The sequence below is a fragment of the Methylobacterium sp. ap11 genome, assembly GCF_900110515.1.
GTDB lineage: Bacteria > Pseudomonadota > Alphaproteobacteria > Rhizobiales > Beijerinckiaceae > Methylobacterium > Methylobacterium ajmalii.
The window spans coordinates 168,775-224,611 of record NZ_FOEB01000009.1; the positions used below are offsets into that span (position 1 = coordinate 168,775).

The 55,837-nt window shown below is 71.2% G+C and carries 48 protein-coding genes, 3 tRNA genes and 1 pseudogene (1 of these 52 cut by a window edge); 13 read left to right on the forward strand and 39 right to left on the reverse strand.

All coding sequences use genetic code 11. From position 1 onward, the window contains the following. The 21 genes and pseudogenes from BMX97_RS15635 to BMX97_RS15725 form a co-directional block, all read right to left on the reverse strand. Positions 1-517, reverse strand: partial view of a biotin--[acetyl-CoA-carboxylase] ligase gene (locus BMX97_RS15635; protein ID WP_091751837.1) — the 5' portion only. Its footprint begins 284 nt before the window's first position; only the first 517 of its 801 coding nucleotides appear in the window; the start codon lies at positions 515-517; its stop codon lies beyond the left edge, outside the window. Between the two features lie 4 nt (positions 518-521). Beyond that, positions 522-1,967 (reverse strand): NADH-quinone oxidoreductase subunit NuoN, encoded by a 1,446-nt coding sequence (gene nuoN, locus BMX97_RS15640; RefSeq protein WP_091751841.1) that lies wholly within the window; start codon positions 1,965-1,967, stop codon positions 522-524. Positions 1,968-1,977: 10 nt separating this feature from the next. Continuing rightward, entirely contained in the window at positions 1,978-3,498 is a 1,521-nt protein-coding gene (locus BMX97_RS15645; protein WP_091751844.1) for an NADH-quinone oxidoreductase subunit M, read from the reverse strand. A gap of 22 nt (positions 3,499-3,520) precedes the next feature. Then, on the reverse strand, positions 3,521-5,665 hold the full coding sequence (gene nuoL, locus BMX97_RS15650; protein ID WP_091751847.1) for an NADH-quinone oxidoreductase subunit L: 2,145 nt from the start codon (positions 5,663-5,665) through the stop codon (positions 3,521-3,523). 82 nt (positions 5,666-5,747) lie between these two features. Further along, the gene (nuoK, locus tag BMX97_RS15655) at positions 5,748-6,053 is read right to left on the reverse strand and encodes an NADH-quinone oxidoreductase subunit NuoK (RefSeq protein ID WP_048425446.1); all 306 of its coding nucleotides are present in this window, start codon (positions 6,051-6,053) and stop codon (positions 5,748-5,750) included. Positions 6,054-6,176: 123 nt separating this feature from the next. Next, a complete protein-coding gene (locus tag BMX97_RS15660; RefSeq protein WP_060845608.1) occupies positions 6,177-6,797 on the reverse strand; it encodes an NADH-quinone oxidoreductase subunit J in 621 nt (206 codons plus the stop codon). Positions 6,798-6,981: 184 nt separating this feature from the next. Further along, positions 6,982-7,470 carry an NADH-quinone oxidoreductase subunit NuoI gene (gene nuoI, locus BMX97_RS15665; RefSeq protein ID WP_048425444.1) on the reverse strand — a complete coding sequence of 163 codons (489 nt, stop codon included), beginning with the start codon at positions 7,468-7,470 and terminating at the stop codon, positions 6,982-6,984. A gap of 23 nt (positions 7,471-7,493) precedes the next feature. Continuing rightward, the gene (nuoH, locus tag BMX97_RS15670) at positions 7,494-8,516 is read right to left on the reverse strand and encodes an NADH-quinone oxidoreductase subunit NuoH (protein ID WP_060845607.1); all 1,023 of its coding nucleotides are present in this window, start codon (positions 8,514-8,516) and stop codon (positions 7,494-7,496) included. 13 nt (positions 8,517-8,529) lie between these two features. Then, positions 8,530-10,611, reverse strand: coding sequence for an NADH-quinone oxidoreductase subunit NuoG (gene nuoG, locus BMX97_RS15675; protein WP_091751850.1), 2,082 nt, complete (start codon positions 10,609-10,611; stop codon positions 8,530-8,532). 99 nt (positions 10,612-10,710) lie between these two features. Continuing rightward, entirely contained in the window at positions 10,711-12,012 is a 1,302-nt protein-coding gene (nuoF, locus tag BMX97_RS15680; protein ID WP_048425441.1) for an NADH-quinone oxidoreductase subunit NuoF, read from the reverse strand. 48 nt (positions 12,013-12,060) lie between these two features. Beyond that, positions 12,061-13,164, reverse strand: coding sequence for an NADH-quinone oxidoreductase subunit NuoE (gene nuoE, locus BMX97_RS15685; protein ID WP_091751853.1), 1,104 nt, complete (start codon positions 13,162-13,164; stop codon positions 12,061-12,063). 59 nt (positions 13,165-13,223) lie between these two features. Continuing rightward, the gene (locus tag BMX97_RS15690; RefSeq protein WP_091751856.1) at positions 13,224-14,414 is read right to left on the reverse strand and encodes an NADH-quinone oxidoreductase subunit D; all 1,191 of its coding nucleotides are present in this window, start codon (positions 14,412-14,414) and stop codon (positions 13,224-13,226) included. Between the two features lie 6 nt (positions 14,415-14,420). Then, a complete protein-coding gene (locus tag BMX97_RS15695) occupies positions 14,421-15,083 on the reverse strand; it encodes an NADH-quinone oxidoreductase subunit C (RefSeq protein ID WP_060845603.1) in 663 nt (220 codons plus the stop codon). A gap of 10 nt (positions 15,084-15,093) precedes the next feature. Then, positions 15,094-15,675 (reverse strand): NuoB/complex I 20 kDa subunit family protein, encoded by a 582-nt coding sequence (locus tag BMX97_RS15700; RefSeq protein WP_048425437.1) that lies wholly within the window; start codon positions 15,673-15,675, stop codon positions 15,094-15,096. 50 nt (positions 15,676-15,725) lie between these two features. Next, positions 15,726-16,091 carry an NADH-quinone oxidoreductase subunit A gene (locus tag BMX97_RS15705; RefSeq protein WP_060845602.1) on the reverse strand — a complete coding sequence of 122 codons (366 nt, stop codon included), beginning with the start codon at positions 16,089-16,091 and terminating at the stop codon, positions 15,726-15,728. Positions 16,092-16,396: 305 nt separating this feature from the next. Next, positions 16,397-16,930 (reverse strand): CAP domain-containing protein, encoded by a 534-nt coding sequence (locus BMX97_RS15710; protein ID WP_091751859.1) that lies wholly within the window; start codon positions 16,928-16,930, stop codon positions 16,397-16,399. A 115-nt stretch (positions 16,931-17,045) separates the two neighbouring features. Then, the gene (locus BMX97_RS33730; protein WP_244538451.1) at positions 17,046-17,849 is read right to left on the reverse strand and encodes a methyl-accepting chemotaxis protein; all 804 of its coding nucleotides are present in this window, start codon (positions 17,847-17,849) and stop codon (positions 17,046-17,048) included. 117 nt (positions 17,850-17,966) lie between these two features. Beyond that, positions 17,967-18,146, reverse strand: a pseudogene (locus BMX97_RS34185) (HAMP domain-containing protein); the annotation flags it as partial. 24 nt (positions 18,147-18,170) lie between these two features. Beyond that, positions 18,171-18,707, reverse strand: a complete 537-nt coding sequence (locus tag BMX97_RS33740; RefSeq protein WP_244538452.1) for a cache domain-containing protein — start codon at positions 18,705-18,707, stop codon at positions 18,171-18,173. A 118-nt stretch (positions 18,708-18,825) separates the two neighbouring features. After that, a tRNA-Asp gene (locus tag BMX97_RS15720) sits at positions 18,826-18,902 on the reverse strand. A 52-nt stretch (positions 18,903-18,954) separates the two neighbouring features. Beyond that, a tRNA-Asp gene (locus BMX97_RS15725) sits at positions 18,955-19,031 on the reverse strand. Between the two features lie 283 nt (positions 19,032-19,314). On the opposite strand from BMX97_RS15725, the gene BMX97_RS15730 reads away from it, so the two are divergent. Beyond that, positions 19,315-19,390: transfer RNA gene (locus BMX97_RS15730), tRNA-Val, on the forward strand. Positions 19,391-19,584: 194 nt separating this feature from the next. Here the strand turns inward: BMX97_RS15730 and BMX97_RS15735 are convergent. Together BMX97_RS15735 and tpiA are read right to left on the reverse strand one after the other, a co-directional pair. After that, positions 19,585-20,091, reverse strand: coding sequence for a helix-turn-helix domain-containing protein (locus BMX97_RS15735; RefSeq protein WP_091751862.1), 507 nt, complete (start codon positions 20,089-20,091; stop codon positions 19,585-19,587). Between the two features lie 492 nt (positions 20,092-20,583). Next, positions 20,584-21,345, reverse strand: a complete 762-nt coding sequence (gene tpiA / locus BMX97_RS15740; RefSeq protein ID WP_091751865.1) for a triose-phosphate isomerase — start codon at positions 21,343-21,345, stop codon at positions 20,584-20,586. 162 nt (positions 21,346-21,507) lie between these two features. Between tpiA and BMX97_RS15745 the strand changes: the two genes are divergently transcribed. Together BMX97_RS15745 and trpE are read left to right on the forward strand one after the other, a co-directional pair. Further along, complete coding sequence (locus tag BMX97_RS15745; RefSeq protein WP_091751868.1) at positions 21,508-23,418, forward strand: peptidylprolyl isomerase; 1,911 nt, start codon at positions 21,508-21,510, stop codon at positions 23,416-23,418. 7 nt (positions 23,419-23,425) lie between these two features. Continuing rightward, a complete protein-coding gene (gene trpE, locus BMX97_RS15750; protein ID WP_177202245.1) occupies positions 23,426-24,937 on the forward strand; it encodes an anthranilate synthase component I in 1,512 nt (503 codons plus the stop codon). A 121-nt stretch (positions 24,938-25,058) separates the two neighbouring features. Here the strand turns inward: trpE and BMX97_RS15755 are convergent, their stop codons facing one another. From BMX97_RS15755 to BMX97_RS15765, 3 genes are all read right to left on the reverse strand, one after another. Beyond that, a complete protein-coding gene (locus tag BMX97_RS15755) occupies positions 25,059-28,160 on the reverse strand; it encodes an efflux RND transporter permease subunit (RefSeq protein ID WP_091751873.1) in 3,102 nt (1,033 codons plus the stop codon). Between the two features lie 106 nt (positions 28,161-28,266). Next, positions 28,267-29,496 carry an efflux RND transporter periplasmic adaptor subunit gene (locus BMX97_RS15760; protein WP_091751876.1) on the reverse strand — a complete coding sequence of 410 codons (1,230 nt, stop codon included), beginning with the start codon at positions 29,494-29,496 and terminating at the stop codon, positions 28,267-28,269. Beyond that, positions 29,493-30,134, reverse strand: a complete 642-nt coding sequence (locus BMX97_RS15765; RefSeq protein WP_244533426.1) for a TetR/AcrR family transcriptional regulator — start codon at positions 30,132-30,134, stop codon at positions 29,493-29,495. The genes BMX97_RS15760 and BMX97_RS15765 overlap by 4 nt, the downstream gene beginning before the upstream one ends. 139 nt (positions 30,135-30,273) lie before the next feature. Between BMX97_RS15765 and BMX97_RS32895 the strand changes: the two genes are divergently transcribed. After that, on the forward strand, positions 30,274-30,447 hold the full coding sequence (locus tag BMX97_RS32895) for a hypothetical protein (RefSeq protein ID WP_177202236.1): 174 nt from the start codon (positions 30,274-30,276) through the stop codon (positions 30,445-30,447). Between the two features lie 158 nt (positions 30,448-30,605). On the opposite strand, the gene BMX97_RS15770 is transcribed toward BMX97_RS32895, so the two are convergent. Then, complete coding sequence (locus BMX97_RS15770; RefSeq protein ID WP_091751881.1) at positions 30,606-30,962, reverse strand: winged helix-turn-helix transcriptional regulator; 357 nt, start codon at positions 30,960-30,962, stop codon at positions 30,606-30,608. Between the two features lie 135 nt (positions 30,963-31,097). Here BMX97_RS15770 and BMX97_RS15775 point away from each other — a divergent pair, with 135 nt between their 5' ends. Then, entirely contained in the window at positions 31,098-31,703 is a 606-nt protein-coding gene (locus BMX97_RS15775) for an NAD(P)-dependent oxidoreductase (protein ID WP_091751884.1), read from the forward strand. Position 31,704: 1 nt separating this feature from the next. On the opposite strand, the gene meaB is transcribed toward BMX97_RS15775, so the two are convergent. Continuing rightward, complete coding sequence (gene meaB / locus BMX97_RS15780) at positions 31,705-32,682, reverse strand: methylmalonyl Co-A mutase-associated GTPase MeaB (protein WP_091751886.1); 978 nt, start codon at positions 32,680-32,682, stop codon at positions 31,705-31,707. 206 nt (positions 32,683-32,888) lie between these two features. On the opposite strand from meaB, the gene BMX97_RS15785 reads away from it, so the two are divergent. Beyond that, complete coding sequence (locus BMX97_RS15785) at positions 32,889-33,911, forward strand: alpha/beta hydrolase (protein WP_091751889.1); 1,023 nt, start codon at positions 32,889-32,891, stop codon at positions 33,909-33,911. 279 nt (positions 33,912-34,190) lie between these two features. On the opposite strand, the gene BMX97_RS15790 is transcribed toward BMX97_RS15785, so the two are convergent. Together BMX97_RS15790 and BMX97_RS15795 are read right to left on the reverse strand one after the other, a co-directional pair. Then, a complete protein-coding gene (locus BMX97_RS15790; RefSeq protein ID WP_091751891.1) occupies positions 34,191-34,805 on the reverse strand; it encodes an SOUL family heme-binding protein in 615 nt (204 codons plus the stop codon). Between the two features lie 4 nt (positions 34,806-34,809). After that, the gene (locus tag BMX97_RS15795) at positions 34,810-35,460 is read right to left on the reverse strand and encodes an NAD(P)-dependent oxidoreductase (protein ID WP_091751894.1); all 651 of its coding nucleotides are present in this window, start codon (positions 35,458-35,460) and stop codon (positions 34,810-34,812) included. Positions 35,461-35,644: 184 nt separating this feature from the next. On the opposite strand from BMX97_RS15795, the gene BMX97_RS15800 reads away from it, so the two are divergent. Then, on the forward strand, positions 35,645-36,322 hold the full coding sequence (locus BMX97_RS15800; protein ID WP_091751897.1) for a haloacid dehalogenase type II: 678 nt from the start codon (positions 35,645-35,647) through the stop codon (positions 36,320-36,322). 42 nt (positions 36,323-36,364) lie between these two features. On the opposite strand, the gene BMX97_RS15805 is transcribed toward BMX97_RS15800, so the two are convergent. Next, positions 36,365-37,684: an MFS transporter gene (locus BMX97_RS15805; protein ID WP_091751900.1), complete on the reverse strand. Its 1,320-nt coding sequence runs from the start codon at positions 37,682-37,684 to the stop codon at positions 36,365-36,367. Positions 37,685-37,845: 161 nt separating this feature from the next. Here BMX97_RS15805 and BMX97_RS15810 point away from each other — a divergent pair, with 161 nt between their 5' ends. The 6 genes from BMX97_RS15810 to BMX97_RS15835 all read left to right on the forward strand — a co-directional run bounded on the left by BMX97_RS15810 (position 37,846) and on the right by BMX97_RS15835 (position 45,705). Then, positions 37,846-38,664, forward strand: a complete 819-nt coding sequence (locus tag BMX97_RS15810) for a substrate-binding domain-containing protein (RefSeq protein ID WP_091751903.1) — start codon at positions 37,846-37,848, stop codon at positions 38,662-38,664. Between the two features lie 137 nt (positions 38,665-38,801). Beyond that, a complete protein-coding gene (locus tag BMX97_RS15815; RefSeq protein WP_091751905.1) occupies positions 38,802-38,996 on the forward strand; it encodes a hypothetical protein in 195 nt (64 codons plus the stop codon). 168 nt (positions 38,997-39,164) lie between these two features. Next, complete coding sequence (locus tag BMX97_RS15820) at positions 39,165-40,652, forward strand: O-fucosyltransferase family protein (RefSeq protein WP_143074631.1); 1,488 nt, start codon at positions 39,165-39,167, stop codon at positions 40,650-40,652. Positions 40,653-40,756: 104 nt separating this feature from the next. Beyond that, positions 40,757-42,079, forward strand: a complete 1,323-nt coding sequence (locus tag BMX97_RS15825) for a TAXI family TRAP transporter solute-binding subunit (RefSeq protein WP_091751911.1) — start codon at positions 40,757-40,759, stop codon at positions 42,077-42,079. A 180-nt stretch (positions 42,080-42,259) separates the two neighbouring features. After that, positions 42,260-44,086 (forward strand): translational GTPase TypA, encoded by a 1,827-nt coding sequence (typA, locus tag BMX97_RS15830; protein ID WP_091751913.1) that lies wholly within the window; start codon positions 42,260-42,262, stop codon positions 44,084-44,086. Positions 44,087-44,268: 182 nt separating this feature from the next. After that, positions 44,269-45,705, forward strand: coding sequence for a phospholipase D-like domain-containing protein (locus BMX97_RS15835; protein WP_177202237.1), 1,437 nt, complete (start codon positions 44,269-44,271; stop codon positions 45,703-45,705). On the opposite strand, the gene BMX97_RS15840 is transcribed toward BMX97_RS15835, so the two are convergent. The 8 genes from BMX97_RS15840 to rsmH all read right to left on the reverse strand — a co-directional run bounded on the left by BMX97_RS15840 (position 45,638) and on the right by rsmH (position 55,524). Next, on the reverse strand, positions 45,638-46,465 hold the full coding sequence (locus BMX97_RS15840; protein WP_091751919.1) for an endonuclease/exonuclease/phosphatase family protein: 828 nt from the start codon (positions 46,463-46,465) through the stop codon (positions 45,638-45,640). The two genes, BMX97_RS15835 and BMX97_RS15840, sit on opposite strands and share 68 nt — an antisense overlap. Positions 46,466-46,635: 170 nt before the next feature. Beyond that, positions 46,636-48,024 carry a UDP-N-acetylmuramoyl-L-alanine--D-glutamate ligase gene (gene murD / locus BMX97_RS15845; RefSeq protein ID WP_091751922.1) on the reverse strand — a complete coding sequence of 463 codons (1,389 nt, stop codon included), beginning with the start codon at positions 48,022-48,024 and terminating at the stop codon, positions 46,636-46,638. 111 nt (positions 48,025-48,135) lie between these two features. After that, positions 48,136-49,221 (reverse strand): phospho-N-acetylmuramoyl-pentapeptide-transferase, encoded by a 1,086-nt coding sequence (mraY, locus tag BMX97_RS15850; protein WP_060845525.1) that lies wholly within the window; start codon positions 49,219-49,221, stop codon positions 48,136-48,138. 79 nt (positions 49,222-49,300) lie between these two features. Continuing rightward, positions 49,301-50,758 (reverse strand): UDP-N-acetylmuramoylalanyl-D-glutamyl-2,6-diaminopimelate--D-alanyl-D-alanine ligase, encoded by a 1,458-nt coding sequence (locus BMX97_RS15855; RefSeq protein WP_091751925.1) that lies wholly within the window; start codon positions 50,756-50,758, stop codon positions 49,301-49,303. After that, positions 50,755-52,212, reverse strand: a complete 1,458-nt coding sequence (locus BMX97_RS15860; RefSeq protein WP_091751928.1) for a UDP-N-acetylmuramoyl-L-alanyl-D-glutamate--2,6-diaminopimelate ligase — start codon at positions 52,210-52,212, stop codon at positions 50,755-50,757. Before BMX97_RS15860 ends, BMX97_RS15855 begins: the two co-directional genes overlap by 4 nt. Beyond that, entirely contained in the window at positions 52,209-53,939 is a 1,731-nt protein-coding gene (locus tag BMX97_RS15865; RefSeq protein WP_177202247.1) for a peptidoglycan D,D-transpeptidase FtsI family protein, read from the reverse strand. Before BMX97_RS15865 ends, BMX97_RS15860 begins: the two co-directional genes overlap by 4 nt. Positions 53,940-54,064: 125 nt before the next feature. After that, on the reverse strand, positions 54,065-54,511 hold the full coding sequence (locus tag BMX97_RS15870; protein WP_060845521.1) for a cell division protein FtsL: 447 nt from the start codon (positions 54,509-54,511) through the stop codon (positions 54,065-54,067). Further along, the gene (rsmH, locus tag BMX97_RS15875; protein WP_091751935.1) at positions 54,508-55,524 is read right to left on the reverse strand and encodes a 16S rRNA (cytosine(1402)-N(4))-methyltransferase RsmH; all 1,017 of its coding nucleotides are present in this window, start codon (positions 55,522-55,524) and stop codon (positions 54,508-54,510) included. Before rsmH ends, BMX97_RS15870 begins: the two co-directional genes overlap by 4 nt. Positions 55,525-55,837 lie beyond the last annotated feature (313 nt).

The window sequence follows — 55,837 nt, forward strand, 5'->3', positions numbered from 1 at the left end:
GGTACCCCGCCGCGGCCAGCGAGGTCGCCCGGTAGGGCAGCCCGTCCGGCGCCCCCGCGACGTTGACCCCGATTCCGACCGTCACCACCGCGCGGCGGTCCGGCAGGGTCTCCATCTCGAGGAGGATGCCGACGAGCTTGGCGCCGTCGAGCAGCACGTCGTTCGGCCATTTCAGCCGGAAATCCGGGCTGCGGCCGTCCATGCCGGGCCCGCAGGCCCGGCGCAACGCCCGCTCGACCGCCACGCCGGCAACGAAGCCGAGCGTCGCGACCCGGTCGGGGGCGAGGCCCGCCGGCACCGGCCAGAGCAGGCTGGCGGCGTGGTTGCCGGGGATCCAGCTCCAGCCCTTACCACGCCGGCCGCGGCCTCCGGTCTGCTCCCGCGTCACCACCCAGAGCGGGCCGGGCTCGCCCGCGCGGGCGCGGGCGAGGGCCTGCGTGCTCGTCGAGCCGAGGCTGTCATGGACCTCGAGGCGGTATCCCGCGGCTGTCGCCGCAGGGTCGAGCACGAAGGTCATGCGCCTAGAACAGCGACTTCGCGGCGGCTCCGGCCAGCCCGACCAGCGGTGCCGGCACGAGCCAGAACAGCAGCACGACGACGCTCGACAGGCCGAGCACGATGCGCAGGCCGGGGCCCATCGGCGCGTAGGCGCCGGCCGGCTCGTCGAAGTACATCACCTTGACGAGGCGCAGGTAGTAGTAGGCGCCGACCACGCTCGTCACCACGCCGATCACCGACAGCAGCACGAGGTTCGCCTTGATGGCCGCCGCGAAGACGTAGAACTTCGCGAAGAACCCGGCGAGCGGCGGGATGCCGGCGAGCGAGAACATCATCATGGCGAGCAGGAACGCGACCAGCGGGTGGGTGCGCGACAGGCCCGACAGGTCGTCGATGGTCTCGTACATCTGGCGGCCGCGACGCAGCGACAGGATCACCGCGAAGGCGCCGAGGGTCATGGCGAGGTAGATCGCCATGTAGATCACGACGCCGCGCACGCCCTCCTCCGTACCGGCGGCAAGCCCGATCAAGGCGTAGCCGACATTGGCGATCGAGGAATACGCCATCAGGCGCTTGAGGCTGCGCTGGCCGATCGCCGCGAAGGAGCCGAGTGCCATCGAGGCGATCGACACGAACACGATGATCTGCTGCCACTCCGGCGTGATGACCGGGAAGGCACCGATGAAGACGCGCACGGCCATGGCCATCGCAGCCATCTTGGGGGCCGAGGCGAAGAAGGCGGTGACCGGGGTCGGCGCGCCCTCGTAGACGTCCGGCGTCCACATGTGGAACGGGACGGCGGCGAGCTTGAACGACACGCCGGCGGCGACGAACACCACGCCGAGCACCACGCCGATCCCCGAGCCCTCGCGCAAAGCGGTGACGATGTGCGGGAACGAGACGGTGCCGGTGAAGCCGTAGACCAGCGAGGCGCCGTAGAGCAGCATGCCGGACGAGAGCGCGCCGAGCACGAAGTACTTCAGGCCGGCCTCGGTCGAGCGAACGTCGTCGCGGTGGAAGGAGGCGATGACGTAGGCCGCCAGGCTCTGCAGCTCGAGGCCCATGTAGAGCGCGATCAGGTCGTTGGCCGAGGCCATGACCATCATGCCGATCGTCGCGAGGACGATCAGGATCGGGTACTCGAACCGGGCGATGCGCTCGCGCTCGAAATGCTCCTTGGCGAGCAGGATCGCGGCGGCCGACCCGAGGAGGGTCAGCGCCTTCATGAAACGGGCGAACCCGTCGACGATGAAGGAGCCGTTGAAGGTGGTGACCTTGGCGCCGAAGGGCTGGCTGACCACCGCGAACAGCGCGAGGATCAGGATGATCAGGGCCCCGACGCTGACGCCCTCGGTGGAGCGCTCGCCCTTGAAGGCCCCGTAGAGGATCAACACCAGGACGCCGACCGACAGGATCAGCTCCGGCAGGGCGGGCCCGAGGGCGGGCATGACGATCTGAGCGGCGTTCATCGCGAAAAACTCAGTGCGGGACCGGCAGAGCCGCGGCAGCGGTCTGGGTCGTGGAGAGGGCGGCGCGCATCCCCTGCATCAGCGCGTCGGTCGAAGGCGCGAAGACGTCGAGAATCGGACCGGGATGGACGCCGTAGTAGATCGTCAGCACCACGAGCGGGGCGAGGATCAGCATCTCGCGGCGGTCGAGGTCGGTGATCCCCTGCAGGCTCGGCTTCTCGAGCTTGCCGTAGACCACGCGGGCGAACAGCCACAGGGCGTAGGCCGCCGACAGGATGATGCCGAAGACCGAGAAGAACGAGACCATCGGGTTGGCCCGGAAGGCGCCCATCATGGCCAGGAACTCGCCGACGAAGCCCGAGGTGCCCGGCAGGCCGACATTGGCCATCGTGAACACCATCATGGCGACCGCGTAGAGCGGCATCCGCTTCACGAGGCCCCCGTAGGCCGAGATCTCGCGGGTGTGCATCCGGTCGTAGATGACGCCGACGCATAGGAACAGCGCGCCCGAGACGATGCCGTGCGAGATCATCAGGAACAGGGCGCCCTGGATGCCCTGCTCGTTCAGCGTGAACAGGCCGAGCGTCACGAAGCCCATATGCGCCACCGACGAGTAGGCGATGAGCTTCTTGATGTCGGTCTGCACCAGCGCGACCAGCGAGGTGTAGATGATCGCCACGACCGAGAGGGTGTAGACCATCGGGGCGAAGTAATGGGAGGCGTCCGGGAACATCGGCAGCGAGACCCGGATGAAACCGTAGCCGCCCATCTTCAGGAGGATGCCCGCCAGGATCACCGAGCCGGCGGTCGGCGCCTCGACGTGGGCGTCGGGGAGCCAGGTATGGACCGGCCACATCGGCATCTTCACCGCGAAGGAGGCGAAGAAGGCGAGCCAGAGCCAGATCTGCATGTTCGCCGGGAAGCGGGTCTGCAGCAGGGTCGGGATGTCGGTCGTGCCGGCCTGCCAGTACATCGCCATGATGGCGAGCAGCATCAGCACCGAGCCGAGCAGGGTGTAGAGGAAGAACTTGAACGACGCGTAGATCCGGCGCTTGCCGCCCCAGATGCCGATGATCAGGAACATCGGGATCAGGCCGGCCTCGAAGAACAGGTAGAACAGCACCAGGTCGAGGGCGCAGAACACGCCGATCATCGTAGTCTCGAGGACCAGAAACGCGACGAAATACTCCTTCACCCGGTGCTCGATCGAGAGCCAGGAGGCGCCCACGCAGAACGGCATCAGGAAGGTGGTGAGCAGCACCAGCGGCATCGAGAAGCCGTCGACGCCGAGCTTGAACCGGATCGTGTCGGTCAGCCAGGCATGGGTCTCGACGAGCTGGAACTGCGAGGTCGCGATGTCGTAGCGCCCCCAGGCGACGAGCGAGAGCAGGAAGGTGGCGAGCGTCGCGATGAGCGCCGCCCAGCGGGCGTTGCGGCGGACCGACTCCTCGTCGCCCCGCAGCGTCAGGATGAACGCGGCGCCGACGAGGGGCAGGACGAGGAGGCCGGAGAGGATCCCGAGGCCGAGCATGAGTCTCTGTTCTCCGGTCAGGTCAGTGGGTGGCCGCGGAGACGCCGGTGATGAGGTACCAGCTCACCAGGGCCGCGACGCCGACCAGCATCACGAAAGCGTAGTGGTAGACGTAGCCGGTCTGCAGGCGGACCACCCCGCGGGTGACGTCGACGACGCGGGCGGCGATGCCGTTCGGGCCCATCCCGTCGATGATCCGGCCGTCGCCGACCTTCCACAGGAACTCGCCGAAGCCCTTGGCCGGGCGGACGAACAGCCGGTCGTAGATCTCGTCGACGTACCACTTGTTGAGCAGGAAGCGGTACAGCAGCGGCTGGTTCTGGGCCAGCTGGTGCGGCAGTTCCGGCCGACGGATGTACATCCAGAAGGCGAGCAGGAAGCCCAGCACCAGCATCACGAAGGGCGAGTGCTGCACCCAGGCCGGCGCGTTGTGGATGTCGTGCATGATGTGGTTGTCGGGGCCGTGCGCGAGCGCGCCCTTCCAGAACTCGTCCATGCCCTCGCCGATGAAGCGGTTCTTGAACACCAGGCCGGCGAAGAGCGCTCCCAGGGCGAGGATCGCCAGCGGGATCGTCATCACCTTGGGGCTCTCGTGCGGGGTGTGGGCGTGGTGGTCGTGGTGCTCGATCGCCGAGTGCGAGGCCGGCTCGACGTCGTGGCCCTTGTCGTCGTGGGCGACGCCCTCGTGGTGGCCCGGCGCGCCGTCGGCCTGAGCCGAGGCGTGAGCGACTTGGGCATGCGCGACCGGGGCATGCGCGACCGCATGATGCGCGTCGGCATGGTGGTCGTCATGGCCGTGGCCGTGAGCGTTCTGCCAGCGGGCCCGGCCCTCGAAGGTCAGGAAGAACAGGCGCCAGGAGTAGAACGAGGTCATGAAGGCGGCGATGACGGTCGCCAGGAAGGCCAGGGTGTGGCCCGGCCGGGTCGAGACGTAGGCCGCCTCGATGATGGCGTCCTTCGAGTAGAAGCCGGCGGTGAACGGGAAGCCGATCAGCGCGAGCGTCCCGATCGCCATCATGGCGGTGGTGAAGGGGATGTAGCGACGCAGGTCGCCCATGTTCCGCATGTCCTGCTCGTGGTGCATCGCGTGGATGACCGAGCCGGCGCCGAGGAACAGTAGCGCCTTGAAGAAGGCGTGGGTGAAGAGGTGGAACACGCCCGCCGCGTAGGCGCCGACGCCGAGGGCGACGAACATGTAGCCGAGCTGCGAGCAGGTCGAGTAGGCGATGACCCGCTTGATGTCGTTCTGCACCAGCCCGACGGTGGCGGCGAAGAAGGCCGTGATGCCGCCGATCACCGTGACGACGATGAGCGCGTTCGGCGCCGCGTCGAAGAGCGGCGACAGGCGGGCGACCATGAACACGCCGGCGGTCACCATGGTGGCGGCGTGGATGAGCGCCGAGACCGGGGTCGGGCCCTCCATCGCGTCCGGCAGCCAGGTGTGCAGCAGGAACTGAGCCGACTTGCCCATCGCGCCCATGAACAGCAGCAGGCAGCAGATGGTCAGGGCGTTCCAGTCGTAGCCGAGCAGGTGGAAGGTCGCGTCCTTGAGCTCCGGCACCTTGGCGAAGATCGCGTCGTACGAGATCGCGCCGAACAGGACGAAGCAGAGGAAGATGCCGAGAGAGAACCCGAAATCCCCGACGCGGTTGACGATGAACGCCTTCATGGCGGCGGCGTTGGCCGAGGGCTTCTCGTACCAGAAGCCGATCAGCAGGTACGAGGCGAGGCCGACGCCCTCCCAGCCGAAGAACATCTGGACGAGGTTGTCCGACGTCACCAGCATCAGCATGGCGAAGGTGAAGAGCGACAGGTAGGCGAAGAACCGCGGCCGGTGCGGGTCCTCGTGCATGTAGCCCATCGAGTAGAGGTGGACGAGCGCCGAGACGCTGTTGACCACCACCAGCATGACCGCGGTCAGCGTGTCGGCCCGGAACGCCCAGTCGACCACGAGGTCGCCGGCGGTGAACCAGGTCGCGACATGGACCTTGGTGGCGCCGTGGCCGTGCCCGCCGGTCACCTCGAAGAAGGCGACCCAGGACAGGAGCGCCACGAAGACGAGGATGCCGGTGGTCACCACCTCGCTGGCCCGCGGGCCGATGCGGCGCCCGAACAGACCGGCGATGAGAAAGCCGATCAGGGGCAGGAAGACGATCGCGTGGTACATGCTCGGGTCCCGGCCTCGCGTGGCGGTTGCCGCTGTGGCGCTGGTTCTGGGGAAAAGGGCGTGCGGGCTCGGGCGAGCCGCGTCAGCCCTTCATCATGTTGACGTCCTCGACGGCGATCGACCCGCGGTTGCGGAAGAACACCACCAGGATGGCGAGGCCGATCGCGGCCTCCGCGGCGGCGACCGTCAGCACGAACAGGGCGAAGACCTGGCCGACGATGTCGCCGAGATGGGTCGAGAACGCCACGAGGTTGATGTTCACGGCGAGCAGGATCAGCTCGACCGACATCAGGATCACGATGATGTTCTTGCGGTTGATGAAGATGCCGAGCACCCCGAGGGTGAACAGGATCGCGGCGACCGTCAGGTAATGGCTCAAACCGATCATCGTGCCTCTCGGCCGCGGGCGGCCGCCTTCGTGTCGCGGGGCGCCTGCCCCGCCGCTCTTGCCATCACCATCGCGAGGCTTGGGGCAGCCCCGCACGAACTCGTCCGGCCGCGGGCCGGGCCGTCAGACCTCGACGCCCTGCCCGGTCGGGACCTGGCGGACCTCGACGGCGCTCGCCTGGGTGCGGGCGTTCTGGATCGCGATGTCCTGGCGCTTGACGCCCGGCCGGTCGCGCAGGGTCAGCACGATCGCGCCGATCATCGCGACCAGCAGGATCAGGCCGGCGATCTGGAAGAAGAAAAAGTAGTTGGTGTACAGAACGAGGCCGAGGGCCTGCGTGTTGGTCACCGTCTCGGAGCCCGGCGACACCGCCAGCGGGCCGTGGACGAGGCCCGGATCGATCGCCCAGGAGCCGACCACGAGGAGCAGCTCGACCAGGAAGACCGCCCCGATCATGCCGCCGACCGGCAGGTAGTCCTGGAAGCCCTGGCGCATCGCCGCGAAATCGACGTCGAGCATCATGACGACGAAGAGGAACAGCACCGCGACGGCGCCGACATAGACCACGACCAGGAGCATGGCCAGGAACTCCGCCCCCATCAGCACGAACAGCCCGGAGGCGTTCACGAAGGCGAGGATGAGGAAGAGCACCGAGACGACGGGGTTGCGCGAGGCGATCACCATGAAGCCGGAGGCGACGGTGATCGCGGCGAACAGATAGAAGAAGGCGGCGGCTGCGGTCATGCGCTGAATTCATGCCGCCTGGCGGCGGCCTCCTGCCCGACCCCCGGAGCGTGCCGGCGGCTCGTCTATAGAACCCGCTCCCGCGGCGCACAACCGGGGGAGCGGCGAATGTGGCGTGGATGGGGAAGGATCGCCGCCCTCCCCGGTCCTCGAGGGAGGGCGCTCCCCCCTCCCCGGCCCGCGCTCAGCGGTAGGGCGCGTCCGCCGCGATGTTGCGGGCGATCTCGCGCTCCCAGCGGTCGCCGTTCGCGAGCAGCTTCTCCTTGTCGTAGAGCAGCTCCTCGCGAGTCTCGACCGAGAACTCGAAGTTCGGCCCCTCGACGATGGCGTCCACCGGGCAGGCTTCCTGGCACATGCCGCAATAGATGCACTTCACCATGTCGATGTCGTAGCGGGTGGTGCGCCGGGTGCCGTCGTTGCGGCGCGGGCCCGCCTCGATGGTGATGGCCTGTGCCGGGCACACCGCCTCGCACAGCTTGCAGGCGATGCAGCGCTCTTCCCCGTTGGGGTAGCGCCGCAGGGCATGCTCGCCGCGGAAGCGCGGGCCGCGATGGCCCATCTCGAAGGGATAGTTGATCGTCGCCTTGGGCTTGAAGAAGTAGCGCATCGCCAGGGCGAACCCTGTGACGAACTCCTTCAACAGCAGGCCGCGGGCGACCTGGTCGAGCTTCATGGCTCGTTCTCCGACGGGGGGCTTCAGGAGACCGGCGCCAGGCCGGTCAGCTTGAGGACGAAGGCGACGACGAACACCATGACGAGGGAGAGCGGAAGGAACACCTTCCAGCCCAGCCGCATGAGCTGGTCGTAGCGGTAGCGCGGCACCATGGCCTTCACCATGGCGATCATGAAGAACAGGAAGCTGGCCTTGAGCGCGAACCAGATCAGGCCCGGCACCCAGGTGAAGGGCGCGAACGGGATCGGCGAGAGCCAGCCGCCCATGAACAGGATCGTGCCGAGCGCGCACATCGTGACGATGGCGACGTACTCGCCGAGCATGAACAGCAGGTACGGGGTGGAGGAGTATTCCACCATGTAGCCGGCGACGAGCTCGGATTCGGCTTCCGGCAGGTCGAAGGGCGGGCGGTTCGTCTCGGCGAGCGCCGAGATGAAGAACACCACGAACATCGGGAAGAGCCAGAGCCAGTACCAGCCGAGAATGCCGAGCGAGGTGTCCTGCGCCCGCACGATCTGCGACAGGTTGAGCGAGCCGGCGCACATCAGCACCGTGACGATCACGAAGCCGAGTGAGACCTCGTAGGACACCATCTGGGCCGCCGAGCGGAGCGCACCCAGGAAGGCGTATTTCGAGTTCGAGGCCCAGCCGCCCATGATGACGCCGTAGACGCCGAGCGACGAGATCGCGAAGATGTAGATGATGCCGACGTTGATGTCGGCGATCGGCCATCCGTCGGCCAGCGGGATCACCGCCCAGGACGCGAGCGCCAGGGTGGCGAAGATCAGCGGCGCCAGCAGGAAGAGGCTCTTGTTGGCGCCCGCCGGGATCACCGGCTCCTTCAGCACGAACTTCAGGAGGTCGGCGAAGGATTGGAACAGGCCCCAGGGCCCGACCACGTTCGGGCCGCGGCGCAGCTGCACGGCCGCCCAGATCTTGCGGTCGGCGAGCAGCGCGTAGGCGATGAAGACGAGCAGCGCCACCAGCAGCGCCACGCTCTTCAGGGCCACGAGGAGGACGGTGCCCAGCACCTCCCAGACGGTCATCGGTCGGTGCTCCTCATTCCGCCGCTTCGAGGGCCCGCCCGCGGGCGAGACCCGAGCACTCGGCGAGCACCCGCGAGGCGCGGGCGATCGGGTTGGTGAGATAGAAATCCGCCACCGCGGGGCGGAACGCCTCGCGGCCGGGCTCGCCGGCGAGACCCGCCAGCGTCGTCAGCGCTGCGGCGCCGTCGGCCGGGGCGACCTGGTCGATGCCGGCGAAGTGCGGATGCGCGGCGTAGAGCGCCTTGCGCAGTGCGTTCAGCGAGTCGAACGGCAGGCGGTGGCCCAGCACGTCCGAGAGGGCGCGCAGGATCGCCCAGTCCTCGCGGGCGTCGCCCGGCGGGAAGGCGGCGCGGTTGGCGAGCTGGACCCGGCCCTCGAGGTTGACGTAGGTCGCCGACTTCTCGGTATAGGCCGCGCCCGGCAGGATGACGTCGGCGCGGTGGGCGCCCTTGTCGCCGTGGGTGCCCTGGTAGATCACGAAGGCGCCCGGACCGACCTCGACCTCGTCGGCACCGAGGTTGAACAGCACGTCGAGCGCGCCGCCCTGCACCATCTCGGCGAAGCTCAGCCCGCCCTCCCCCGGCACGAACCCGAGATCGAGGGCGCCGACGCGGGACGCCGCGTTCTGCAGCACGCCCAGCCCGTTCCAGCCCTCGGCCCTGGCACCGAGGCCCTGGACCAGCTTGGCGACCGCCGCGAGAAGCGCCGCACCGTCCGGACGGGCGAGCGCGGCCTGGCCGACGATGACCAGCGGCCGCTCGGCGGCCTTGAAGGCTTCCGCGAAGCTGTGACGGCCCGAGGCCACCTCGGCCAGGGTCTCGGGACCGGCGCCGAGATAGGTGTGGGGATAGGTGAGGTCCGCGTCCTCGCCGATCACGCCGATCTGGATCGGCGCGAGCCGCCAGCGCTTGCGGATGCGGGCGTTCAGCAGCGAGGCCTCGGTCCGCGGGTTGGCGCCGACGATCAGGATCGCGTCCGCCTGCTCGATGCCGGCGATGCCCGGCCCGAAGGTGTAGGCGGCCCGGCCCCAGGCCGGATCGATCATCGCGCCGTCCTGGCGGCAATCGAGGTTCTGGACCTTGAGCGCGCCCATCAGGGTCTTGAGAGCGAAGATCTCTTCCGCACCCGCGAGGTCGCCGACGATCGCGCCGACGCGCTTCGGGTCGGCGCCCTTGAGCTTCGCGGCGATCGCCCCGAAGGCCTCGGCCCAGGAGGCCGGCCGCAGGCGGCCGTTCTCGCGCAGGTAGGGCCGGTCGAGGCGCTGCAGGCGCAGGCCGTCGACGACGTGGCGGGTCTTGTCGGAGATCCACTCCTCGTTGATCGCCTCGTTCACCCGCGGTTCGATCTGCATCACCTCGCGGCCGCGGGTGTCGACGCGGATCGCCGAGCCGACCGCATCCATCACGTCGACGGATTCGGTCTTGTTCAGCTCCCAGGGGCGGACGTTGTAGGATTGCGGCTTGTGGACCAGCGCGCCGACCGGGCAGAGGTCGGCGACGTTGCCCTGCAGCTCCGATTCCATCGCGCGCTCGAGGTAGGAGGTGATCTCCATGTCCTCGCCGCGGCCGATGGCGCCGAGATCCGGCACGCCGGCCACCTCCGCCAGGAAGCGGACGCAGCGGGTGCAGTGGATGCAGCGGTTCATCGCGGTCCGCACCAGCGGGCCGATGTACTTCTCCTCGACGGCGCGCTTGTTCTCGCCGTAGCGGGTCGAGTCGACGCCGTAGGCCATCGCCTGGTCCTGCAGGTCGCAGTGGCCGCCCTGGTCGCAAATCGGGCAATCGAGCGGGTGGTTGATGAGGAGGAACTCCATCACCCCCTCTCTCGCCTTCTTGGTCAGGGCCGACTTGGTCGACACCGCCGGCGGCTCTCCGTTCGGGCCCGGGCGGCAGTCGCGCACGGCCCAGGCGCAGGAGGCGACGGGCTTCGGCGCGCCCTTCAGCTCCACCAGGCACATGCGGCAATTGCCGGCGATCGACAGCCGCTCGTGGAAGCAGAAGCGCGGGATCTCCGCACCCGCGACCTCGCAGGCCTGGAGCAGGGTGTAGTCCGGCGGGACATCGACCTCGATGCCGTCGACGAGAATCTTGGTCATGCGGTCAGCTCTCGGGCGAGGTCCGCGGGGCGCGCGTCTCCGCGCGCCGGGCCGGCGAACCGGGAAGGCAGGTCATGATGCGGCAGGCGCGGCACCGTCTCACTCCGCCGCCATCGGCACCGGGGTCGGGTGCGGGTTGGCGGTGTAGCGGTCGATGCGCTTCTCGATCTCGGGGCGGAAGTGCCGGATCAGGCCCTGGATCGGCCAGGCGGCGGCGTCGCCGAGCGCGCAGATCGTGTGGCCCTCGATCTGCTTCGTCACGTCGAGCAGCATGTCGATCTCGCGCTTCTGCGCCCGGCCTTCCGCCATGCGAAGCATCACGCGCCACATCCAGCCGGTGCCCTCGCGGCATGGGGTGCACTGGCCGCAGGACTCGTGCTTGTAGAAGTACGCGATGCGGGCGATCGTCGCGACCATGTCGGTCGACTTGTCGAACACCATCACGGCGGCGGTGCCGAGACCCGACTTGAGGTTCTTCAGCGTGTCGAAGTCCATCGGCGCGTCGATGATCTCGGCGGCCGGCACCAGCGGCACGGAGGAACCGCCGGGGATCGAACACAGGAGGTTGTCCCAGCCGCCGCGCATGCCGCCGCAATGCCGGTCGATCAGCTCGCGGAAGGTGATGCCGAGCTCCTCCTCGACGTTGCAGGGCTTGTTGACGTGGCCGGAGACGCAGAACAGCTTGGTGCCGGTGTTGCCCGGCCGGCCGAGGCCGGCGAACCATGCGCCGCCGCGGCGCAGGATGGTGCCCGCCACCGCGATCGACTCGACGTTGTTGACCGTCGTCGGGCAGCCGTAGAGGCCCATATTGGCCGGGAACGGCGGCTTGAGCCGCGGCATCCCCTTCTTGCCCTCCAGGCTCTCGATCAGCGCCGTCTCTTCGCCGCAGATGTAGGCACCGGCGCCGTGGTGGACGTAGATGTCGAAGGGATAGTCGTGGACGTTGCTCTCGCCGACGAGGCGGGCCGCGTAGGCCTCGTCCACCGCGCGCTGCAGCGCGTGCTTCTCGGCGACGTACTCGCCGCGGATGTAGATGTAGCAGGCATGCGCGCCCATGGCGAAGCAGGCCAGCATGCAGCCTTCGATCAGGAGATGCGGGTCGTGCCGCATGATCTCCCGGTCCTTGCAGGTGCCCGGCTCCGACTCGTCGGCGTTGACCACGAGGTAGTGCGGCCGGCCGTCCGACTTCTTCGGCATGAAGGACCACTTCAGGCCGGTGGGGAAGCCGGCGCCGCCGCGGCCGCGCAGGCCCGATTTCTTCATCTCCTCGATGATCCAGTCCCGGCCCTGCTGCAGCAGGAACTTGGTGCCGTCCCACGCGCCGCGTTTCTTCGCGGCCTCGAGGCCGGGGGAGTGGAGACCATAGAGGTTGGTGAAGATCCGATCCTGATCGGCGAGCATGGCGATCGTCCTACAGGCCTGCTGTGAAAAGGGACATCATGGTCGAGATTACGGCTTCGCCTTCGGGCCGGGCGGGCCCTTGTCGGCGGCCTTGTCGGCGTTGGTCACACCGACGGGCTTGGCCTGCGACCCGTCGGTCTTCCCCGCGGCCGTCGCCGGCTCGGCGCCGGCCTCCGGCGTCGTGCCCTTGGGCGCCGCCACCGGACGGCCTTCCTCGGGCTTCACCGGGGTCATGGTGTAGGAGCGGCCGCTCTGGGGCGCGCCGACGGTCTCGGGTCCGGTGCGGGGGACCGCCACCGTGGTGCGGTCCGGCGTCACCTCGCCCTTGTCGGATTTCGGCTCGACGCCGGCCGGAGCCTGGGCCTGCGCCGGAGCGGCAGCCGCCTTGCTCTCGGTGGCGCGGCCGGCATCGGGACGGGCGGCCTTCGGATTCTCCCCGGCCGACGCGTCGGTGCGGGCCTTCTCGCCGGTCGTGTCGGCGCCGGTCTCCTTCAGCCCCTCCTCCTCGAAGCGCTTGCGCCAAGCGCCGACGCGCGAGCCGTCGAACAGCGTCTCGTCCTGGAGGGTCGAGACCGCGTCCTTGGGCTCGGAGGAGGTGCGGCCGATCTGCGAGCCGACCTTCACCGGCCGTCCGGCCGCGAGGTCGTCCATCAGCTTGCCGAGAGACTCCGGGGTGAGGTCCTCGAAGTAGTCGTGGTTGATCTGCGCCATCGGGGCGTTGCAGCACGCGCCCAGGCACTCGACCTCGAGCCAGGAGAAGTTGCCGTCCGGGCTGACATGGCCCGACGGGCCGAGGCGCTCGTGAAGGTACTTCTTCAGCTCGCGGGCGCCGCAGACGTCGCAGGGGGCGGTACCGCAGACCTGGATCCAGTAGCGGCCGACCGGCTCGAGGGCGAACATCGTGTAGAAGGTCGCGACCTCCAGCACGCGGATATGCGGCATGCCGAGCTGGTCGGCCACCGCCTCGATCGCCTTCTGCGGCAGCCAGCCGCCGTTCTGCTCCTGCGCCTTCCACAGGAGCGGGATCACCGCCGAGGCCTGGCGCCCCTCCGGGTACTTGGCGATCTGCCCCTTGGCCCACTCGGCATTCTCAGGCGTGAACGCGAAGCTCTCGGGCTGCTCGGAAACGGGGGCTAATCTGCGGTTGGCCATGTCTCAAACGTCCATGTCTCAAACGTGTCCGACGGGGGCGGGTGCGGGCGCGAGCCCCCTCACCGGTCCACCTCGCCGAACACGATGTCGAGCGTGCCGAGGATGCACGACACGTCCGCCAGCAGGTGCCCGCGGCACATCCAGTCCATCGCCTGAAGGTGGGCGAAGCCCGGAGCGCGGATCTTGCAGCGATACGGCTTGTTGGTGCCGTCCGCCACGAGGTAGACGCCGAACTCGCCCTTGGGCGCCTCGACCGCGGCGTAGACCTCGCCGGCCGGGACGTGGAAACCCTCGGTGTAGAGCTTGAAGTGGTGGATGAGCGCCTCCATCGAGCGCTTCATCTCGCGCCGCGGCGGCGGCGCGACCTTGCCGTCCTGCGTGGCGATCGGCCCCTGGCCGGCCGGCTCGCGCAGCTTGGCGATGCACTGCTTCATGATGCGCACCGACTGGCGCATCTCCTCCATGCGGATGACCTGGCGATCGTAGGTGTCGCCGTTCTTCCCCACGGGGATGTCGAACTCCATCTCGGCATAGGCCTCGTAGGGCTGCGACTTGCGCAGGTCCCACGGGATGCCGGAGCCGCGCACCATCACGCCCGAGAAGCCCCAGGCCAGGGCCTCCTCGACTGTGACGATGCCGATGTCGACGTTGCGCTGCTTGAAGATGCGGTTGGCCATCACGAGGTTGTCGAGGTCGTCGACCACCTGCGGGAAGGTCTCGCAGAACGCCTCGATGTCGTCGATCAGGCTCGGCGGCAGGTCCTGGTGGACGCCGCCCGGCCGGAAGTAGTTGGCGTGGAGACGAGCGCCCGAGGCGCGCTCGTAGAAGATCATCAGCTTCTCGCGCTCCTCGAAGCCCCAGAGCGGGGGCGTGAGGGCGCCGACGTCCATCGCCTGCGTGGTGACGTTGAGGAGGTGCGACAGGAGCCGGCCGATCTCGCAGTAGAGCGTGCGGATCAGCTTGGCGCGGCGCGGCACCTCGATCCCGAGCATCCGCTCGATCGCGAGGCAGAAGGCGTGCTCCTGGTTCATCGGCGCGACGTAGTCGAGCCGGTCGAAATAGGGCGTCGCCTGGAGGTAGGTCTTGACCTCGATCAGCTTCTCGGTGCCGCGATGCAGGAGGCCGATATGCGGATCGACGCGCTCGACCACCTCGCCGTCGAGCTCCAGCACCAGGCGCAGCACGCCGTGCGCCGCCGGGTGCTGCGGGCCGAAGTTGATCGAGAAATTGCGGATGCTGTGCTCGCCCATGTCGGCTCAGCCTTTCGCCGGTGCCTTGTCGGCCTTCTCGTCGCCCGGGAGCACGTAGTCTGTGCCCTCCCAGGGGGACAGGAAGTCGAAGTTGCGGAATTCCTGCGTCAGTCGCACGGGCTCGTAGACCACCCGGGCCTCGTCCTGGTCGTAGCGGACCTCGACGAAGCCGGTCAGCGGGAAGTCCTTGCGGAGGGGATGGCCCTCGAAGCCGTAATCGGTGAGCAGCCGGCGCAGGTCCGGATGGCCCGAGAACAGGATGCCGTAGAGGTCGTAGGTCTCGCGCTCGAACCAGTTGGCGGCCGGGAAGACCGGGATGGCGGACGGGACCGGGGTGCGCTCGTCGGTCTGCACCTTCACGCGGATGCGCCGGTTATGGCGCATCGAGAGCAGGTGGTAGACGACGTCGAAGCGCTTGGCCCGGCCCGGATAGTCGGCGCCGCAGATGTCGATGAAGGTCGAGAAGGCGCAGGAGGGATCGTCGCGCAGGTGGGTGAGCACCCGCAGGATCTCGGAGCCCTCGACGATCAGGGTCAGCTCGCCGAAGGTGAGCGCCCGGTCGGTGATCGCGGCGCCCAGGCTCGCGGCGAGCGTGTCCGAGAGGGCCAGGAGGGCGGCGTCGCCCTGCTCGGTCTGGGTGTGGGCCCGGATGGTGATGCCGTTGCTCATGGGTCCGGCCTCAGCGCTCGATCGTGCCGGTGCGGCGGATCTTCTTCTGCAGCAGCAGCACGCCGTAGAGCAGTGCCTCGGCGGTCGGCGGGCAGCCCGGGACGTAGATGTCGACCGGGACCACCCGGTCGCAGCCGCGCACCACCGAGTAGGAGTAGTGGTAGTAGCCGCCGCCGTTGGCGCAGGAGCCCATCGAGATGACGTAGCGCGGCTCCGGCATCTGGTCGTAGACCTTGCGGAGCGCCGGGGCCATCTTGTTGGTCAGCGTGCCGGCGACGATCATCACGTCGGACTGGCGCGGCGAGCCGCGGGGCGCGAAGCCGAAGCGCTCGCAATCGTAGCGCGGCATCGACATCTGCATCATCTCGACGGCGCAGCAGGCGAGCCCGAAGGTCATCCACATCAGCGAGCCGGTGCGGGCCCAGGTGATGAGGTCGTCGGTGGTGGTGAGCAGGAAGCCGCGATCGGCGAGCTCGTCGCTGATCGTCAGGAAGGTCGGGTCGTTGGCGCCGATCGGCTTGCCGGTGGCCGGGTCGAGGATACCCTTCGGCTGCGGCGCGATCTCGGGGGCGCGGACGGTGGTGAGGGCCATGGTGGGGTCCGGTTCCTACGTCTCGGGGGCGGCTCTACGCGTTCCGGCTGCTAGTCCCACTCGAGGGCGCCCTTGCGCCACTCGTAGACGAAGCCGACGGTGAGCACGCCGAGGAAGGTCATCATCGACCAGAAGCCGAACCAGCCGAGGTCCCCGAACGTGATCGCCCACGGGAACAGGAAGGCCACTTCGAGGTCGAAGATGATGAACAGGATGGCGACGAGGTAGAAGCGCACGTCGAACTTCATGCGCGCGTCGTCGAAGGCGTTGAACCCGCACTCGTAGGCCGAGAGCTTCTCCGGGTCCGGGCTGTTATAGGCCACCAGGAACGGGGCCACGAGGAGCGCCACGGCGATGAAGAGTGACACGCCGATGAAGATCACCAGCGGCAGGTAATCCGACAGGAGGCCGTTCATCGAGCATCCCCAAGGGTTGGCGCGAGCGTTGGGCGCGGGCCCGCGCCGCGGGCCGCCGGGGCCGTCATCGGAACGGTTCCAAAGCCCGGAAGGTGCCGCGAGGCTTAAACGAGCGGGTATTGCGAAACAAGGGGCGTTCGCACCGCACAAACCGCGAACGTCTCCGCGCTACATAAGGATATGCACGCGGCGCACAACGCCGACGGGCCGCGGCCTGCCGGGGAGTATCGTCGCAGGGGGCCCTTCCCTCTCCCGGGGCGGGCCCGCACCGGTCGCCATGCCGCAGCGCGGGGCGACGGCGGGGCTCAGCCGTCCGACAGGATCAGGGCCCAGAAGCGCTTGTAGCGGCTGCCGGGCGCGTCGACCCGGGCGATGCCGACGCGCTTGACCTGCGGCATCAGCATGTTGCGGTTGTGCTCGGGCGAGACCTGCCAGCGCTTCAGCACCTCGTCGAAGGTGGCCGAGCCCGCGCTCAGGTTCTCGGCGGCGTAGCGCCCGCCGAAGCCGGCCCGCTTGAGGCGCGCGTCGAAGGTGCCGCCGACCTCGTGCGAGAGCCGTCCGGCGCGGGCGTTGGAATCGGCCTGGTACGAGGCGGCGCGGATCAGCGAGGAATCGACCGTCACCGGCCCGAGGCCGTGGCTCGCCCGGTAGCGCGAGATCGCCGCCGCCGCCGCGGCCTCGTCGAGGATGACCGGGCTCGTCGGCAGGTCGGGCGCCGGCAGGAGCGCGCTGCCGCTGCACCCGGCGAGCGCCAGGCCGACCCCCGCGAGGGCGGCGAGGACGAGCGGGCGCCGAGTCGCGCCGCGACGCGGGCTCCCGGCCGGCCGGGCGGGGGCCATCGAACGGAGCGGCTGGGGCATCGTCTCGTCAATCCTCGCGGCGGGCGGCGCGGCCCGGGCGTGTCCGGGCGGGCGGCGCCACCTGTGCGGGGATTGTGGCGATGTGCGGGCGGCCTCAGGCGGCCCGCAGCGTCGCGAGGAACCGGCGGACCTCGGCGCCGATGCTGGCCGATTGCTGCGCCACTGTATCGGCAGCCTGCAGCACCTGGCGGGCGGCGTCGCCGGTGGCCGCGGCGTCGTGGGCAAGCCCGTCGACCGCGCCGCGGACCGTGGCGGTGCCGGCGGCCGTCTCGGCGACGCCGCGCACGATCGCCTGCGTCGCCCCGACCTGGGTGTCGACGGCGGTCGCGACCCGGTCGGTGACGCCGTTGATGGCCCGGGCCCGCTCGGCGACCTCGCCCATCGCGGCGGTCGCGCGGCGGGTCGTGTCCTGGATCGCCGCGACCTGGGCGGAGATCTCCTGCGTCGCCCGGTCGGTCTGGCCGGCGAGCTGCTTGACCTCCGCCGCCACCACGGCGAAGCCGCGGCCCGCCTCCCCGGCCCGGGCCGCCTCGATCGTGGCGTTGAGCGCGAGCAGGTTCGTCTGCGAGGCGAGACCGGCGATCACCGTGACGACGTCGCCGATGCGGGCGGCGGCCTCGCCGAGGCTCTGCATCACCTCCGCCGAGCGGTCGGTCCCGGTCACCGCGTCGCGGGCCATGGCGGCGGCCTCGCGCACGTCACCCCCGACCGCGTCGATCGAGCGGCCGAGCCCCTCGGCGGCCGACGACAGGCCGCCGGCCCGGTGGGAGGCGTCGGCCGCCGAGGTCGCCGCGGTGCCGGCGCGGCTCGCCGCCTCGGCGGCGGTGCCCGACAGGGCCCGGGCGGTCGCGTCGAGGTCGCGGGCCGCCGCGTCGACCTCGGCCAGCACCTCGGCCACCGCACCCTCGAAGGTCCGGACCTCGTGGGCGACCCTCTCGGCGCGGCGGGCCTGCGCCTCGGTGGCGTCCCGCTCGGCCGCCAGGGCCTCGCGCTCCTTGAGGACGACGCGGAAGCCGTCGATGGCACGGGCGATCCGGCCGATCTCGTCGCGCCGGCCGGTCCCTGGGATCGCCGCGTCGTAGTGCCCGCCGGCCAGGGCGGCGGTGGCACCGGTCAGGCCTTCGAGCCCGCCGACGATCGAGCGCCAGCCGAGGATGCCGAAGACGCCGACGCCGAGGATGGCGGTGCCGGCGATGGCGCAGAGCCAGAGGGCGTGGCGCTAGAACGCGGCGTCGATGTCGTCGACGTAGACGCCGGTGACGACCGCGATGGTCCAGGGAGCAAATCCCTGGATGTAGCTCAGCTTCGGCACGTGCGCGTCGCCGCCCGGACGGGTGAAGGCGTAGCGAAGGGTCCCGGGCGTGCCCGAACGGGCGATCTCGGTGATCGCCTTCACCAGCAGCATCCCGGCCGCATCCTTGAGGCCGCTCATGTCCTTGCCGACCCATTCGGGCTTCGGCGGCATGACCAGCGAAGTGCCCGAGAAGTCGTAGACCGCGACGTAGTTGTCGCCGTCATACCGCATGGCGGTGACGCGGCGCTGGAACGTCGCCATCGCGGCCTCGCGGGTCACCGTGCCGGCCTTCACCTCCGCCTCGAGACCGGTCGCGGTCGCCACGACCACGTCGGTAAGGGCGCGCAACTTCGCCACCCGCCCGCCGACCAGGCTGTCGTGGTTGGCGCGCAGGGCATAGAGCACCACCGCGCCGAGACCGAGCACGGCCGCCGCCATCAGGATGGCGAACTTCCGGCTCACGCCAATGTTAGACCAAGACATCCACAGCCCCGCATTCCGTACGGGAACGCCTTAGGCCGACGATACTTGACGTTGCCTTAGCGTCAGATCGCAAAAGCGGTTTTTTCGGTGAGGGAAGTGGCGCGGGCGACGGGGCTCGAACCCGCGACCTCCGGCGTGACAGGCCGGCACTCTAACCAACTGAGCTACGCCCGCGCGGCGCGCTCGCTTCACCATGCAGCCTCGGCTGCCATTCCTGCGAGAGAAATGGCGCGGACGACGGGGCTCGAACCCGCGACCTCCGGCGTGACAGGCCGGCACTCTAACCGACTGAGCTACGTCCGCCCGGCGTCTCGCAGTGCTGCGATGGCTGCGGTGTATGGGGAGCCCCCTACCCTGTCAAGCCGCCGGCTCAAGAAAGCCGGGAGGGGTTCCCGGGGTGCCGCGCGGGGTGTCGCCGGCCCATCGCACGCAGCCCGTTCCGCATCCGCGACCGGCCTCATCAGCCCCCGTGGGCAGAGCCCCGTCCCCCGCTCAAAGGAGCTCGCCCGTGCCGCGGCTCGCATGCAGCGTCTTGCATGCCGTGTCTTGCACTCGCGGCCCGAGCCCCTTAACGATGCCGGCACCCGGGCGGTTAGCTCAGTTGGTAGAGCATCTCGTTTACACCGAGAGGGTCGGCGGTTCGAGCCCGTCACCGCCCACCAATGCCCGCGATGGCTTAGGGCCTCGGTGCCGCCATCAGCAGGGCCTTCTCGCCATCCAGTCCGCCAGAGGCCACCGGCCGCGACCGGTCCCACTGTCTCGCCGGGGCGTCGCCGTGCAACATCCTTGTCCGAGCGGATCCGCACCGAGGTTCGAACAGCGCGATGCGCCGATGCGGCGCAGCGGCGGCGACGGTTCAGCGTAGATCGTCCCACCATTCGGCGAGGCCTTGAGGGGATGCGGTGCCCGGACTGATCTCCGCCCCTCTGAGATGGCGGTAGTCGCTCGGCGACACGCCGTAGGCCGCCTTGAATGCGCGGCTGCAATCGGACTCGCTCGAGAAGCCGCAGGCCCGGGAGAGATCGGAAATCCGGCCGCACTCGTCGGGGCTCGCCAGCAGGGCACGCAGGCGCGCGAGCCGGTGGGAGCGGATCACGCGGGCGACGCCGCCGCTCGCCTCGAAGGCCCGATAGAGCACGGAGCGCGACACGCCGACGGCCCGCGCGACGTCCTCGGGCGTCGTCCCCGGATGCGCATCGATGTAGCGTCGTGCCCGGCGGCGGCAGGCCGCCGGGCTGGCCGTCCGCACCGCGTCCGACGCGGGCGGGACGTGGCCCGCAAGGGCAAGGGCGAGGACCTCCGCGGTCACACGCTCCAACCGCTGGCGATCGCCCGCGCCATGACGAGTCATGTCGTCGAGCACGGAGTGCAGGAACCCGGTCAGCAGGCGTGCCCGATCCTGTGGCAGGACCGCACCGTGCAGGCGCCCGGGCTCGGTGCCCGCACCATCGGGACCATCCGGCTCCTGCAGTCGCGTGAGCCCGATTCCGTCGTCTGCCTGATGGGAAACCGGGAAGCGGCGCTGCTACGCGCCATGCATGTTCCCCGGCGGGCTGCCGCCTGGACGGCAACGGGTGGCGACAGGACTCTCGCCTCTTACGGCGCCGCGGTCTTCGAGGGCCGCGCCGGGTCCGGTCGCATTCCTGCAGTCACGGATCGACTGATCCATGGCGCCCGGACGACAGAACCCGGGGTCTCGTCCCGTGCCCAAGGCCTCCCGGCGACGCGGCACGATCTCGGCCCCGTTCCGAAGCGCCGGCCTTCATGGGTCCCGGGCCCCGCCTTCGGCGAGGCCCGGGATGACATTGGGGATGGATACAGGTGGAGAGCGCTCGATCGCGCGTGGCCCCGCGCCTCAGCGATACGCCGCCGCGATCCCCAGAAAGTCCTCGGCCTTCAGGCTCGCGCCGCCGACGAGCGCGCCGTCGACGTTGGCGACACCCATCAGTTCGGCCGCGTTCGAGGGCTTCACCGAGCCGCCGTAGAGAATGCGCAGCGTCGCCCCCTCGGCGCCGAGCCGGCCCTCGAGCTCTTGCCGGATGAGGGCGTGGACTTGCGCCACGTCGTCGACCGTCGGGGTGAGCCCGGTGCCGATCGCCCAGACCGGCTCGTAGGCGATCACCGTGTCGGCGGCGGTGGCGCCGTCGGGCAGAGAGCCGGCGAGCTGGCCGCGCACGACCTCGAGGGTCCGGCCGGCCTCGCGCTCCTCGCGGGTCTCGCCGACGCAGATGATGGCGACGAGGCCGGCGCGGCGGGCGGCCAGCGCCTTGGCGCGGATGTCGGCATCGCTCTCGCGGTGGTAGGCCCGGCGCTCGGAATGGCCGACGATGGTGTAGCGCGCGCCGAGATCGGCCAGCATCTCGGCCGAGACGTTGCCGGTAAAGGCGCCGTTCGCCTCGGCGTGGACGTCCTGGCCGCCGACCTGGACGGCCGAGCCCTTCAGCGCCGCGGCGGTCGCGCCGACGAGGGTCGCGGGCGGGCAGACCAGCACGTCGATACGCGAGGCCAGCCCCGCATCGAGGCCGTCGCGGACCGCCTCGGCGACCGCCAGCGAAGCCTGGAGGCCGTTCATCTTCCAGTTTCCCGCCACCAGCGGACGCGGCCGTTCGGTCGTCATGTCTCTCCCCCGATCCTCGATCAAGCGTCGCCGGGTAACAGGTCCGCCGCCGGGCGGCAAACGTCCGGGGGGCGCTCTTTGCCTTGCGGCGCTTATGCGGTATCGCGGCCCGATCCGGGCGCCCCCTCGCGGTAGGCGCCCCCGTGGCTTTTGAGGATCGCGATGCTCCAGGGGTTCCGCGCCGCCAGCCAGAGCTGGCTCGGCAAGATCGTGGTGACGGTGGTGTTCGGCCTCCTGATCGCGGGCCTCGCCATCTTCGGCATCGGCGACATCTTCCGCGGCGGCGGCAGCAACGCGGTCGCGACGGTGGGCAGCACGCAGATCCCGGCCGAGGCCCTGCGCACCGCCTACCAGAACCAGCTCCAGCGCCTGTCGCGCCAGAGCCGCCGGCCGATCACGCCGGACCAGGCCAAGGCGCTCGGCCTCGACCGCCAGGTGCTGGCCCAGCTGATCACCGAGGCCTCCCTCGACCAGAAGACCAAGGACCTGGGGCTGCGCATCCCGGATTCGACGGTGGTGCGGCTGATCCAGGAGGAGCCGGCCTTCAAGGGCACGAACGGCGCCTTCGACGTCAACACCTTCCGGGACACCCTGCGCCAAGCCGGCCTGACCGAGCAGGGCTTCGTGCAGGAGCAGCGCGCGGTCGCCGCCCGTCTCCAGCTCGCCGACGCGATCACCGCCGATCTGCCGGTCTCGCTCGCCGCCCGCGAGGCGATCCACCGCTACACCTCCGAGCGCCGCGCCGCCGCGACCTTCACCCTGCCGGATTCGGCCGCCGGCGAGATCCCGGCCCCGACCGACGAGCAGGTCACGACCTTCTACACCGAGCGCAAGGGCGCGTTCCGGGCGCCCGAGTACCGCAGCGTGAACCTGCTGGTCCTCGATCCCGCGACGCTCGCCAAGCCGGACGCGGTGACGGACGCCGACGCCCGGGCCCGCTACGAGAGCGAGAAGACCCGCTTCGGCACGCCCGAGAAGCGGTCGATCCAGCAGATCGTCTTCCCCAACGACGCCGACGCGCAAGCCGCGCTCGCCCGCATCCGCGGCGGCCAGGCGACCTTCGACCAGGTCGCGACCGAGCGCGGCCTCGACGCCAAGGCCCTCGATCTCGGCACCTTCGCCAAGTCCGAGCTGTTCGACCCGGCGGTCGCCGACGCCGCCTTCGCCGCCGAGGCGAACGCCGTGAGCGAGCCGGTGAAGGGCCGCTTCGGCACGGTGCTCCTGCGGGTGACCGCGGTGCAGCCGGCGGCCCGCAAGCCGTTCGAGGACGTGGCGGGCGAGATCCGCGCCGAGGTCGCCCTCGACAAGGCCCGGGACGGGCTGGAGAAGGTCCACGACGCGATCGAGGACCAGCGCGCCGGCGCCAAGCCGCTGGCCGACATCGCCCGCGACCAGGGCCTGACCCTCGTCAGCGTGCCGGCGGTCGACGCGCAGGGCCGCGATCCCCAGGGCAAGGCGGTCGAGGCCATCCCCGACAAGGACGCGACGCTGGCAGCGATCTTCCGCAGCGACATGGGCGCCGACAACGAGGCCCTGCGCACCCGCGCCGGCGGCTACGTCTGGTACGACGTGACCAAGGTCGACCCGGCCCACGACAAGCCCCTGGCCGAGGTCCGCGACGCCGTGACGGCGCAGTGGAAGGCCGACGAGGTCGCCCGCCGCCTCGCCGCCAAGGCCCGCGAGGCGACCGAGCGCCTCGACAAGGGCGAGGCGATCGAGGAGGTCGCGAAGTCCCTCGGCCAGGAGGCCAAGACCGTGACCGACCTCGCCCGCGGCCGCGGCCGCGGCCGCGACGGCCTCTCGGCCGAGAGCGTCGCGCGCATCTTCGCGACCCCGGTCGGCAAGGCCGGCACGGCCGCCGGCGACGACACCGCCCGGGCGGTGTTCCGGGTGACGAGCGCCACGGTGCCGGCCTTCATGCCGAGCGCGGCCGGTGCCGTCGCGGTGGAGCAGCAGTACCGCACGGCGCTGGCCGACGACATCCTGGCCCAGTACATCGCCGACGTGCAGAAGCAGGCCGGCGTCTCGGTCAACGACGCCGCCTTCCGGCGCGCCATCGGCGGCGAGTACTGATCCCGTGCTGGTCGCCCCCTCCCCCGAGGCCGCCGCCGCCGCCTATGCCGAGGGCCGGCCGGTCCTCCTTCGCACCACCCTGGTGGCGGATCTCGAGACCCCGGTCGCCGCCTTCCTGAAGCTGAAGGCCGGCCGTGAGGGCGCGGCCTTCCTGCTCGAATCGGTCGAGGGCGGCGCCGTGCGCGGCCGCTACTCGATGATCGGCGTCGATCCCGACCTCGCCTGGCGCTGCGCGAACGGTCGGGCCGAGCGGGCCGTGGCGCCCGACCTCGCGGCCTTCGCGCCCGAGGACGCCGCCCCCCTCGACAGCCTGCGGGCGCTGATCGCCGAGAGCGCGATTCCGGCCGAGCCCGGCCTGCCCCCGATGGCCGCCGGCCTCTTCGGCTATCTCGGCTACGACATGGTGCGGGAGATGGAGCGGCTCGGCCCGGCCCATCCCGACCCGATCGGGGTGCCGGACGCGATCCTGGTCCGCCCGACCGTGATGGTGATCTTCGACGCGGTGCGCGACGAGATCGCGCTCGTGGCGCCGATCCGGCCGGTCGCCGGGATCTCCGCCAGGGCCGCCTACGAGCGGGCGCTCGCCCGGCTCGAAGCGGCCGCCGACGCGCTCGAGGGCCCGCTGCCGGTCGAGGCGCGCCAGAGCCCGGCCGAGATCCCGACGCCGACCCAGGTCTCGAACGTCACGCCCGACGAGTTCCACGCCATGGTGGCGCGGGCCAAGGAGTACATCGCCGCCGGCGACATCTTCCAGGTGGTGCTGTCGCAGCGCTTCGAATCGCCGTTCGGCCTGCCGGCCCTGGCGCTCTACCGGGCGCTGCGCCGCGTCAACCCGGCGCCGTTCCTGTGCTTCCTCGATTTCGGCGGCTTCCAGATCGTCTGCTCCTCGCCCGAGATCCTGGTGCGGGTGCGCGACGGCGCGGTCACCATCCGGCCGATCGCCGGCACGCGGCCCCGCGGCGCCACGCCGGAGCAGGACCGGGCGCTGGCCGACGAGCTCCTGGCCGATCCCAAGGAGCGCTCCGAGCATCTGATGCTGCTCGATCTCGGCCGCAACGACGTCGGCCGCGTCGCCGAGATCGGCAGCGTGCGGGTGACGGATTCGTTCTTCCTCGAATTCTACAGCCAGGTCATGCACATCGTGTCGAACGTCGAGGGCCGCCTCGATCCCCGGCACGACGCCCTCTCGGCGCTCGCCGCGGGATTTCCCGCCGGCACGGTCTCGGGCGCCCCGAAGGTGCGGGCGATGCAGATCATCGACGAACTGGAGCGCGAGAAGCGCGGGCCCTACGGCGGCTGCATCGGCTATTTCGGCGCCGACGGCCAGATGGATACCTGCATCGTGCTGCGCACCGCCATCGTCAAGGACGGCCGGATGCACGTCCAGGCCGGGGCCGGCATCGTGCACGATTCGGATCCTGCCTCCGAGCAGCAGGAATGCATCAACAAGGCCAAGGCGCAGTTCCGGGCCGCGGAGGAGGCGGTGCGCTTCGCCGCACAGTCGCGGCGGGAGCAGTAGCGGACGGACCGCGCCCCGCCCTCCTCCGTCTCGATTCTTCGGCTCGGATCCCGGGCTCCGCCGCGCCGGCCCGGGATCGCATGAGTCGGTGGCGAGGCCGACGCGGGCGAAGCGCCCCGCCCTACTCCGCCGCCGCCGGCCGCTGCGCCCCTTCGTGCCCCGGCGGCTCGTCCACCGCGCCGACGAAGCGCCCGAACAGCCGGCCCATCAGGCGCGAGAGATCGTCCATCAGCAGGAAGATCGCCGGCACGAACAGCAGCGAGAGCAGGGTCGAGACGATCAGGCCCGAGATCACGGCGATCGCCATCGGCGAGCGGAACTCGCCGCCGATGCCGAAGGCCATCGCGCTCGGCACCATGCCGGCCGCCATGGCGATGGTCGTCATCACGATCGGGCGGGCGCGCTTGGCGCCGGCCTGGGTGATGGCGGTGACGCGGTCGACCCCGCGGCTCATCTCCTCGACGGCGAAATCGACCAGCATGATGGCGTTCTTCGTCACCACGCCCATCAGCATCAGGATGCCGATGACCACCGGCATCGAGATCGGCCGGTTGAAGACCAGGAGGCCGAGGATCGCGCCGCCGATCGAGAGCGGCAGCGAGAACAGGATGGTCAGCGGCTGGAAGAACGAGGCGAAGAGCAGGATCAGCACGCCCAGCACCATCATCAGGCCGGCGCCCATCGCCAGGGCGAAGCCCTCGAACACCTCGCCCATCACCTCGGCGTCGCCGGTCTGGCGCAAGCTGATGCCGGGCGGCAGGTTCCGGGCGGTCGGGGTGTTCATCGCGAGTTTGATCTGCTCGCCGAGCGCGTCCGAGCCCTGCATGTTGGCCTCGAGCGCCACGCGCACCGCGCGGTCGTAGCGGTCGATCGCGGTGGGCCCGCGGCCGAGGCTGATGTCGGCCACCGCCGCGAGCGGCACCGAGGCACCGTTCTTCGCCGGCACCTTCAGGCTCTCCAGCGCCGAGAGGTCGCCGCGCAGGGCCATCGGCAGCTGGACCCGGATCGGGATCTGCCGGTCGGTGGCGTTGAACTTGGCGAGGTTCTGGCCGATGTCGCCGATCGTCCCGACGCGGACCGTCTCGGCGATGGTGTCGGTCGAGACGCCGAGATCGGCGGCGACGCCGGGTTTCGGCCGGATGCGGACCTCGGTCCGGTCGAGGGGTGCGGTCGACATCACGTTGACGAGGTTGGGCAGCATCGCGACCTCGCGCTGCATCTTCTCCGCCACCTCGGTCACCTGGGCGGTGTCGCCGCCCGCGACGATGAGGGTGAAGTCGCGCTGGCCGCCCTCGCGCAGGGACCAGTAGCGCACGTCCGCCTCGTCGCGCATCAGGTCCATGATCGCCGCCTCGACGTCGGCCTGCTTGCGGGCGCGGGCGTTCTTCGGCGTCAGGTTGATGGTGAAGGTGGCGAGCCGCACCTCCTTCTTGCCCGGCAGCTGGCGGCCGCCGTCGACGAACACCGAGCGGACCTCCGGAAGGGTGCGGATGCGCTGCGCGATCCGGTCGGTCACCGCGATCGTGTCGTCGAGGCGCGCGCCCGGCGGCAACTCGACCACCATCAGGGTGCGGGCGGCGTCCTCCTTGGGCAGGAAGCCCGCCGGCAGCAGGCTGGTGGACATGATCGAGGCGGCGAACAGCGCGAGACCGACGACCAGCGTCACGTATTTGTGCCGCACCGACCACAGGACGAGGCGGTTGTAGACCCGCATCACCGGGCCCTCGCGCTCCTCGTGGTGGCCGTGGTCGCGCAGGAAGTAGGCCGCCATCATCGGCGTGATGAGGCGCGCCACCAAGAGCGACATGAAGACGGCCGCCGCGATGGTGAGGCCGAACTGCTTGAAGTACTGCCCGGCGATGCCGCCCATGAACGAGACCGGGGCGAAGATCGCGATCAGCGTCGCCGTGATGGCGATGACGGCAAGGCCGATCTCGTCGGCGCCCTCGATCGCGGCGCGGTAGGGCGACTTGCCCATCCGCATGTGGCGGACGATGTTCTCGATCTCGACGATCGCGTCGTCGACCAGGATGCCGGTGACGAGGGTGATGGCAAGGAGGCTCACCGCGTTGAGCGAGAAGCCCATCGCGCTCATCGCCCAGAAGGTCGGGAAGACCGAGAGCGGCAGGGCGACGGCGGCGATCAGCGTCGCGCGCCAGTCGCGCAGGAACAGGAAGACCACCAGCACCGCCAGCGCCGCGCCTTCCATGAGGCTGTGCATGGCGGATTCGTAGTTGCCGATGGTGTTGGTGACCGAGGAATCGATCCGGTCGAAGCGCACGCCCGGATAGGTCTGGCCCAGCTCCTCGATCTTCTTCGACACCACCTCGCCCACCGAGGCGTCGGAGGCGCCGCTCGCCCGCGAGATCGCGAAGGCGACGACCGGCTGGCCGTTGAGGCGCGCGAAGGTGCGGGGCTCCTCGGCCCCGTCGCTCAAGGTGGCGAGGTCGTCGAGGCGCACCTTGCGGCCGCCGGGCAGCACGATCGAGGTCGCCGCCAGGGTGTCGAGGCTGGCCGACGCCGCGAGGGTGCGGATCGACTGCTCCTGGCCGCCGACCTCGGCCCGGCCGCCCGCCATGTCGGCGGAGGTGAGCCGCAACTGCCGATTGACGTCGGCGGCGGTGATGCCGAGCGCCAGCAGCCGGTCGGGCTTGAGGGTGACGCGGACCTCGCGGGCGACGCCTCCTAAGCGCTCGACGCCGCCGACGCCGCGCAGGCCCTGGATCTGGCGCGCCACCACGTCGTCCACGAACCACGACAGGTCCTCGGGCGTCATCGCGGGCGCCGAGGCGCCGTAGACCATGATCGGCAGGCCGGCGATCTCGACCCGGGCGATGATCGGCTCGTCGATCGTCCGCGGCAGGTTCATCCGGACCTTGGCGATCGCGTCCTTCACGTCGTTGACGGCGCGATCGGTGTTCACCTCGAGGCGGAACTCGATCGTCGTGGTCGAGGTGCCCTCGGTGATCGACGAGATGATGTGCTTGACGCCCTTCACCCCCGCCACCGCGTCCTCGACCCACTTGGTGACCTGGGTCTGCAACTCGCTCGGCGCGGCGCCGGCCTGGGTCACCGTCACCGAGACGATCGGGATGTCGATGTTGGGGAAGCGGGTGATCGGCAGGCTGCGGAAGCTCACGAGGCCGAGCAGCCCAAGCACCAGGAAGAGCACGATCGAGGGGATCGGCTTGCGGATCGCCCAGGCGGAGACGTTCAGGCGCATCGAGCGGACCCGGTCAGGAGAGGAAGGCGGAAGAGGCGGGCGTCGGGGACGCCGGAGAACCTGGGCAGAGGGCGTCAGGGACGCCGGAGAATCGAGGAAAAGGGCGTCAGGGACGCCCTGCCTCGGCGGTCGCCGGCATCGCGGGGTAGATCGGCCGCACCCGGTCGCCGTCGCGCAGGAAGCTGCCGGCCCGGGCCACCACGGCGTCCCCGGCCTTGACCCCGTCGCGGGCCTCGATGAAGCCGCCGGCCGACAGGCCGGTGCGGATGGAGCGCAGCTCGACCCGCTCGCCCGAGACCACCAGGACGGTCGGGCCCGACGGGCCGTAGACCACCGAGGCGAGGGGCACGGCGACGCCGGTGCGGCGCGCCGCCTCGACGGCACCGCGGGCGAACGCACCGATGCGCAGGCGCGGATCGGCGTCGAGCTTGATGCGGACCTTGCCGAGCCGCGTCGCCCGGTCGATCTCCGGATAGACCACCCGGACGCGCCCCGAGACCGAGACCGGCCCGTCGGGCGTGTCGAGGTCGAGGCTGGCGGGGGCGCCGGCGCGCAGGCGGGCCAGCCCGGTCTCCGGCACCTCGCCCTCGAGCTCGATCTCGCCGCGGGCGATCAGCCGGAAGAGCGGCTCGCCGGAGGCGCTCGCCGTGGCGCCGACCCGGGCGGTACGGCGGCTGACGATGCCGCCCTCCGGCGCGCGGATCTCGGTGCGGGCGAGCTTCAGGTCGAGCTCGGTGCGCTGGGCCCGCGCCTGGGCGAGGTCGGCCTGGGCGATGGCAAGCCCGTTGCGGGCGGCCGAGAGCCGGCCATCCGCGCCCTTGGCGGCGGATTCGCGCTGCTCCAGCACCGCCGCGGTCCCGTTGCCGGTCTTCATCAGCGACTGGGCGCGCTCCAGCGACAGGGCGGCCTCGGTCTGGGCGGCCTCCGCCTGCACGATGGTGCTCCGCGCCTGCGCCACCGCACCCTCGGCCCGGGCGATGGCGGCGGCGTTCTGGGCGAGCTGGGTGTCGATCATCTCGCGCGAGAGCCGCGCCAGCACCGCGCCCTTGGCGACCCGGTCGCCCTCCTCCACCAGCAATTCGGTGATGCGGCAGCCCTCGATCTCCGGCGAGACCAGGATCTCGTCGCGGGGCACCAGCGACCCGGTGACGACGGCACGCTCGACGATCTCGCGCTCGGCCGCAACCGCGACGGTGACCGCGGGGGCGGGCGCCGCCGCGACGACGGGAGCCGACGGCGCGGTCTCGGCCAGGGCCGGGACGGCGGCACAGGTCGCAGCGAGGGCCGCCGCGAGGGTGAGGGCCGGGATGCCGGCGCGGCGACGGGGGCGGGTCATCGGTCGGATTCCGGGGTGGTCGTCGGGTCGAAGCGGCCGTCGAGCGCCGCGCCGACCAGGGTCAGCATGGCGTCGATGACGGGGCCGGTGGCGAAGTCGGGCGAGAGGGCGCGGCGCACCATGATGCCGTCGGCCATCACCATGGCGAGGCGGGCGAGCGCCTCCGGGTCGGCGCCGGCCTTCGGCGGATCGGCGCGGTCCTGCGCCAGCCGGTAGAGCGACGTGAGCCGTCCCGCGATCTCGCGCTCGAAGTCCCGGCAGATCGCCGCCATGGCGGGGTTGCGGGTCGCCTCGGCCCACATCTCCAGGCACAGGACCGCCTTCTCGGCCGGCGCCTCGGCGAGGTGGCGGCGGGCGAGGCCGGTGAAGGCCTGCATCAGGTCGGGGGCCGCCTCGATGCCGGAAAAGTCCTCCGCCACGGCGGCCCGGTCGCGCTCGGCGAGGCCGGCGACGATCGCGTCCTTCGACGGGAAGTAGCGGTAGAGGTTGCCGGGGCTCATCCCGGCCTCCGCCGCCACGTCGTGCATCGTGGCACGGTGGAAGCCGTGGCGGACAAAGCAGGCCTCCGCCGCATCGAGGATGCGGGTGCGGCGCTCCTCGGCCGAATCGAGGCGGGCGGGACTCTGGGAGGGCGGCACGCGGGGTCGTTTCCGAGAATGAACGTTCATTCTCTACACCCAGGGCATGACAGCGCGCAATGACCGATCGGCTGCAACTTCTCGTGCCCGCTCCGCGTTGAGGCCACGAATGTCAATGATCACGGGAAGGAACAGCGCGATGGCCATCTTCCAGGTTCGGCAGGCCGCGACCGGTGCGATCCTTTGGACCGGCGGTGCCGCGGACGAGCAGCAGGCCCTCGACGCCATGGCGCGCGAGGCCGGGTACACCGATTTCGCGGCCATCCCGGAAGCCCTGCGGGGCACCAAGGTGGACCGGCTCAACCTCGGCTGAGCCGGCCCCCGGACCCTCGAGACCACCGAAGAGAAGCCGGGATTCGTCCCGGCTTTTTTGTGTTAAGCCAATCTTACCGGTTTTGGTTAACGGCCGGTTACCGGGCGGGTCGTGTCCACCCGCGATCGTTCCGGTGCCACCGCGGCCGCAGGCTCTGCCTAGCGCTGCCGCGCCGCCAGGATCGCCGCCCGGTTCTCCTCGGCCCAGCGAATCAGACCCCGCATCGGCTCCAGGAACGAGCGCCCCAGCGGGGTCAGCCGGTACTCGACCCGCGGCGGCACCTCGGCATAGACCTCGCGCGCCACGAAACCGTCTTGCTCCAGCCGGCGCAAGGTCTTCGACAGCATCTGCTTCGAGACGTCGCCGATTTCGCGCTCGATCCGGCTGAAGCGCCTCACCCCCGGCGCCAACGTCGCCAGCACCAGCAGGCTCCACTGGTCGCCGATCCGATCGAGCACGTCGCGGATCGGGCAGGCCTGATCCAGGGTTTCGCCTGGCTTCAACTGGTCGAGCATGGATCACTCCCGATGGTCACCATGCGATGACCTGGTCGCGCGGCGATGACGTCTTGCGCAGGTGGGAGGACGCGCCTAGCTCTGTCAACGGTCTCGAACAGTGACCAGATCGCGAAACAGAACCGAGAGAACAGCATGACCAGGGTTGCCGTCATCGGCGCGACCGGGAACGTCGGCACGCGCCTCGTCGCCGAGCTGGCGTCACGGGGCCACGCCGTCACCGCGATCAGCCGCCATCCGGGCGCGGCCTCGCCGCAGGTCGTGCCGGCCTCCGGGGACGTGCGCGATCCGGCGGTCCTGAGCCGGCTGCTGTCCGGGCACGACGCCGTGGTGAGCGCGCTGCGCTTCGCCGACACCGATCCGGCGGCGTTGATCGAAATCGTGCGGGACTCGGGCGTGAGGCGCTACCTCGTGGTCGGCGGCGCCGGCTCGCTCGAGGTGGCGCCGGGGCGGCGGCTCGTCGACCAGCCCGACTTTCCGGCCGCCTACAAGGCGGAGGCCCTGAAGGGCGCGGCCTTCCTCGACGCGCTGCGCCAGGTAGACGACCTCGACTGGACCTTCCTGTCGCCCTCGGCGCTGATCGAGCCGGGCGAGCGCACCGGCCGGTTCCGCCTCGGCGGGGACGCGCTCCTCGTCGGCGAGGGCGGCAGCCGCATCTCCTACGAGGACTACGCCGTCGCCCTCGTCGACGAGATCGAGCGCCCGGCCCATCTCCGGCGGCGCTTCACCGTCGGGTACTGATCTACAGGCCGATCAGCTCGGCGATCAGGTCGGCGCCGGCGGCGGGCGAGCGCTCGCCCGCCGCCACCATCCGCTCGGCCTCCGCCGTGGTCTTGCGCACCTCGGCGCTGCCGGTGAGGCGCTGGTGCAGCCGTTCGTGGACGAGCGCCCACATCCACTTCACGTCCTGCTCCCGGCGCTTGGCCGCGATCTCGCCCGTGGCGGTGAGCTTGCGGCGGTGGTCGAGCACCGCGTCCCACAGGGCGTCGAGGCCCTGGCCGGACAGTCCCGAGATCGTCGCCACCGGCGGCGACCAGGTGGCGCTCGCCGGGGTCAGGATGTGCAGCGCGGCGCGGTACTCGGCCGCCGCCGCCATGGCGCGCCGCATCCCCTCCTCGCCGTCGGCCTTGTTGACGGCGATCATGTCGGCGAGCTCGAGGATGCCCTTCTTGATGCCCTGCAATTCGTCGCCGGCGCCGGGCAGCATCAGCACGAGGAAGAAATCGGTGAGGTCGGCGACCGCGGTCTCGGACTGGCCGACGCCCACGGTCTCCACCAGCACCACGTCGAAGCCGGCGGCCTCGCACAGCAGCATCGTCTCGCGGGTCTTGGCGGCGACGCCCCCGAGGGTGCCCGACGAGGGCGAGGGCCGGATGAAGGCATTCGGATCGACCGCGAGCCGGGCCATCCGGGTCTTGTCGCCGAGGATCGACCCGCCGGTGCGCGACGAGCTCGGATCGACGGCCAGCACCGCGACCTTGTGGCCCCGGGCCGTCAGGGCGGCGCCGAGCGCGTCGATGGTCGTGGACTTGCCCACGCCGGGCACGCCGGTGATGCCGACCCGCACCGCCTTGCCGGCATGCGGCAGGGCGGCGTCGAGGAGCTCGCGGGCGGCGGCGCGGTGGTCGGCCCGCTTCGATTCGACCAGCGTGATGGCGCGTGCGAGGGCGGCGCGGTTGCCGGACAGGAGCTGGGCGAGATCGGGGGCCGGGACGGTCATGGCGACCTTTCTGCCGGCTCGCCGGGCCCCCGTCGAGGGCCCGGGCTGTGGACGAAAGGCCGGGGAAGCGTAACCTTCGGGCAACAGGCGGGGCCTCGCCCGGTCCCTTCGCCGCCGCATTCCCCGGCGCGACGCGCCACGGCCACGATCATGCCGCATCCCCGGCCCCAAAGCCGGGGCGAGTGCCGCATCCCGAGTAGGACGCCATGACCACGAACGCCGCGCCGACGCGCCGGGGCCTTGCCCGCCTCGGCCTCTCCGCCCTCGCCAGCCTGTCGCTGGGCGGCTGCCTCGGCGACGGGCTCCTCGGCGAGTCGGCGGGCCCCGAGAAGCAATCCGCCCTCGACGTGAGCCCGGTGCTCCTCGTCGCCACGACCCGCCGCCCCGCCGATCCGGCCGGGCGCCCGCCCTATTTCACCGACCAGCGCGGCCGCGGCCTGTCCTTCGCGACCGTGCGGCTCGCGGTGCCGGACCGCTCGCTGATCGGCAAGGTCTCGGCGGTGGTCACCGGCGACTGGCGCATCGCCGCCGCCCCCCGGGTGGTCACCGGGCCGGAGGCCGCCACCGCCTTCGCGGAGGCCGCGCTCGGGCGCGACGTGCTCATCTACGTCCACGGCTACCGCGAATCGTTCGAGACCGCGGCGGTGAGCGCCGCGCAGCTCTCCGACGGCATCCGCTTTCGCGGCGTGTCGGGCCTGTTCAGCTGGCCCTCGGCCGGCAAGACCTTCGATTACGGCTACGACCGCGAGAGCGCGCTGTGGTCGCGCGACGCCTTCGAGGATCTGCTGCGGGCGCTCGCCACCTCGCAGGGCGGGCGGATCCACATCGTCGCCCACTCGATGGGCACGCTCCTCACCCTCGAGACCCTGCGCATGCTGCGGGCCGATGCCGGCGAGGCCGCCCTCGACCGGATCGGCGCCATCGTGCTCGCCGCCCCCGACATCGACATCGACCTGTTCACCAACGGCATCGAGCGCCTCGGCACCGCGGCGCAGAAGATCACGGTGATCTCGTCCACCAACGACCGGGCGCTCGAACTCTCCAGCACCATCGCGGGCGGCGTGACGCGGGCGGGCGCGGCCGACCGCAGCCGCCTCGAGGCGCTCGGCGTGCGCGTCGCCGATGCGTCCGACTACGGCAGCGGCCTCATCAACCACGACCTCTTCCTGTCGAACGTCGAGGTCCAGCAGGTGATCAAGCGCGCGGTGGCGCGGGCGGACGGGCGGTAAGCAGATTTCGCCGAAGCGGTTATCGGTTCGGCGCCGAACATCTGCGACAAAACAACAACCTAAGCGGGCGACGCGTTGGCCTACCCACGGTACACGACAGCGATGTCGATCCGCGATGATTACCTCTCCCACCCGCGACCTCATCCTGAGGCGTTAGTCGATCTTCGATCGCCCGCACCTCAGGATGAGGTTGTGTATGGGAAAGCCTTGACGCAGAAAGGCTTCACGCCTCTGTCGTGTACCGTGCAGCCTTCCAACGCAAGTCTGCTCGGGCGCGGGTCACTCCCCCAGCCGTACCGCCACCTCGTTGCGGCGCAGGAACGGGATCGCGAAAGGCGGGTCGTAGCCCATGAAGAACGGGGCCGCAGCCGTCGCCTTGCCGGCGCTCGCCAGCACCGCGGTCAAGATGCGCTCCTGCTCGACCCTCGCCTCCGGGGTGATGCGGCCGGAGAAGCGAAGCGCCGCGATCCGCTCCGGCGGCACCCGCACCAGCCGCACCCCGGCCTCGGTCGGCTGCGGCGGGCCAGCATCCGCCACGGCATGGGGCAGGAAGAACCGCATCGTGCCGCCGGTCCCCTGCTCGACCGGCACCGTCATGGCGATGCGCCGGCCGCCGGTCTCGACGGGCGCGGTCATGGCGATGCGGTCGCCCGCCCGGTTGGCCCCGGTGATGTAGCGGAAAAGCCGCCCGAACGCCTCGCCGTCGCCTTGCCCGCCACCTTGCCCGCGTGCATCGGTCTCGACCGCGACGCGGGCCTCGTAGGCGCGGATCTCGACCCCGCGATCGAGACGCTCAACCACCGCGTAGCGGGGCTGGTCGTAGAAGGTCCGGATCCCGACGACGCCGAGGACCGATTCGATCAGGGTGACGGCGTAGTAGGCGAGCCTGTCCATGGCGTCACAGCGGCAGGGCGTGGCTGATCAGGACGACGGGGCGGCCGACATGGGCGTTGTCGGCGATCTCCGCGACGATGAATCGGGCCACGTCGGCCCGGGCGATCAACCCGTTCTTCCACGAGGACGGCCGGTCGAGCACGCGGTAGCGCCCGGTTGCGGCGCCGCCGGTCAGCACGCCGGGCCGCACCAGGGTCCAGTCGAGCCCGCTCTGGCGGATGCGGACCTCCTGGGCGTCCTTGTCGTCGTAGGCGCGCCCGAAGACGAGACGGAACGGCAGCCGCTGCAGCGGGCCGATCGCCGCGCGGCTGTCGCCGGTGCCGAACCCCGTCACCGCGACGAGCCGGCGCACGCCCGCCTTCTCCATCGCCGGCACGAGCACGTTCGTAGCGTCGGAGAACAGGCGCACCGGGCCGAGCAGGTCGCGGGCCGGCACCCCGAGGGCCTGCACCACGGCGTCGACGCCCTGGAGCGCCCCCGTCACGTCGGCGGAGGACAGGGCGTCGCCGGGAAAGCGTTCGAGGTTGGGGTCGGAAAGGTCGATCCCGCCTGCCGAACGGGCGAAGGCCCGCACCCGGTGCCCCGCCGCGAGCGCCGCCTTGACCGTCTCGAGGCCGATGCCCTGGCTTGCGCCGATGACGAGGAGATGCGGCATGAAGGAATCCCGGATCGGTGGGGTGGCGAACGCTCCCTATGAAGCGCCGGGAGGCCGGCCGGTTTCCCCGCTCGGCGCAGATCCGGCCCGTCCGCGACACCGCGCCACGACGCGGTATCCTGGAGCCCAGGCGCAACCCGTCGCGGGCCTCGCGGGTTCACGCTCGATCCGTGAGGGCTCGTCCATGCCGCTTCCCGCCCCGCTCGACCGCGCCGAGGCCGTCGTCTTCGACGCCTACGGCACGCTTCTCGACGTCCACTCCGCCGTGCAGCGCCACGCCGCCGCGATCGGCCCGCGATCGCAGGCCCTGTCGGAGACCTGGCGGCAGAAGCAACTCGAATATTCGTGGGTGCTGTCGCTGTGCGGGCGCTACGCGCCGTTCTGGACCCTGACCGAGCGGGCCCTCGACTTCGCCCTCGCGCGGCATCCCGACGTCGATGCCGGCGTGCGGGACGCTCTCCTGGAGGCCTACCGGTCGCTCGACGCCTACGAGGAGGTGCCCGACACCCTCGACGCCCTGCGCCGGGCGGGGCTGAAGACCGCGATCCTGTCCAACGGCGACCCCGCGATGCTGGACGCGGCCGTGGCGGCGGCGGGGCTGGCGGGGCGGCTCGACGCGATCCTGTCGGTCGATCCGGCGGGCACCTTCAAGACCGCGCCGCGGGCCTACGACCTGGCGCCGCTTGCGCTCGCGGTCGGGCGCGAGCGGATCGTGTTCCTGTCCTCGAACCGCTGGGACATCGCCGGGGCGGCGGCCTACGGCTTCGCCCCGGTCTGGGTCAACCGGACCGGCCAGCCCGACGAATACCCGGACCTCGCGCCGGTCCGGGTGATCCGCTCCCTCGACGGGCTGCTGGCCTGAGGCCGGCTTGCAACCGGGCGCGGGCTTGCAAGCCGGCGCGGGCTACTCGCCCGCCATCGGGCGCACCGAGCCCGGCAGCGCAGCGGCCGCGCCCTCGCGGCGGCGGTAGATCAGCAGGGTGGCGATCAACCCGCAGGCGCCCGCGAAGGCCATCCACAGGCCCGGCGCCGCCTTGTTGTCGAGCGCCTGGATCAGCCAGGTCGAGACGACCGGGGTGAAGCCGCCGAAGATCGCGGTGGCGAGCGAGTAGGCGAGCGAGAAGCCGGTGGTGCGGACGTTGGCCGGCACGATCTCGGTCAGCGCCACCACCATCGCGCCGTTGTAGCTTCCGTAAAGGAAGGACAGCCACAACAGGGTGATCAGCATGTTGGTGAACGAGATGTTGGAGGTGAGCCAGGCCAAAGCCGGGTAGGCGGTGAGCAGAGTCAGGCCCGAGAACACCAGCAGGATCGGCTTGCGGCCGATCTTGTCGGACAGCGCGCCCATCGCCGGCAGCCAGAACAGGTTCGACAGGGCGGTGAGGAAGGTCACGATCAGGCTGTCGGTCTCGGACAGCTTCAGCACGCTCTTGCCGAAGGTCGGGGTGTAGACCGTGATGGTGTAGAACGACACCGTGGTCATCACCACGAGCAGCATGCCGAGCAGCACGATCTTCCAGTTCTGGCCGAGCGACGTGAACACCTCGGGCAGCGACGGGCGGTGCTTGCGGTGCAGGAACTCCTGGGTCTCCTCCAGCGAGCGCCGGATGTAGAACAGGAACGGCACGATCATGCAGCCGATGAAGAACGGGATGCGCCAGCCCCAGTCCGACATCTGGGCCGGCATCAGGGCGCGGCTCAGGGCAAAGCCGATCAGCGCCGCCACCATCACGGCGACCTGCTGGCTGCCCGACTGCCAGGAGACGTAGAAGCCCTTGCGGCCGGGCGTCGCCATCTCGGCGAGGTAGACCGACACGCCGCCGAGCTCGACGCCGGCGGAGAAGCCCTGGAGCAGGCGGCCGATCAGCACCAGGAGCGGCGCCGCGAGACCGATGGTCTGGTAGGACGGCACGAAGGCGATCAGCACCGTGCCGGCGGCCATGATGCCGAGCGTCACGATGAGGCCCTGGCGCCGGCCGATCCGGTCGACATAGGCGCCGAGGAAGATCGCGCCGAGCGGCCGCATCAGGAAGCCGGCCCCGAAGGCCATGAAGGTGAACATCAGCGAGGCGAACTCGTTCTCGGCCGGGAAGAAGGCCTTCGAGATGTGGCTCGCGTAGATGCCGAACAGAAAGAAGTCGAACATCTCCAGGAAGTTGCCGCTCGTGACGCGCAACACCGTGGCGACCTTCGATCCCTGCGGACCGTGGACCGGACCTGCCATGACGATTCCTCCCGATGTCGGGCTTGCCTTCTTCGCCCTCTCTACCGCCAACCGTCGCACGTTTGACAGAGAAATCTAATCCGGGGGAATCGGTGGCGAGGGCGCCGTCGACGCCTTAATCGACGGACGAGGTGCCGCGACGGGCGCCGCCGGGAGGTTCCATGAGCGAGACGACACCGCATCACCGCGCCGGGCGGACCCGGCGACGCGCCCTCCCCCGGCTCGCCGCCCTTCTGGCGGCGGGGCTCGCGCTCGCCGGCCCGGCGAAGGCCGCCGAGGTCCGGGTGATGATCTCCGGCGGCTTCACCGCCGCCTACCAGGCCCTGGTTCCGGGTTTCGAGACGAAGACCGGCGACACGGTCGCGACCGCCTACGGCCCCTCGATGGGGACGGCGCCGGAAGCGATCCCCGTGCGGCTCGCCCGCGGCGAGCCGGCCGACGTCGTGATCATGGTCGGCTACGCCCTCGACGCCCTCGACAAGGAGGGCCGGATCGAGCCGGGCAGCAAGGTCGCGCTCGCCGATTCGCGCATCGCGCTGGCGGTGAAGGCCGGCGCCAAGGTGCCCGACATCGCCACCCTGGACGCCTTCAAGAAAGCGCTGCTCGGCGCCGCCTCGATCGCCTACTCGGACAGCGCCAGCGGCGTCTACATCGAGAAGGAGATGTACAGGAAGCTGGGTCTCGAGACGGAGTTGGCGCCCAAGAGCCGGATGATCGTCGCCGAGCGCGTCGGCAACGTCGTCGCCCGCGGCGACGCGGAGTTCGGCTTCCAGCAGGTCGCCGAGCTGAAGCCCGTCCCGGGCATCACCATCGTCGGGCCGGTTCCGCCCGAGGTGCAGAAGGTGACGGTGTTCGCGGCCGGGATCCCGAAGGGCGCGCAGCACCCGGCGGCGGCCCGGGCCCTGATCGCCTGGCTGTCCGCCCCGGACCATGCCGCTACGGTGGCCGGAACCGGCCTCGACCCGATCTCGGCCCGCTAACCCCCGATTCACGACAAGGGAGAATCCGAGGGATCGGATTCACCACCTCTTCACGCCGTCCGGCGCCTCATGGGCTCCACACAACAGGTCTCGCGCCGCCCGGAGACGGGCCGGCCCAAGCGGGCGGGGACGGCATCATGCGACAGGGTCGGACGCCCGGTGCAGCGGCGCGCGAACACGCGCCGCTGCTCCGGCAGGAGAAGAATGCGCATCAGCGCTACCTCGCGGCCCCGGGCTACCACCCGGGCGCCCTCATGATCGCGGCCGTCGGTCCGGCGCTCGGGGCGGCGATCGTGGCGGTGATCGCGCTCGGGCTGCGGGTCAGCCTGTAGAGCGCAGCGAGGCCGGCGCGGAGAACGCGCCGGGGTTGGCAGCCGGCGGCGCATGATGGATGATCGGGTCGATCCCGCGAGCAGGCCGGGCTGACCGGGAAGCGGCCGCAAGTCTTCGATGCCCACATCGATTGGCCGGTGACGGACTTCCGCGAAAAGGCATCCTTCGTGATCCGCGACACCGACCGCCCCGATCAGGCGCATGGCTATTCCTACAACAGGGGCGGCATCAGCAACCAGAAGATCGCCCTCCTCGGCCTGTTCCTGAAGGCTATGGCGAGCGAGAATCGCTGCGTCGTCCTGCCCGACATCGTGATCTTCGACCAGATCACGTTCGTCCATAAACGCGTTCCGATCGCGACGGCATTCGACGTGGCGCGCCTGCGGGACTTCGCGGAATCCATCGGCGTCACCATCCTCGATCGCGACCCCGCCGGGGACGAGGGCGGCTGGGAGTATTTCCATCACGGCGATAGCCACATCGCCGGCACGGCCGCGGCCGGGGAGCTCGACCGCGACGGCGTCGCCGCCCGGTTCCTGCGCGCCCTGGTCCCGTCGGCGCGCACCGCGCCCGACGTGGCGAGGCTGCGCGACATCGTGCTCGACGAGCGGGGCATCACCCACGTGGTCCAGATGCGCATCGAGCGCGACTGGGAGTTCCACGTCCGGACCCGGGTCGATCCGGAGGTCGGCTTCAACGAGGACAACCTGCACACGGCCGAGAGCATCGCCCGCAAGTTCCGCGCGACGCATCCCGACGGCGCCGCGAAGATCTACGTCGTCTGCGACGAGGCGGCGCTCGTCGACGGGAAGGACCGGATCCGGCACTCCCTGCGCGAGCATTTCGACATCGAGGCGTTCTGGAAGTCCGACCTGCTGCCGCGCTTCCAGTCGGACGACGCGAACCTCCTCGAGCTCTCGCTGGCGGATTTCGAGATCGCGCTCGCGGCAAGAGCCTTCGTGGGGACGTCGCGGTCGACCTTCTCGGGGATGGCCGCGCTGGAGCGCTTCGCCCAGACCGGGAGCGTGGAGAACCACAGCCTCTACAACGCGCTCGGTCCGACGCTGGCGGTCCGGCGCGACCGGGGCGCCTTCCGGTCGGCGCGCCTGGCGACGGCCGGGACGGTCGCCGATCCGTCCTGCGGCTACGAGCTGGGGCTGATCCTGGAGGCGGCCGGCCGGTTGCGGCCGGCGCACGACCGCTACCTGGCGCGGGGCGCCTTCGGCGGGCCCGACCGGGAGGAGGTCTATCTCGCGCTCTACCGCGCGGCGTGCCTGAAGGCCGCGCTCGGCGACGAGCCGCAGGCGGTGCTCGACGCGTTCGCGCGGGCGGCCGGCATCTGTGCGTCGCGGGCGGAGGCGCTGCACGCCGCCGCCCGGCACGCCCGCACGCAGGGCCGCCACGAGGAGGCCTACGGGTTCGCGGCGCGCGGCCTCGGCATCGGCCCGCCCGCCGAGGGCCGGGCCGTCGAGGCCTGGATCCACGATTGGGCGCTGCTCGACGAGTACGCCGTCGCCGCCTCCTGGACGGGGCGTCCGGCCGACACCCTCCGGGCCTGCCTGCAGCTCCTGACGGAGGGCAAGCTGCCGGCCGAGCACCGCGAGCGCATCGTCGCCAACGCGAAGTTCGCCATCGACCGCATCGCCGGGCTGTAGGCGTCTCGCCGCCCGATCCGGGCTGAAGGGCGACCTGGGGCGCGGGCCCCGCGCCAAACGGCCGGATTGCGGAACCGGGCGCCCCGCCACAAGGTCATCCGACCATGCGGCGCCACCTTCCCCTCGTCCTCGCGGCCATCCTCGCCCTCGTGGCGACGGCCCTGCTCGCCTACCAGTGGCTCGGGCAGCCGACGACGCTGCGCGTCGCCGTCGGGCCGGCGGGCAGCGAGGATGCCCGCCTGATGGCGGCGGTGGCGCAGTCCCTCGCCCGCACCCACGAGGAGGTGCGCCTGCGGCTGGTGCCGACGAGCGGCGTCGCCGAGAGCGCGCGGATGGCCGAGATCGGCCGGGCCGATCTCGCCGTGGTGCGCTCCGACGTCGGCATCCCGGCGAGCACCCAGACCGTGGCGATCCTGCACCGCGACGCGGCCCTGCTGCTGGCGACCGACCCGTCCCTCTCCGCCGTGCCGGACCTGCGGGGCAAGCGGATCGGGATCGTGCGCAACCCCGCTGCCAACCTCCGGCTGCTCGCGAACCTGCTCGCCCATTACGACGTCCCGGCCGAGGCCGTGACGACGGTCCCGCTCGGCGACGGCCAGGAGGCCGGCGAGGCGCTGCGCGAGGGCAAGGTCGACGCCGTGCTGACCGTCAGCCCGCTGGTCGGCCGCACCGCCGGCGACGTCGTGGCGAGCATCGGGCGCACCGGCGGCACCCCGGCCTTCGTGCCGATCGGCGAGGCGGCGGTGCTGGCCCGGCGCTGGCCGGCGCTGGAGAGCGTCGAGATCGCCCGCGGCACCTTCGGGGGCACGCCGCCGCGCCCGGCCGAGACCGTCACGACCGTCGGGGTCAGCCACCGGCTGGTGGCCCAGGCGCGCCTCGCCGATTCGGTGGTGTCGGAGCTGACCCGCCTTCTCTTCGTCAACCGGCCCGCGCTCGCCGTCGAGGTGCCGCTCGCCAACCAGATCGAGGCGCCCGAGACCTCGAAGAGCGCCTCGCTCCCGGTCCATCCCGGCGCGCAGGCCTATTACGAGGGCGAGGTCGAGAGCTTCTTCGAGCGCTACGGCGACTGGTTCTACCTCCTGGTGATGTGCGTCTCGATCCTCGGCTCGGCCGCCGCCACCCTGGTGTCGCGGGCGGCCAACCGCTCGCGGGCCCGGGACATGGCGCTGCTGCGCCAGCTGCTGGCCATCGTGCGCGCCTGCCGCGACGTCGAGGACGAACCGGAACTGTCCGACCTTGAGCGCCAGGCCGACGAGATCCTGGCCGCGGCTCTGGCCCGGGCGGGGACCGGCGCCATCGACAATGCCGGCGTGGCGGCCTTCACGCTGGGCCTCGACCAGGCGCGGCGCGCCATCGCCGAGCGCCGGGCGGTGCTGGTCGAGCGGCACGCCGCCGGGCCGGACCCGCTCTCCGCCGCGGCCGAGTAGGCGGCCGTCTCGCGAGGGCCGTCTCGCGAGGGCCGTCCTGGGAGGACCGTCGCGACAGCCCCCTTGCGAAGTGGCGCCACACCTTATATTGCGACGCAATAGTTTTCCCCCGGCTCGATGCGTCCGGCTGCCATCCTGGCGGCCCGCGGCGTGCCGGGCTTTGTTTGCTTCGGATATCCCATGAAGCTGCGCAATATCGCCATCATCGCCCACGTCGACCACGGCAAGACGACCCTGGTCGACAAGCTGCTCCAGCAATCCGGCTCGTTCCGCGAGAACCAGCGGGTCGAGGAGCGCGCGATGGACTCGAACGACCTCGAGAAGGAGCGCGGCATCACCATCCTGGCCAAGGCCACCTCGGTGGTCTGGAAGGACACCCGGATCAACATCGTCGACACCCCCGGCCACGCCGATTTCGGCGGCGAGGTCGAGCGCATCCTCTCGATGGTCGACGGCGTGATCGTGCTCGTCGACGCCGCCGAGGGCCCGATGCCGCAGACCAAGTTCGTGGTCTCGAAGGCGCTCAAGATCGGCCTGCGCCCGATCGTGGCGGTCAACAAGGTCGACCGGCCCGACGCCCGCATCACCGAGGTGGTGAACGAGGTGTTCGACCTCTTCGCCGCGCTCGACGCCACCGACGACCAGCTCGACTTCCCGATCCTGTACGGGTCGGGCCGCAACGGCTGGATGGCGACCTCGCCCGAGGGCTCGCAGGACGACGGCCTGGCGCCGCTCTTCGACCTCGTGCTCGAGCACGTGCCGCAAGCCAAGACCGAGGACGGCCCGTTCCGGATGCTCGGCACGCTGCTGGAGGCCAACCCCTTCCTCGGCCGCATCATCACCGGCCGCATCGCGTCCGGCACCGTGAAGCCGAACCAGGCGATCAAGGTCCTCGACCGCGAGGGCAAGGTGGTGGAAACCGGCCGCGTCTCGAAGATCCTGGCCTTCCGCGGCCTGGAGCGTCAGCCGATCGAGGTCGGCGAGGCGGGCGACATCGTGTCGATCGCGGGCCTCGTGAAGGGCACCGTCGCCGACACCTTCTGCGACCCGCAGGTCGAGACCCCGATCCAGGCCCAGCCGATCGACCCGCCGACCGTGACGATGTCGTTCATCGTGAACGATTCTCCGCTCGCCGGCACCGAGGGCGACAAGGTCACGAGCCGCATGATCCGCGACCGCCTGTTCAAGGAGGCCGAGGGCAACGTCACGCTCAAGATCGAGGAAGCCGCCGACAAGGACTCGTTCTACGTCTCGGGCCGCGGTGAGCTCCAGCTCGCGATCCTGATCGAGACCATGCGCCGTGAGGGCTTCGAGATCGCCGTGTCGCGTCCCCGCGTCGTCTTCGAGAAGGACGAGGCCGGCGAGATCATGGAGCCGATCGAGGAGGTCGTGATCGACGTCGACGAGGAGTATTCCGGCGTCGTCGTGCAGAAGATGTCGGAGCGCAAGGCCGACATGATCGAGATGCGTCCGTCGGGCGGCAACCGCCTGCGCCTGGTGTTCCACGCTCCGACCCGCGGCCTGATCGGCTACCAGGGCGAGCTGATGACCGACACCCGCGGCACCGCGATCATGAACCGGCTGTTCAAGGCCTACGAGCCCTACAAGGGCGAGATCGCCGGCCGCCGCAACGGCGTGCTGATGTCGAACGACCAGGGTGAGGCCGTGGCCTACGCCCTGTGGAACCTCGAGGACCGCGGCCCGATGATGATCGAGCCGGGCTGGAAGGTCTACCAGGGCATGATCATCGGCGAGCACAACCGCGAGAACGACCTCGAGGTGAACGTGCTCAAGGGCAAGAAGCTCACCAACATCCGCACCACCTCGAAGGACGAGGCGGTCCGCCTGACCCCGCCGATCCGCATGACCCTTGAGCGCTCGCTCGCCTGGATCCAGGACGACGAGCTGGTCGAGGTGACCCCGAAGTCGATCCGCCTGCGCAAGGCCGTCCTCGACCCGAACGACCGCAAGCGCGCCGAGCGGGCCAAGGAAGCGCTGAGCGCCTGATCGCCTCGGCCTCCGCGTGAGACCGGATCCCTCGCCCCTCCCCGGGGCGGGGGATTTTTGTTTGCCGGGCGTGGATGGCCGCGCCGCCGAGTGGATTCCGCCTCCATCCTTTCGTATCCGGTGGAACCGATCGGGGGCACGACAGGGCGCGGGCCCTCGGACGGCGCCGGCAGGAGACCCGCGTGGAACACGAGATCTACCGCTGGCTCGGCATCCCGGCCTCGATCCAGTCGGACGTGCTGGCGCCGATCGGCCTGGCGCTGGCGGTCATCGTCACGGTCCACGTGCTGATGAACAAGCGCGAGGTCGGCGCGGCGATCGGGTGGATCGGCCTCGGCTGGCTCTCCCCGGCGCTGGGCAGCCTCCTCTACGTGATGTTCGGCATCAACCGGGTGAGCCGGCGCGCCCGCCGGCTGCCGGTGCTGCCCGGCCCGCGGCCCGGCGCGCCGCCGGCTCCCGTGGCCGAGGTGCCGGAGGCGTTCGCCCCCTTGCGGCGCGCCGTCGAACGGATCAGCGGCCTGCCGCTGGTGGCGGGCAACAGCGTCCGGCGATACCGCCACGGCGACGAGGCCTACCCGGCGATGCTCCTGGCGATCGCCGAGGCGCAGACCAGCGTCGCCCTGTCGAGCTACATCATGCGCGACGACGACAGCGGTCGGGCCTTCGCGGCGGCGCTCCACGCCGCGAAGGCCCGGGGCGTCGCGGTCTGCGTCCTGATCGACGGCATCGGCAGCGGCTACTTCTTCCCGGCGATGTACCGGCGCCTGCGCGGCCTGGGGATCCCGGCCGGGCTGTTCATGCACTCGGCGCTGCCCTGGCGGATGCCGTTCCTCAACCTGCGCACCCACAAGAAGCTGCTCCTGATCGACGGCCGGGTCGGCTTCGTCGGGGGAGTGAACATCGCCGACGAGAACGTCATGGCGAAGGACCCGCCCGAGCCGGTGCGCGACAGCCATTTCCGCATCGACGGGCCGGTGGTGGGCCAGCTCGCCCAGGCCTTCTGGCGCGACTGGGCCTTCGTGAAGGGCGAGGACCTGGAGGGGCCGGCCTGGTTCCCGCAGATCCCGCCCGCCGGCGCGTCGCTCGCCCGGGTCGTCACCTCGGGGCCGGACGCCGATATCGAGAAGATCGAGTTCGTGGTGCTTGAGGCGCTCGCCACCGCCCGGCACTCGGTGCGTTTCGCCACGCCCTACTTCCTGCCGAGCGAGATGCTGCTGACGGCTCTGGGCCTCGCGGCGATGCGGGGCGTCACCGTCGACGTCATCATCCCGCAGGCGAGCAACCACCGGGTGGTCGACTGGGCGACGCGGGCCCATGTCGGGCCGCTGCTCGAAGCCGGCGTCCGGATCTGGCTCGACCGGCCGCCCTTCGACCACTCGAAGCTGATGGTGGTGGACGACGCCTGGTGCTTCGTCGGCAGCGCCAACTGGGACAGCCGCAGCTTCCGGCTGAACTTCGAGCTCAACGTCGAGGTCTACGACCCCGATTTCGCCGCCGACCTCAACCGGCTGATGCAGGCCAAGATGGAGGCGCGGCTGACGCCCGACGACCTCAACTCTCGCGGGATGGCCGTGCGGCTGCGCGACGCCGCCGTCCGATTGCTGCTGCCATATCTTTGAGCGGCACCCGCTTGCGGAGATCCTCGGCCCGGTCGCGGAACGCCGCGATCCTGTCGCGCAGCGGCTCGCGCCGCCCCTGCGGGTTGCCGGGTTCGAGGTGGACCACGATCGGCCGGTGGTCGGAGGCGCCCCGCGGCAGCACCGCCTGGCCGCGACAGGTGAGCCCGCGGACCAGGCAGCGGTCGAGGCGCAGGGGCACGAGGTCGACCATGGCGTGGGTCGGGTGGCGCGGCCCGACATCGTGGAAGCCCGGCAGCAGGGCGGGCCCGACGATGTTGTAGTCGCCGAGCACGGCGGCGCGCATCGGCAGGTTCTGGGCGATGCGGCGCAGCTGGCGCCGGTTAAGCACCTGGCCGTGCGACAGGTGGACGTTGGCGACCCCGAACGAGCCGAGATCGAGGATCTGGCAGACCCGGTCGATGAGCGCGCCCGAAGGCAGCGTGATCACCCGCGGCGGGCTCGGCCACGGGGTCGGGCTCCACATCGCCAGGCCGTGGATGCGCTTCGGCAGCGGCGCCCAGGCGTAGTGCCCGCCGACCCGCGCCTGCAGCTCAGTGATGTCGACGGTCGCCTCCTGCATCAGCAGGAGGTCCGGCTTCTCCTGGGCGATCAGCGCCTCCAGGGCATCGACGGTGGCTCCCGTCCGCCGCAGCAGGTTCCAGCTGATGATCTTGCGCGGCCCCGACCGGTGCGGGACGTGCGCGGGCGTGGTCGCGGGAGCCTGGGACTCGGCGGGCAGGAGGTGTTGGGGAGGCAGCATGGCACCGGCTGGCAGCGCATGGAGGGGCCGGCACGAGGGCGGATGCAAGAAGGCACCGCCCGGGCGCGCGCCGAGCCCGCGCGAGGCCCGTCCGGCGGCAAGCCCCTTACGCCGATTTGCCCGCCCTGGGAACGGCGCCGCGGGCGCGGGGGGCCCGAGACCGGCGCCTGTCAGGCACCGGGAGGGCGCAGGCCCGGCAGGGCCCGGACGAGGTCGCGGAACTGGTCGCCGCGATCCTCGAAGCTGCGGAACTGGTCGTAGGAGGCGCAGGCCGGCGAGAGCAGCACCACCGGCTCGCCCGCCGCATCCGCCTCGGCCGTCCCGGCGGCCTGCGCGACCGCGGCGGCGAGCGTGCCGCAGCGGCTGAACGGCACATGCCCGTCGAGGGTGGCGGCGAAGTCGTCGCTCGCCGCGCCGATCAGGTAGGCGTGGGCGACCCGCGGGAAGTACGGCGCGAGGCTCGCGATCCCGCCCTCCTTCGGCTTGCCGCCGAGGATCCAGTGGACTCGCGGGAAGGCCGACAGCGCCTTCTCGGTCGAGTCGGCGTTGGTGGCCTTCGAATCGTTGATGAACAGGACCGGGCCGCGGCGCCCGACCTCCTCCATCCGGTGCGGCAGGCCCGGGAAGGTCGCGAGCGCCGCCGCGAAGGCGTCCGGCGTCACGCCGAGCGCGCTCGCCACCGCGTAGGCGATGGCGGCGTTCTGCCAGTTGTGGGCGCCACGCAGCGACCCGATGCCGGCAAGGTCCGCCACCGGCTCCGCCGGCTCCCGGCGCCCGTCGATGACGATGCCGCCGCGGGCGAGGATGCCCGGCCCCTCCCCCGCCTCGCCGACATGGACCCGGGTGAGCGGTCCCGTGCGACGCTCCGCGATCGCGCGGCAATACGCGTCGTCGACGCCGACGATCGCGTGCGCGGCGCCGGTCACCAGCCGCTCCTTGATGGCGGCGTAGCGCGCCATGTCGCCGTGGCGGTCGAGGTGGTCGGGCGTGAGGTTGAGGAGGACGCCGATGGTGGGTGCGAGCGACGGCGTCAGGTCGATCTGGAACGACGACAGCTCGATGACGTGGATGCGCTCCGGCGACGGCGGGGCGAGCGACAGGATGGCCGTGCCGATGTTGCCGCCCATCTGCACGTCGCGTCCGGCCGCCGCCAGGACGTGGGCGATCAGCGCCGTGGTGGTCGACTTGCCGTTGGTGCCGGTGATGGCGACGAACGGCGCGTCCGGGCTCGTCGCCGCCCGCTCGCGGCAGAACAGCTCGATGTCGCCGATCACCGGGACGCCGGCGGCCTTGGCCAAGTCCACGGTCCAGTGCGGGACCGGGTGGGTCAGGGGCACGCCGGGCGCGAGGACGAGGGCGGAAAAGCCGCTCCACTCCGCCCCGCGCAGGTCGCCGGTCTCGATGCCCCGTTCGCGCGCCGCCGCCATGCGGGCCGGGTTGTCGTCGCAGGCGATCACCCGGGCACCGCCCGCCTCGAGGCTGAGCGCCGTGGCGAGGCCCGAGCCGCCGAGGCCGAACAGGGCGACCGTCCGGCCGGCGAAGGTGGTGGAGGGTGTCATGCGGGGTTCCGCCGGATGATCGAAGGGCGCTTCCCCCCTCCCGGCGTGGGAGAGGGGAAGCGCCTTCCTTCCAAGCGCCGGCCGAGATTGCAAGGTCCGACCTCGCCGCCCCTACCGCAGCTTCAGCGTCGCCAGGCCGAGCAGCGCCAGCACCACGGCGATGATCCAGAACCGGATCACGACCTGCGGCTCCTTCCAGCCCTTCTGCTCGAAGTGGTGGTGGATCGGCGCCATGCGGAAGACGCGCTTGCCGGTGAGCTTGAACGACGCGACCTGGATGATGACCGACAGGATCTCCAGCACGAACAGGCCGCCGACGATGCCGAGCACGATCTCGTGCTTGGTCGCCACCGCGACGGTGCCGAGCAGGCCGCCGAGCGCCAGCGAGCCGGTATCGCCCATGAAGATCTGGGCCGGCGGCGCGTTGAACCACAGGAAGCCGAGCCCCGCCCCGATCAGGGCGCCGCAGATCACAGCGAGCTCGCCGGTACCCGGGACGTAGTTCACCTGGAGGTACGAGGCGTAGATCACGTTGCCGACCAGGTAGGCGATGATCCCGAAGGTGGCCGCCGCGATCATCACCGGCACGATGGCGAGCCCGTCGAGGCCGTCGGTGATGTTGACCGCGTTGCCCGCGCCCACGATCACGAAGCCCGCGAAGGCGACGTAGAACAGGCCGAGATTGATGATCGCGTCCTTGAAGACCGGGAAGGCGAGCCGGTAGGCGAGGCCAGGGGCCGAGTATTCCGCGATGGCGGTGCAGGCCGCGATCGCGATCAGCGCCTCGAGGCCGAGGCGGAACTTGCCGGAAAAGCCCTTGTGGCTCTGCTTCGTGACCTTGAGGTAGTCGTCGTAGAAGCCGATGGCGCCGAAGCCCAGCGTCACCATCATGACGATCCAGACGTAGTGGTTGCGCGGGTTGGCCCAGAGCACGACCGCCACCAGCGTGCCCGCCAGGATCATCAGCCCGCCCATGGTGGGCGTGCCGCGCTTGGTCAGCAGGTGCGATTGCGGACCGTCCTCGCGGATCGGCTGCCCCTTCCCCTGGCGCAGGCGCAGGAGCGAGATGATCCAGGGCCCGAACCAGAACACGAAGAAGCCGGCGGTGAACAACGCGCCGCCGGTGCGGAAGGTGATGTAGCGGAAGACGTTGAGCGGCGAGAACACGCCGCTCAGGTCGGAGAGGAGGTAGAGCATCCCGAGGATATCCGATCGTGGGCGAGCGGCAGCGCCGGGCTTATGCCGGCAGCACTGCGACAGCTTCCTGAAGGTGGGCTCAGCCGGACCGGCCGACGGCGAGATCCTGGTCCCGGGCACCGTAGCGGGCCTTGAGCGCCTCGACGATCCGGCCCATGCGGGTGCTGTTCGAGCCCTTGACCATCACGGCGTCGCCGGGGCGGACGAGATCGAGCACCGGATCGACGAGGTCGGCCGAGGTCGGCCGGGCAGCGGCGCGCCGGGAGGCCGGCAGCGCCTCGAACAGTTCCTGCATCAGCGGGCCGGCGGTGAGGACGAGGTCGATGCCGTGCTCCTCGACCGCCTCGGCCAGCTCGCGGTGCAGGGCGGGCGCGTCCGCGCCGAGCTCCATCATGTCGCCCAGGATCGCGATGCGGCGGCCCGCGGTCTCGGCCCCGGCCAGCGTGCTGAGCGCGGCCCGGATCGAGGCCGGGTTGGCGTTGTAGCTCTCGTCGACGAGCAGCGCCTCGCCGTCACCGATCCGCAGCATCGTGCGGGCGCCGCGGCCGGCGGGCGGGCGCAGCTGGGCCAGCGACAGGGCCGCCAGCGCCAGGTCGGCGCCGAGCGCCTGCACGGCGGCGATGACGGCGAGCGAGTTCAGCGCCGTGTGCCGGCCGGGCGTCCCGAGCTGGTAAGTCACGGCCTGGCCCATCGCCCGCACGTCGACGATCGAGAGGTCGGGCCGCATCACGATGCGCTCGGCCCGCACGTCGGCCTCGCGGTGCTCGCCGAAGCTCACGATGCGACCGGCCCGCGAGGCCAGCGCGTGGGCCTTCAGCCGCTCGAAATTCGGGTTGTCGCGGTTGACGATCGCGACGCCGCCGGGCTCCAGGCCGTAGAAGATCTCGCCCTTGGCATCGGCGATGCCCGACAGCGAGTGGAAATGCTCGATATGGACCGGCTCGACGGTCGTGACGATCGCGATCTCGGGCCGCACCAGCCGGGTCAGGGGCGCGATCTCGCCGGCATGGTTCATGCCGACCTCGAACACCCCGAACTCGCTCGCGGCCGGCATCCGGCTCAAGGTCAGGGGTACGCCCCAGTGGTTGTTGTAGGAGGCGACCGAGGCGTGGGTGACCCCTTGCGCGGCCAGCACGTGGCGCAGCGCCTCCTTGGTGCCGGTCTTGCCGACCGAGCCGGTGACGGCGAGCACCCGCGCGCCGGTGCGGGCGCGCGCGGCAGCCGCGAGGCCGCGCATGGCGGCGAGCACGCCGTCCTCGTCCCGGGACGGCACGGCGATCACCGGGCCGGCCTCGGCGAGGTCGGCGGCGCGCTCCTCGGCCACCACCGCGGCGCCGGCGCCGCGGGCGAGCGCGTCGCGCACGAAGTCGTGTCCGTCGCGGGCCTCGCCCCGGATGGCGAAGAACAGGTCCCCGACCTTGAGGGTGCGGGTGTCGATCGAGATTCCGGACAACTCGCGGGGCGCGGCGGCGTCCGCGACGGCGCGGCCACCCATCGCGGCGGCGGCGGCGTCCAGGGTCCAGAGGGGCTCGGTCATGCGCGGGACTCCTCGATCGCGCTCAGGACCGCGTCGCGGTCGGAGAAGGGCAACGTGCGGTCGCCGATGATCTGGCCGGTTTCATGACCTTTGCCGGCAACCACCAGCACGTCGCCGGCGCGCAGATCCCGCACCGCCGCCCGGATCGCCTCGGCCCGGTCGCCGATCTCCTCGGCGCCGGGGGCCGCCGCCAGGATCGCGGCGCGGATCGTCGCGGGGTCCTCGCTGCGGGGATTGTCGTCGGTGACGATGACGCGATCGGCCCTCTCGGCCGCGATCCGGCCCATCAGCGGGCGCTTGGCGCGGTCGCGGTCGCCGCCGCAGCCGACGACGCAGACGAGGCGCCCGGTGGTGAAGGTGCGCAGGGCCTCGAGGACGTTGGCGAGCGCGTCGGGCTTGTGGGCGTAGTCGACGATGCAGAGCGCATCCCGCACCGTGCCGACCCGCTCGAGCCGGCCGGGCACGCCCGCGAGGTGGCCGAGCGCCGCGATCACCTCGGCCTCGCGCCCGGCGCCGGCCGGGGTCGCGAGCACGAGGCCGGCGGCCAGCAGCGCGTTCTCGACCTGGAACGTCCCGACGAGGGGCAGGTCGACCGTGTGGGTCGTCCCCGCCACCGCGATCTCGAGGCGCTGGGCGAAACCCTCCGGGCGGGCGGAGACGAGGCGGATCCCCTCCCCGGCCCGGCCGGTGGTGACGAGGCGGATTCCACGCTCGCGCACCGCCGCGATCACCGCCTGGCTCTGCGGCCCGTCGGCGTTGACGACCGCGGTGCCGTCCTCGGGCAGGAGCGTCGTGAACAGCCGGAGCTTCGCCTGGAGGTAGGCCTCCGGCGTGCCGTGGTAGTCGAGGTGGTCGTGGCCGAGATTGGTGAAGCCGGCCGCCGTCAGGCGCACCCCGTCGAGGCGGCTCTGCTCGATGCCGTGCGAGGAGGCTTCCATCGCCAGTTCGGTCACGCCGTCGCGGGCGAGCCGGTCGAGGGTCTCGTGCAGGGTGATCGGGTCGGGGGTCGTCAGCGAGCCGTAGGCCGCGCCCGAGGTGGTGATGACGCCGAGCGTGCCGAGGCTCGCCGCCTGCCGGCCGAGGCGGCCGAGGATCTGGCGCACGAAGTCGGCGATCGAGGTCTTGCCGCTGGTGCCGGTGACCGCGACCACGGTGCCGGGCTGGCCCGGATGCAGCCGGGCGGCGGCGGCGGCGAGCGCGACGCGCGCGTCCGGCACCGCCAGGTAGGCGACCGGATCGGGCAGGTCGGCGGGGCGCGCGCCTTCGGCCACCATCGCGACCGCGCCGGCCGCCGCCGCCTTGGCGGCGAACAGCCGGCCGTCGGCGGCGGTGCCGGGCACCGCCAGGAACACGAAGCCGGGCTCGACCTTGCGGCTGTCGGCGGTGAGGCCGGTGACGGGAAGACCGGCTTCCGCACCGGCCTCCGCGAACAGGTCGCCGAGGGTGGGGCTCATTTTCCGTCCAGCATGTTGACGTGGTAGGCGCCGAGCTTGACCATCAGCGGGAAGGGCTTGGCCGGCGGCTCGAATTGCGGCGGCAGGCCGAGGATCGGGGCGACCCGGGCGATCGTCCGGCCGGTGACGACGCCCGAATTGTAGGCGGCGGTGGCGTAGGGGCCGGATTCCGCCGCGACGGGCTGCGGCTCGTCCATCACCGTGACGAACAGGTATTTCGGCTTGTCCATGGGGGCGGCGGCCATGAAGGTCGTGAACAGCCGGTTCTTGACGTAGCGGCCGCGGATCACCTTCTCGGCGGTGCCGGTCTTGCCGCCGACGTAGTAGTAGGGAATCGCCGCCTTCTTGGCCGAGCCCTCGGTGGCGTTGAGGCGCATGATGTAGCGCATCGCCTCGCTGGTCTGGGCCGAGAGCACCTGCGTCGCCTTCTCGCGCGCCTCGGCCTCGGTCCGCTTGAGAAAGGTCGGCGTCATCAGGAAGCCGCCATTGGCGATCGCCGCGACCGCCGCCGAGGCCTGGAGCGGCGCCACGGCGAGGCCGTGGCCGAACGCGATGGTGATCGTGTTGATCTCGGTCCAGCGCGGCGGGATGATCGGCTCGGCGCTCTCCGGCAATTCGGTGCGCAGGCGGTCGAGCAGGCCCATCTTCTTCAGGAAGGCCTTGTGGCCGGGCACGCCGATGCCGAGCGCCATCTTGGCCGAGCCGATGTTCGACGAGTGGGTGAACACCTCCGGCATCGTGATGACCCGGTTGGTGCCATGGTACTCGTGGATCTTTTGCCGGCCCCAGTGCAGCACGCCGCCGCGGGTGTCGAAGGTCGAATTGACGTTGAACTTGCCCGAATCGAGCGCCATGGCGAGCGTCATCGCCTTGAACGTCGAGCCCATCTCGTAGACGCCGACGTTCATGCGGTTGATGCGGTCGGGATCGAGCGCGTCCTTCGGCTCGTTGGGGTCGAAGTCGGGCAGCGAGGCGAGGGCGATCACCTCGCCGGTGGTCACGTCGAGGATCAGGCCGGCCGCCGCCTTGGCACGGTAATGCTCCATGCCCCAGGCCAGCTCGTCGCGCACCGCGTGCTGGGCCCGCAGGTCGATCGACAGCTGGACCGGCGCCATGTCGGTCGACTTCTCGACGAAGCCGAGGCTGGTGAGGTCGCGCAGGCCCTGGCGGTCGATGTACTTCTCGATGCCGGCGATGCCGACGTTGTCGAGGTTGGTCACGCCGAGGATGTGGGCGGCCGCGGTGCCGTTCGGGTAGACCCGCTTGTGGTCGGGCAGGAAGCCGACGCCCGGGATGCCGAGGCGATGCACCTCGACCTGCTGGCGCGGGGTGATCTCGCGCTTGACCCAGACGAAGCCCTTCTTCGACGACAGCTTCTCGCGCAGGTCGCGGGCGTTGATCTCCGGCAGGACGGCGGTGAGCAGCTCGACCGCCTCGTCCTTGTCGTAGATGTTCTTCGGCTCGGCGAAGACCGAGACGGTGCGGATGTCGGTGGCCAGGATCTCGCCGTTGCGATCGATGATGTCGGGCCGGATCTGGGTCGTGCCGCCGGCCTCGGCGCGCCGGGCCGAGGCGGTGACCGGATCGTCGGGAAACAGCGCGAAGCTGGCGAGCCGGCCCATCAGGGCGAGGAAGACGCCGGCGAAGACCAGGCTGACGAGCCCGACGCGGGCGGCGCTGCGCTCGACAGACAGGCGGAACATCGCCAGCACGCCGCCGCGCAGCATCGCGGCGAGGCTGCGCCGGGGCGCGGGCGGGGGGGCGTCGTCCACGGGCTGCGCGCCGGTCTCCGGCACGGCATCCGGGTCGAGGGGAGCGTGAGCCTGGAAGTCCGAATCCTGGGTCACGGCGCCTACCTCTTGGCGGTCGGGGTGCGGGTGGAGGTGGAGCCGGTGGTGCGGGGCTCCTCGGGTCGGGCCGCGGTGGCGCCGGTGGTCGAGGGGGCGCGGTCCTTGGCCGCCGGGGTCGCGGTGGCGCCGAGGCCGAGCGCCTCGAGCTTGCGGGCGATCTCGTCGCCGCGATCGACCTTGGCGGGCAGGTCGGCGAGCCGCGCGAGGTGGCTGGTGCCGATCGGCTCCAGCGTGAGGTACTTGTCGACCGCGCCCTGGAGCCGGTCGGGGCGGGTCAGCAGCTGCCACTCGGCGCGCAGGACCGCGATCGCGTCGCGCTCCTTGCGCAGGCGGGTCTTCAGCTTGGCGACCTGCTCGGCCTGGTAGAGCGTGTCGTACTTGATCGAGTAGGCGTAAATGGCCGAGGCGATGAGCCCGGCGATCGCGGCGAGATGCAGGAGGCGGATCACCGGCGCCCTCCCCGGGTCTGGGGTTCGGGCAGGGAGGCCAGGGCCTCCAGCGCCGTCAGCGGCGGCGGCGGGGGCGCGTCGGTGCGCTCGCCGGCCCGGAGCTTGGCCGAGCGGGCGCGCGGGTTGGCCCGGCACTCGGCCTCGCCCGCGGCGACCGGGCCCTTGGTGACCAGCGCGAAGCTGCGGGGCGCGGGCTGCGCCGCCATCGGCAGGTGGCGCGAGGCGGCCACCGCCCGGCCGCTGCGGGCCGAGAAGAACTGCTTGGCGATCCGGTCCTCCAGCGAGTGGAAGGTCACCACCGCGAGGCGCCCGCCTGGGCGCAAGGTCCGCTCGGCCGCGTGCAGCGCCCGCTGCAACTCGCCGAGCTCGTCGTTGACCGCGATGCGCAGGGCCTGGAACGTCCGGGTCGCCGGGTGGATGCCGCTGCCGGGCTCGGCCCGCACGACGCCGGCGACGATCTCCGCGAGCGCCGCCGTGGTCTCGATGCGGCCGCGCCGGCGCGCCTCGATCAGGGCGCGAGCCACTGCGCGGGCCCGGCGCTCCTCGCCGTAATGGTAGATCACGTCGGCGAGCGCGGCCTCGGAGGCCTCGTTGACGAGGTCGGCGGCGCTCTCGCCGGCCCTCTCCATCCGCATGTCGAGGGGGCCCTCGAACCGGAACGAGAAGCCGCGCTCGGCCTGGTCGAGCTGCATCGACGACACGCCGATGTCGAGGACGACGCCGTCGGCCTCGGCGAAGCCGTGGTCGCGCGCCAAAACATCGAGGTCGCCGAAGCGGCCCTGGACCAGGACGAGGCGCCCGGCCTCGGCCGCCACCAGCGCCTGCCCGGCGGCGATCGCGGTCGGGTCGCGGTCGATGGCGAGCACCTGGTTGCCCGGATGGGCGGCGAGGATGGCCCTGGTGTAGCCGCCGGCCCCGAAGGTGCCGTCGATGACGCGGGCCGGCGCGTCGCCGAGGCGCAGCGCGCCCAGGACCTCGTCGAGCAGGACCGGAATGTGGGGCGCGTCGGTCACGGCCGGCCTCCCGAGACGACGACACACCGCGCGCGGCGAGCGCGCTCTGACGCGTGACGATCCATGGTGCTCCGCTGTCCGCACGGGCCGGGCCGAGGCCGGCCGGGATCGGCGCCGGGGCGCCGCTCTGTCCACGCCCGACATCGCCGCGCGACCATCGGGCCCGCTCGCGCGGGAAGCGGTCGCCGGTGCGGGAATCGCCGGGAACGGGGTGGCTCGGGGTATCATGGGCCTCTGGGGTCGTCAACGCGAGGGCACACGCGACGGGCAGCACCCGTCCGTGTGCCATCAGAGACCAGCAAGGTTAACGAAG

What these genes read in the sequence shown, in the direction of transcription:
- nuoN (WP_091751841.1), bottom strand. Translation starts at nt 1,967, where the DNA reads ATGAACGCCGCTCAGATCGTCATGCCCGCCCTCGGGCCCGCCCTGCCG.
- BMX97_RS15645 (WP_091751844.1), bottom strand. Translation starts at nt 3,498, where the DNA reads ATGCTCGGCCTCGGGATCCTCTCCGGCCTCCTCGTCCTGCCCCTCGTC.
- nuoL (WP_091751847.1), bottom strand. Translation starts at nt 5,665, where the DNA reads ATGTACCACGCGATCGTCTTCCTGCCCCTGATCGGCTTTCTCATCGCC.
- nuoK (WP_048425446.1), bottom strand. Translation starts at nt 6,053, where the DNA reads ATGATCGGTTTGAGCCATTACCTGACGGTCGCCGCGATCCTGTTCACC.
- BMX97_RS15660 (WP_060845608.1), bottom strand. Translation starts at nt 6,797, where the DNA reads ATGACCGCAGCCGCCGCCTTCTTCTATCTGTTCGCCGCGATCACCGTC.
- nuoI (WP_048425444.1), bottom strand. Translation starts at nt 7,470, where the DNA reads ATGAAGCTCGACCAGGTCGCCCGCGGCCTGCTGTTGAAGGAGTTCGTC.
- nuoH (WP_060845607.1), bottom strand. Translation starts at nt 8,516, where the DNA reads ATGACCGTCTGGGAGGTGCTGGGCACCGTCCTCCTCGTGGCCCTGAAG.
- nuoG (WP_091751850.1), bottom strand. Translation starts at nt 10,611, where the DNA reads ATGACCAAGATTCTCGTCGACGGCATCGAGGTCGATGTCCCGCCGGAC.
- nuoF (WP_048425441.1), bottom strand. Translation starts at nt 12,012, where the DNA reads ATGCTCGCCGATCAGGATCGGATCTTCACCAACCTCTATGGTCTCCAC.
- nuoE (WP_091751853.1), bottom strand. Translation starts at nt 13,164, where the DNA reads ATGGCCAACCGCAGATTAGCCCCCGTTTCCGAGCAGCCCGAGAGCTTC.
- BMX97_RS15690 (WP_091751856.1), bottom strand. Translation starts at nt 14,414, where the DNA reads ATGGGCGAGCACAGCATCCGCAATTTCTCGATCAACTTCGGCCCGCAG.
- BMX97_RS15695 (WP_060845603.1), bottom strand. Translation starts at nt 15,083, where the DNA reads ATGAGCAACGGCATCACCATCCGGGCCCACACCCAGACCGAGCAGGGC.
- BMX97_RS15700 (WP_048425437.1), bottom strand. Translation starts at nt 15,675, where the DNA reads ATGGCCCTCACCACCGTCCGCGCCCCCGAGATCGCGCCGCAGCCGAAG.
- BMX97_RS15705 (WP_060845602.1), bottom strand. Translation starts at nt 16,091, where the DNA reads ATGAACGGCCTCCTGTCGGATTACCTGCCGCTGGTGATCTTCATCGGC.
- BMX97_RS15710 (WP_091751859.1), bottom strand. Translation starts at nt 16,930, where the DNA reads ATGGCCCCCGCCCGGCCGGCCGGGAGCCCGCGTCGCGGCGCGACTCGG.
- tpiA (WP_091751865.1), bottom strand. Translation starts at nt 21,345, where the DNA reads ATGACGACCGAACGGCCGCGTCCGCTGGTGGCGGGAAACTGGAAGATG.
- BMX97_RS15745 (WP_091751868.1), top strand. Translation starts at nt 21,508, where the DNA reads ATGCTCCAGGGGTTCCGCGCCGCCAGCCAGAGCTGGCTCGGCAAGATC.
- BMX97_RS15755 (WP_091751873.1), bottom strand. Translation starts at nt 28,160, where the DNA reads ATGCGCCTGAACGTCTCCGCCTGGGCGATCCGCAAGCCGATCCCCTCG.
- BMX97_RS15760 (WP_091751876.1), bottom strand. Translation starts at nt 29,496, where the DNA reads ATGACCCGCCCCCGTCGCCGCGCCGGCATCCCGGCCCTCACCCTCGCG.
- BMX97_RS32895 (WP_177202236.1), top strand. Translation starts at nt 30,274, where the DNA reads ATGGCCATCTTCCAGGTTCGGCAGGCCGCGACCGGTGCGATCCTTTGG.
- BMX97_RS15770 (WP_091751881.1), bottom strand. Translation starts at nt 30,962, where the DNA reads ATGCTCGACCAGTTGAAGCCAGGCGAAACCCTGGATCAGGCCTGCCCG.
- BMX97_RS15775 (WP_091751884.1), top strand. Translation starts at nt 31,098, where the DNA reads ATGACCAGGGTTGCCGTCATCGGCGCGACCGGGAACGTCGGCACGCGC.
- meaB (WP_091751886.1), bottom strand. Translation starts at nt 32,682, where the DNA reads ATGACCGTCCCGGCCCCCGATCTCGCCCAGCTCCTGTCCGGCAACCGC.
- BMX97_RS15785 (WP_091751889.1), top strand. Translation starts at nt 32,889, where the DNA reads ATGACCACGAACGCCGCGCCGACGCGCCGGGGCCTTGCCCGCCTCGGC.
- BMX97_RS15790 (WP_091751891.1), bottom strand. Translation starts at nt 34,805, where the DNA reads ATGGACAGGCTCGCCTACTACGCCGTCACCCTGATCGAATCGGTCCTC.
- BMX97_RS15795 (WP_091751894.1), bottom strand. Translation starts at nt 35,460, where the DNA reads ATGCCGCATCTCCTCGTCATCGGCGCAAGCCAGGGCATCGGCCTCGAG.
- BMX97_RS15800 (WP_091751897.1), top strand. Translation starts at nt 35,645, where the DNA reads ATGCCGCTTCCCGCCCCGCTCGACCGCGCCGAGGCCGTCGTCTTCGAC.
- BMX97_RS15805 (WP_091751900.1), bottom strand. Translation starts at nt 37,684, where the DNA reads ATGGCAGGTCCGGTCCACGGTCCGCAGGGATCGAAGGTCGCCACGGTG.
- BMX97_RS15810 (WP_091751903.1), top strand. Translation starts at nt 37,846, where the DNA reads ATGAGCGAGACGACACCGCATCACCGCGCCGGGCGGACCCGGCGACGC.
- BMX97_RS15815 (WP_091751905.1), top strand. Translation starts at nt 38,802, where the DNA reads ATGCGACAGGGTCGGACGCCCGGTGCAGCGGCGCGCGAACACGCGCCG.
- BMX97_RS15825 (WP_091751911.1), top strand. Translation starts at nt 40,757, where the DNA reads ATGCGGCGCCACCTTCCCCTCGTCCTCGCGGCCATCCTCGCCCTCGTG.
- typA (WP_091751913.1), top strand. Translation starts at nt 42,260, where the DNA reads ATGAAGCTGCGCAATATCGCCATCATCGCCCACGTCGACCACGGCAAG.
- BMX97_RS15840 (WP_091751919.1), bottom strand. Translation starts at nt 46,465, where the DNA reads ATGCTGCCTCCCCAACACCTCCTGCCCGCCGAGTCCCAGGCTCCCGCG.
- murD (WP_091751922.1), bottom strand. Translation starts at nt 48,024, where the DNA reads ATGACACCCTCCACCACCTTCGCCGGCCGGACGGTCGCCCTGTTCGGC.
- mraY (WP_060845525.1), bottom strand. Translation starts at nt 49,221, where the DNA reads ATGCTCTACCTCCTCTCCGACCTGAGCGGCGTGTTCTCGCCGCTCAAC.
- BMX97_RS15855 (WP_091751925.1), bottom strand. Translation starts at nt 50,758, where the DNA reads ATGACCGAGCCCCTCTGGACCCTGGACGCCGCCGCCGCCGCGATGGGT.
- BMX97_RS15860 (WP_091751928.1), bottom strand. Translation starts at nt 52,212, where the DNA reads ATGAGCCCCACCCTCGGCGACCTGTTCGCGGAGGCCGGTGCGGAAGCC.
- BMX97_RS15865 (WP_177202247.1), bottom strand. Translation starts at nt 53,939, where the DNA reads ATGCTGCGCGGCGGCGTGCTGGCGATGTTCCGCCTGTCTGTCGAGCGC.